This is a genomic window from Thioalkalivibrio sp. ALM2T (assembly GCF_000381505.1).
Classification (GTDB): domain Bacteria; phylum Pseudomonadota; class Gammaproteobacteria; order Ectothiorhodospirales; family Ectothiorhodospiraceae; genus Thioalkalivibrio; species Thioalkalivibrio versutus.
The window spans coordinates 1-57,438 of record NZ_KB906560.1; the positions used below are offsets into that span (position 1 = coordinate 1).

A 57,438-nucleotide genomic window follows, 5' to 3' on the forward strand; every position below is an offset into this window, starting at 1 on the left:
CGGGACTGCTGCTGCACTCGGATCAGGGCTGCCAATACACCAGCGCCGCCTGGCAGCGGCTGCTGGCCCGGCACCAGATCCAGGCGAGCATGAGTCGCCGGGGCAACTGCTGGGACAATGCCGTTGTCGAGCGCTTCTTCCTGAGCCTCAAGACGGAACGCGTCTGGCAGCGCCGCTACGCAAACCACGGCGAGGCGCGGCGGGATATCGCGGACTACATCGTCCGGTTCTACAACACCGTTCGCATCCACTCGACGCTGGGCTACCTGCCTCCCAGCGTCTACGAGCAACCAACGGCAGCCACTCCACCTAACGCGGTGTCCGAAATCACTTGACCACCACACCATCCAATCGAATCTCGGCCTAGTGGTCATCGAACACCAGAAGTCCCTGGATGCCCCGGGACGTGACGAAGACCCCTTTGAGGCGGCAACCAGGAAACTGATGCGCGAGGTGCACCAACGAGGCGGAACCCATGTTGTCCGTGCCGAGATCCGGCCGGTCGTGTCGGAGGGGGTGGTGGTCGGCTACCTGCTTAGTGGCGACGCCGTGCGCGCCAAACCCCGCCCGTAGGCAAACCCTGTCTGATAGGGGGTCGCAGACAACCATCGGAGTGGAAGTCCCTTTGAGCGATTACGACGCCATCTCATACGTTGGCCGGGGTGTGTTGGTGGCGCCCCCGACGTACATGGTCCCAAAGGGCACTGTCAGGGGCTGCTGGACGTCCGTTGCGGCATGCGGAATGGTGCCGTGGTTGCAATCGTTAACCAGTAGGTTAATATAGAGACTGTGCGAATAAGAAGGGAACTAGCTGGGTGAATCTCGGTCCAAAGGGTATTCATTTAATTACATCTGGAGAGGTCAGCGAGCTGATTTGGTCGCTGGGGAGAGAAAGCAATGAGGCTAACTCCGTTTGGCAAAAAGGTGAGGCATTTGAGGATCGACGCAGACGTAACGCTGAAGGACATGGCTGACGCGCTCGGCGTATCGTCGGCGTATTTGTCAGCTGTGGAGGTCGGGCGGAAGCCAGCGAGCGAGGCATTGGCCGAGAAAGTGGCACGTTATTTCCGGAAGCGCGGTGTAGAGCCTGGAGACTTGGTGGAAATCGCTCTTCGAGACGTGAAGTCCATTGACGTGCAGAACCTCGAGGGCCGTGACAAGCAGCTAATCGCCGCCTTCGCGCGCCGACTGCCTGAAATGAAGGACTGCGAGAGAGATCGACTGAGTACTTTTCTGGGAGACTGAGATGGGCGTGCGCGGATACCGAGTTCCACCGCTTAAGCGGATCCAAATTCGCGGGATAGCACTGGCTCTCCGCGATTTGCTCGGCGTCGCCACTGTGGCTCGTATCGACCTGGGCCGATTGCTAGAGCACAAGCTAGAGAAAGCGGATATCAGTTTTGATGTAGTGAGCAGGGATGCGATGGGTCCCGACGAGGCTAGGGCGTGGCCTGATGAGCATCACCTGGAGATTCGTGAGGATGTCTACGACAACTTGCACCAGGATGATCCGCGCAGTCGCTTCACCATCGCGCATGAAATCGGTCATCTCGTGCTGCATCCCGGCCTGAGCCTCGCACGAGGCAAGGCACCGGCTACCCATCGCCACTTCGAGGACTCGGAATGGCAAGCAGACACCTTCGCAGCCGAGTTCCTCATGCCGGTTGCCATTATCCAGCAATGCTGTTCGGGGGTTGCCGACATTGAGTCGGTATGTGGGGTTTCCATGCACGCTGCGCAGATCCGGCACCGTGCGGTTAGCAGGGAGGGTCTGCTCTAGCGTGCACAAAAAAGGCGAATCCGAGTAGCAGCTCGGATTCGCCTCGGGAAAAGACAACGGAACGGGCTGTCGTTGTCTCTTGCCGGCCACGATATGGCTAGCGCAGCTGGGATACTAGTAGTAATTTCCCAGTTAGTCGATATACCGGCCGCAAGTTGTGTGTTCCAGCCCTGCTTTCCCGCCATATGGGTGGGAAGGGGTTGATTATGAAAACCGCAAATTGCGGAAAAGTGATCTTCCGACCGTGGATTACGCGGAACGGGCGTCGGGTTTATGCTCATGAGCATGGCTTGAAAGCCTGGCCGATCCGTGTGAATTCGAAGTCTCGGAAGAAGCGGCAGTAACGGCTCTTGGCCGTCGAGTGGGGTGTCCTTCGGGGCACCCCACTTGTTCTCCAGCCCCCCGAGATCTGTCACCTCCGGCAGATTGTTGAGGGCTCTATTCGCCCCATCACAACGACGATCGAACGTTGTTCGAAGGGCATGCCGATATCCCGTACAGGCCAAGACTCACCTGGCAATGTAGACAAGCCCAATTTCCTTGAGGCCGAAGTGGAAGCCCCTTCCCAAGGCTTTACGGCCATTTTCGCTACTCGTGCCGCCTTCGTGGTGGGATGCCTCGCTCTGACACCCCTGGCTGAGGCTGTTCTGGGGAGCCTAGAATACGGCGACCGCCTGCTAGAAGTGCCCCTGCACTTGGGTCTATCCGCTGCAAGTGCGCGATTTCTCGGATGCTGAGCACGTTTGTAAGCATTTGTGGAAGTTCTCGTTTGCGCCCTGGGCGCGGTCCTGGAGTTTCAGGCCCTAGCGTCGCCCCGTCTGGCTTACTGACAGGAGAGTACCCGCATGCTTGGAGCAATCGTCGGCGATATGGTGGGCGCGCCCTGGGAATTTCGGCGGATCACCACGAAAGAGTTCCCGCTGTTTAATGATCGCAATGGGATCACCGACGACAGCATCATGACGGTCGCCGTCGCCGACGCTCTACTGAATGAGAAGGATCCGGCCGAGGCGATGCGGGAATGGGCGCGTAAGGTTCGGCCAGCAGCGCATTTGGGTGGCTATGGCAAGAAGTTCTTCAGTTGGTTAGCTGCAGCGAGCGTCCAGCCTCCTTGCGGCAGCTTCGGCAACGGAGGCGCCATGCGAGTATCTCCGGTTGCATGGCTCTCATCTTCGCTTGATGAGTGCCTTGAGTCGGCCAGGAAGGTCACAGAGGTTAGCCACGATCATCCCGAAGGACTCAAAGGTGCCCTGGCAACTGCCCACGCCATCTGGCTGGCGCGCCATGGTGCCGAACCGGTGGCGATTCGAGCCGCGCTTGAGGCTGAGTACGGCTACGACCTAAGCCTGAGTGTCGATGGATTCCGCGCGGTCCACGAGTACAACGAGACCGCCCCTGGGACCGTTCCGCCTGCGATCGTCTGTGCATTGGAATCAGAGGACTTCGAGGACGCTCTGCGCAATGCGGTGTCACTGGGTGGTGACGCAGACACGATCGCTGCCATTGCCGGAAGCGTCGCGGAGCCTCTGCATGGAATCCCGGATGCCATCGTCCAATCGGCCTTGCCACATGTCCCTAACGCTATGCGTGAGGTGATCGACGCCTTCGAGAAGTCTCGGTAAGGTAGGCCGTACTGAGCAGGCATTTTCGGTTCAGCGTTCAGCATCTTTGAAGCAATTGCCTAAAAACTATAACCCTCTTCTTGGGAGCGAAAATGGGAATTACCATGGGGCGACCCATTGTCACGACGTTTGCGATGATCGCGTTAACTGGGTGTGCCGCGAGTTATGATTCGGACCCAAATGCTTTCCAACGTGCCGAGGTTATGTCGAAAAATGAAAGAGGCATAACGGTCAAACATAGCACTTGGGGAAACGATATAGCCTTCCGCTATGCCGATGAGCATTGTGAGTCAGTGGATAGGTTTGCAGTCCACGTCAGCACCTCCCAGCAAACTGGCCCTGATGTGATTTCGTCGTGGCGCTGCGAAAAGTGATTTCACCGACTTAGCTACCGGAAACCGTAGCGATACGACGGCGAGGGGCCCCCTAAGCCTAGGCTTGGAGTTTTTACAGGCCCTAAAACGCGCGCGCACGCGCGCGCGTATGGTTGCGAAACTCGAAGTCCTTGCTGTCCATTTGGTCCTGGTCCTCTGTCGGAGTACCACTCGGGTCAACTGTTTTCCGGATATCCGTATGTACCTCTAAGGGAGGGCGCAAGGCTTGAAGCCCGAAAGTAGGGTTCTCTCCATGGCTTCCTTGGTGCCTCGTGTCTAGTGAAGTTGGCTCTGGAGACGCCAGGTCAGGGTACACATTCATCCGATAGGTCGTGAGGTCGCTCCGCGGGCCTTACGGTGGATTTCATGGGTTAGCCCCGTCCGGTTTGTGTCCGCTTTCGTATCCGGTTTCCGTCCGGTTTGTCCGGTTTGTGCCGTCCGTCCGGTCCGGTTTTCCTAAGAAACCGGACGGATCGGATGCTGGACTTACAAAGCGGTTCTTGCTGGTAACGAACCTATTTTCGATCAGGGTTCTCTGAGCGTCGTGCCATCGGTTTCGAGCCATGCCCGTTGCGATGCAGGCGTCACGCCATTCATCGACGCTTACGCGAGCTGTGCCTGTATCGAATCCGCCGGCCTCCAGAGTGTCCCTGCGCTCCCGGTATAGGCGTTCCAGCTCACTGAGAGCGGTGCGCTGCCACCGCCCACGAGGCGGGCGAGGGGATAGGGGGCTGGGTTCATAGTGTGTAGATACAAGGGCGGCAGACGTCACCTCGCGGCCATCGTTGTCGTAAACACCCAGGGGTACGCACTTGAGCTCAAATGCGAGCGGCAACGGGAAATCCGCATCCTTCATTTTTGAAGGTTCTACCCGCGCGCGACCGGTTTCGTCTTGCTCCATCCGGTACTCGGCATCCAGCGCGCCTTTCAATGCCATTGCGCCGCGAGCGCGGGTCTTGTCTGCGTGGCCGGTGTGGTGCACCAGTAAAACGGTGCAGTGATAGCGCGTACGGATCATATCAGCGGCCTGAATGAACCGGCCCATGTCCTGCGTGCTGTTTTCGTCTCCCGGGCCGAAGTTGCGGGCCACTGTGTCGATCACGACCAGAGACGGGGCGGGGGCAGGTACGGCATCTACGGCTTCGCATACCGCCAGCGCGGACTTCGGTTCTGACAGGGCGGCCGGCGCGCTGGAGATATACAGCGGGGCCTCCTGTAGTGAGTGCCCGTGCTGTTTTTCCCATGCCACGAAGCGGCGCTTCAAGCCGTTGAAGCCTTCGCCAGCAATGTAGATCACCGAGCCCTGACTGGTAGGGTTCCCGTGGAATTCGACACCTGCAGCAACGCAGCACGCCACGTCTACGGCCAGAAAACTCTTGCCGCACCCGGGATCACCGAACAGCGAAGCCAAAGATTCAGCCTCCAGGTAATCGCGGATCAAAAATCGGGGAGCACGGAACTCGAGGTCCCCGATATGTACCAGCCGGAAGCCCGGCGCAGGCTTCTGTACCGGGATCGCGATGGTTTCAGACATGAGCCACCTCCGCGATGAACAGGTCTCCTTTCTCGCCGAGGATGCGCTGCACTCCGTCGCGCATCATGGCCTCGACCAGGGCGCGCAGGTACGGGCCTTCCACATGGCCGACGCGAACCAGGATCACCGGGTCGTGGCCAGTGAGGCAGCGCCAATCGAGATCCGCGGGGTTATCTTCTGGGTGAGCGACGATCGCTAGTTGGTTGCAGTGTGGGCCGGACCAGGACCAGCCAGGCCCCTCTATGCGCCTGCGCGCCCAATGCCAGGCACCGTCCCCCGTGGCCACCCATACGGATGTTCTCGGGTCACGCAAGCGGTCGGCATGGTAGCGCGCATAGGGGGGTAGCTTGCGCGCAGTCATGGCCGCACCTCCAGGGCCTGCCGAACGGCAGCGAGCCAGAGGCGAGCTGCGGCGATTTTGGCCTGACCAGATAGGCGTCGGATGGCCTTCGCGCGGCGCGTTGCAGTCCGCCATGCGGTCTTTCGGCTCTCAGCGGATGGGTGACTGATAAACGCCGCTTCCGCCCTTACGCCGATGGCACAGCATTGATGTTGTGGATCCATTGGCCAGAATGGTCCGGGAAGCTCTCGATTCGGCTGGCCGATAGAGAACCCGTCCCACCCCGCCAACGTCGCTTTTCGTTGGGAAACGATACGGGTAAAATCGTTTGTGTTTGCAGAAGTATTCGGGGTCGCCTGGTGCCAGCCAGTGCGGCCCTTTGTTTTTTCTCTCATGGTCGCCGCCCCCTCACCGTGCAGCCTGGCGGCTGGACTCGATCTGCTGCTTCAGCCAGTCATTCACCTCTGCCTCGATCCAGCCGACGGCACGACCGCCGAGCGTGATGGGCTTAGGAAAGCTCCCCTGCGAGATGCGTAGATAGATCGTGCTGCGAGAAAGGCCCGTACGCGCTTTGACAGTGGGAAGCCTTAGAATCACTTCGCTCATAATGAGTGCTCCTGATGCTGTAGTGGAAGTAACAGCCAGGAGGCTACCGGGGGCGTTGTGGGGTAACGCTGTTACCCCACATAGAGATTCACGTCAGGTGATCAGGCGTTCTGCCGTGCCTCAGACAGGTAGTCGGTAAAGAAGGTGCTTTTCTTAAGGGTTTGTTCCTTTCCATTCTTATCCACAGCGCAGAGGATCTCGCCATCACGGTAGACTTCGATAGAAGGTATATCCGTTGATCGCTCGCTTTCAGCGCGGGTGGGTATTTTGTTCCACAACCTTTCCCGTGTTTCACGTGGGTGAGATTTGACTAATTGTTTCGCAAGGTCGTAGGCCCATTTCTTTTTCTTATTCTGCGATCCTTGTTTTCTGTATTTTTCTGATTCCTCGTCTATAAGGCCCTTCAATGTATGTAGCTGCCCTAGCTTGAATGCTGCTAGGATCTGTTCTTCCCCCGTAAGATTGGATACACGAAGTGCTTCTTCTTTAAGCGCTTTATCTATAGGTGAGCTATGTGGTTGATGCTCTTTGGCCAGAATTTGGATGTAATCGATTAGTGTTGAGGGTGAGCTGGCAATAATGCCAACTTGTTCGATTATCTTTGCTTCAGTTAGAGGAGGGCCATATCGCGCATAGACTTTCTTCTTCATTTCTGATCGCCGTGTGAGATTTTTGAAAGGGGATTGCTGGGATGCCATACACCCTATCTCGGGCATCGCCGTGTTGCACCCTCGCTGATGCCGCTGGCCGGCGGGTTTCCAGTCGGGTAGGCTCCTTCGCCATGTTGTATGACCGCATCATTAAGACGGGGACGATCAACGAGCCGGAAGGCAAGCCGGACCCGCATTTCGCGCTAGCCTCGACAGTCAACTGGATGCGGGCTCTGCGCCTGTTGATCGAGGATGAAGGCATTGATTTCGGGAATGCAGAGGGCTTCTACAAGGGCGAGGGGAAACGGAGGATGGGCGTGCGAGTCGAGAATACCGTTCTCGAACAACTCTTCCTTGCTCTCCATCATCTCTCGGCACTTGAGCAGTTGCGAGGAGGCGTGACGGCAACCGACTACGCCCGGGTTGGCGTGCTTGCCTGGTATTACGGTATCGCCAATGCGGCAAGTGCGATGACGGCGGCCCAGGCAGGCTCTTTCCAGGAAGATCACTCAGGCACGGCGCGACAATGGGACGAGCAGATCGCTAGCCGAAACCTCGCCATGGCCCCATTCAGCTGGCGTCTGAACAGCTTGGTCGAGAAAACCTACAAGCCGGAGGTAAAAGCATACAAGCAGGGCAGCATCGGCAAGTTAATTTACAGGCCGGAGAATGTTGCCGAGGCACGCGGAGCGGTTGCCGAATATCTATCGGGATCTGCGGGCTGGTATGCCTGGAGGGCAATGGAAGAGCTGAAGAAATCGCGACAATTTAGGGACCTAGGAGTTGAGAACTTCCGGACAAGGGCCGCTCAAGAGCTTCGAGATGAGCGACTGAAGAAGAAATCCCTTTGCTTTATCCACCTGGCATATCGGTATCGCGGAAAGGCAAATTATCGCGAGGCTCTCTTTCTTGCCTACGGACGCGATACCGAAACTACGCTCGCGGACTTTGCCGCCGACATGTCCGCAGTCCTCAGGGCATTCCTAACCATGGCCGGTGCGTTTTCTAAGCGCAGGCTTGGCGCGAGCCTTTGGTCGGATTTCGTCAAGGATGTCGATACCAACAAGGCTTTCACACTTCGTGCGCAGGATGTGTGGAGCTGACGTCATTCCCGCTCGTTGCCTGTTAGATAAATGGCCCAGTCCTGCATCATTTGGCTGCGCTTCGTGAATAGGTCACCGCGCCGGTAGGCCGCCTCTACCTTGTTTTCGATGACGTGGGCTAGGGCCATCTCGGCGACGTCTCTGGGGTAGCTGGAAACTTCGCCGGACCAGTCGCGGAAGCAAGAGCGGAAACCGTGGGGGACATAGTTGCCGCGTGCCCCTTTGGGTCCGAAGCCGAGCCTGCGCATCGTGGTGAGTAGCGCCATGCTGGACAGTGGCTTGCCGGCGATCCTCCCCGGAAAGACGTATCGGTTCTCGGTAAGGCGGGGGACCTCTTCAAGCAGTTGGAGGGTCGCCGGCACGAGTGGAACGCGGTGTTCCCGACGTGACTTCATGCGGTTGGCTGGAATGGTCCATGTTTCGTTGGCGAAGTCGAATTCATCCCACTCGGCAAGCAGTACCTCTTTGGTTCGTGTCGCAGTCAGAATCAGGAAGCGCAGGGCAATCGGGGCGATTCCATCCAGGTCGCGGAGCTCGACCATGAACTTGGCCGCATCCTCATAAGGCATGGCGGGGTGATGAGTGACCTGCTTTACCCGACAGGGTTTAGCCAGGAGCTTGTCGAGGTGCCCCCGCCAGCGCGCAGGGTTGGATTCCTCGCGATGTTGATGCGCGGCTGCGTAATCCAGGATGTTTTCGATCCTGCCCTGGACGCGTTTAGCCGTTTCGGTTTTGTTGGCCCAAATGGGCGCTAGGATCTCGAGGATGTCGTCCGTAGTGATCGCGTCGACTCGTTTCTGCCCGATTTTTGGACGAGCGTAGTTCTTCAGTGTCCTGACCCACTGTCGCTGATGCTTCGGGTTTTTCCATCCTCGACGGTGGGCACGGACGTATCGTGCCGCGCATGATTCGAACGTGGGGATCTCCTTGACGCGAGTACCCCGCGTGGCGATCGGGTCGACACCATTGCGGGCAAGGGTGCGGAAAGCCGTGGCGTTTTCGCGGACAGTCGCGAGGGATACATCGGGATATGTCCCCAGGCCCATCTCGCGTCGCTTCCCTTCGACTGTGAGCCGTAGAACCCACTTCTTCGCCCCGCTAGCAGAAACGACAAGCCGTAATCCACCCCCGTCTTCGTACTTGCCAGTAGCGGCGTTCTTGATCTGGCGTGCGCTCAGTTTGTTCAGTGCCATACGGTGTTCCTATCCTGGTATCGGTCCCCCAACGAGTCCCCCAATTGATCTGGATTGCGTTGGATTGGATAGGAACTAGTAGTACACCAAGTATTTGAAAAATGGAAGGGAATAGGGGGTTAATGGACGCCCATGGATGTGGGGTCGGCGGACTCACTCTCCGCCAAATCCAGCGAGGGGGCCCGAGCGGCCCCTTTCGCACGTCTGGCCCCGACATTTCCGGGATTCGAACCCTCGATGATAAGAAAATCGGGTTCGACCGGCGCCGCCCTGCGGCGCCAGCACGCCGAAGCGCAGCGCAGGCGCCCGGAGGGCGGACGGCACAGCCGGCCGTCATCCCTTACTCTCCGCCAAATCCTGCAAAGGGGCCCCAGTGGCCCCTTTCGCACGTCTGGCCCCGGCGGCCGTCCCCCAATGCGTCCCCCATGTGCTTATGGGTCAGCTCTGGACCCAAGGAGTCGTGATGTCGAGTTTCGACCAGCTTGCCGGCAGCTGTTCGGGGGCATGGGTGACGAGGATGCATTGACGGTCCTGCAGCCAGGGCTGGAGGCGTTCGAGCACCCTTTGCTGTGTGGTCGTGTCCAGGCCGGCAAAGGGTTCGTCGAGCAGCACCACGGGCCGATCCTGAAGAACCACGGCCGCCAGTGCCAGGCGGCGCCGCTGGCCTCCGGAGAGATAGGCACCGCCCTCGCCGATGCGGTAGTCCAGGCCCTCGTCGGTATCGCGTACGCTAGTCGCGAGATCCACCCGTTCCAGGGCCTGCCACAGGACTTCGTCGCTCACCACGCTCGTGCCCGGGTTCAGAATGGCGCGAATGCTCGTGTCCGGGAGTTGCAGGCCCTGGGGCAGGTAGCTGATATGCCGGTAGCGGGTATCGGTGGCGATTTGCTGCAGATCGGTGTGGGCCAGAGACACCTGCCCGTCCAGTGGCGGGAGCTCGCCGGCGAGGGTGTCCAGCAGTGTGCTCTTGCCGCGCCCGCTGGGCCCGCTGATGACCAGGGGCTGACCGCGCGCGGGGGCCACATCGATCGGCCCCAGCAAGGGGCGCTCGCGCCGAAAGCCGATGGTCAGGGCCTCGGCTCTCATCAGCATGGGGTGACTGTTCGGAGCGGACTGGGTCTGCAGGGATTCGTCTGGCGTTTGCCGGGGCGTAGCACCGTCCAGCTGCCGTACGCGCCCGGCCGCCTCCAGGCTCTCGCCGGCGCGCCACCATGCGCCGGGCAGGCTGCCCAGCACCTCGCCGAGTCCCAGGGTCATCAGCGGTAGCAGGACCGCGACCGGCGCGGTGAGGGTCCCGTCTCGATACCAGCCGAGTGCGAGCACCAGCATCACCAGGGCGGCGGCGCCAACCAGCCCCTGGACGATTTGTTCAGAGCCGACCCCGAACGCCTCCTGAGCCCGTTGTTGGCGTGCGTAGTCCGCATTGCCCCGGCGCAGGGTGGCCTCGCGTTCGCGCGCGCGGTCGTAGGCCAGCAGCTCGGCCAGGCCCCCGATGTAATCGAACAGGCCAACCCGTTCGCGGGCCCGAGCCTGCACTAGCGCGTGGCTGCGCCGCTGTCCGGCGAGGGCGAGCAGGGCGGAGACCGCAAGCGTTGCGACACCCGAGGCTGCGAGCAACGCCGTGGCGGGCCAGGGCGCAAGCCAGGCGGTCATGATCAGCGTGACGATCAGGCTCAATGCCGCGGCGATCATCGGACCGGCGACGCGCAGCGGCATCGCATCCAGGGTGTCGATATCGCCGGTCAGGCGCGTCTGCAGGTCGCCGCTGCGGAAGGCGCGGATGCGTTCCATGGGGAGCGCCGCGAGGCCGCGAAAGCTGCGCCCGCGCAGGTCGGCCAGGCTGCGCAGCACCGCCTCGTGGCTGACCAGCCGCTCGAAGTAGCGCGCCAGCGTCCGACTGATCGCGGCGGTACGGATGCCGCCGGACGGCACGTAGACGTCCAGGGTGGCCAGCAGCCCCGCCCCCGCCAGGGCGGTGGCGGTGATGAACCAGCCGGACAGTGCCAGCAGGGCAATGCCGGCAATCCAGGTCAGCGCGAGCAGCCCCCAGGCGCCCCAGTACCAGCTCCGGCGTTGTCGGAACACCCGGTGCAGAAAGGCCAGCTGCGCGCGGGTCGGATTATGCATCGCGGGCCTCCGGTGTGGCGGGTGCCAGGTCCAGGCGCTGCGCGCAGCGAGCCTGAATGGCGGCGTGGTGGCTCGCGATCACCAGGGTCAGGCCACGCGCATTGGCCAGCTGGAACAGCGTGTCCAGCAGGGCCTGTTCGGTGTCCGGGTCGAGCGCGCTGGTGGGCTCGTCGAGCAGCCAGAGGCGGTGGCCGGAGAGCAGGGCGCGCGCCACGGCCACGCGCTGGGCCTGGCCGCCGGACAGCCCGTGCCGGGCCTCGCCGATGGCGGTGTCCAGGCCATCCGGCAGCTCGGGGGCATCCAGCGGCAGGCCGGCCTGTTGCAGGGCGCGGGCCATGTCCGCATCCGGGATGGGATCGTGGTGGGCGAGCTGCAGGTTCTCGCGCAGGCTGCCGTGGAACAGATGCGCATCCTGATCGATCCAGGCGAAATGGCGCGCTTCCGGATGGCGCCGGATGGTGCCCGTGGTCGGTGAAAGGAAGCCTGCACAAACCGCGAGCAGGGTGGACTTGCCACTGCCACTGGGGCCTGTCAGCGCGAGCTGCGCCCCGGGCTGTACCGCGAGATCGAGACCCACCAGTGCCGGCGTGCGCTGCCCCGGATAGTGCACGGAGGCCCCTTTGAGCTCCAGCCAGGGTGCCGAGGAATCCTCTTCGCGGGGGGCGCCATCCTCGGCAGTGGCGGAATCCACTGGGGCCGCGGGCGCCACCAGTGCCGGCGCAAGACCCTCAGCGGCGGCCAGCGCGCCGGCACGGTCATGGTAGCTCTGGGCGAACTGGCGCAGCGGGAGGAAGTATTCCGGCGCCAGCAGCAGGATGAACAGGCCGGTGAACAGGGTGATGTCGCCGGCCGGCCCGTAGTCCAGGGCGCCGAACAGGGCGAAGCCGATGTAGATCGCGACCATGCCGATCGCTACGGCACTGAAGAACTCCATGATCGCCGAGGACAGGAAGGCGACCCGCAGGGTGCGCATGGTCAGCCGCCGCTGCTGATGGCTGCGTTCGACGACCTCGGCCTCGGTGGCCGCAATCGCGCGTGCCCGGCGCAGCCAGTCCAGGCTGCGGATGCGGTCGAGGAAATGTCCGGCGAGCTGGTTCTCCTCCTCTTGCTGGCGCCGATGGATCTGTTCCGCACCCATGCCGACGATCGCCATGAACGCGGGGATCAGCGGGGCGGCGAACAGCAACAACAGGGCGGCCAGCCAGTCCAGCCACAGCGCCGCGATCAGGATGGCCACGGGTGTCAGGATGACGGCCTGGCGGGCCGGCAGGTAGCGTGCGTAATAGCCGGTCAGGTCATCCACACGCGTCTGGAACTGCTCCGCCCAGGCGCCCGCGGTGGTCTGCCCGGCCAGCCGTGCCGGCCCCGCAAGGCGTGCCTGGCGCAGGAGATCCGCGCGTAGCTGTTGCTTCACCGCAAAGGCGAGGCGGTGACCGGCCAGATCGCGCAGGGCCTGGGCCGAATACCGCAGGGCCAGCAGCCCCAGGCCCGCGAGCAGGATGCCCGTGAGGGCGGGCGCTGTGGCGGCGAACAGGGTGGCGTGCACCGCCCAGGCCACGAGCCCCGCCAGGGCAATGGTGGCCAGTGTCGCGACCAGCGTGCTGGCCGCACTCAGGGCCAGCCAGCGCCGGTGCGGTTGCTGGCGCATGCGAAGCCATTGCCCCGGTGAGGCGGCTTCGCTCGTCCCTTGCGCGTCTGTCCCTAAGGGTTCCGTCATCGACTAGCGCAGGTAGCGCCCGCGCAGCATGTTGAAGTACAGCGGCTTGATCATGTGGACCTTCAGGCGCCACCACATCCAGCTCGGTTCTCCCTGATCGAGGAAGCTGAAGGTCGGGACCTCCTCGAGGCTGTAGTCGAATTCGACCAGCGCGGCCTTGCCCACCTCGGTGATCAGCGGGCAGGAGGTGTAGCCATCGAACTGGCGCGAGGGCTCGCGATCCTGGATGACGTCCACCAGGTTGTCCGGCATCACCGCGCCATGCGAGCGCACGGTGGAGGCGGTCTTGCCGATTGCGGTCGACACCACGTCCCCGGCGCCGAAGATGTTCGGGTATTTCACGTGCTGCAGTGTGCGGTCATCCACGGCCAGCCAGCCGCCGGGGGCCATTGGGCCGTCCTCGACGGCCAGTTCCGCCTCCCGCACAAAGTCGTGGGCGCGCATCGGCGGGGTCACGTGGAGGTAGTCGTAGTCCACCGTTTCCTCGCTTCCGTTGGCATTGCGGAAGGTCGCGCGGCGGGCGTCCACATCGACCGCGGACAGGAAGCCGCCGTCGTTGATACCGATGTCACGTTCGCCGTACAGGTCGCGCACCATGTGGTCGAAGCGTTGCACGCTGAACAGCGTGTCCGAACCGGTGTGGTAGTGGAACTCGGCACTGCCGCGCTGTCCGGCGGTGCGCAGCAGATCATCGGCGATGAAGGTGGCCTTGATCGGTGCGCCGGCACACTTGATCGGGGTATCTGGGATCGTGAAGCGGGCGACCCCGCCGTTCTCGCCAAAGGCATGAATCTGTTCATAGGCATCGCGCGCGGCCTCGGCGCTGGCATACAGGCTGGTCAGGCCGGGGCGCCCGATATCCTCGCGGCGCAGTCCCTCGATCGCCTCGAAGTCCAGATGCAAGCCGGTCGCGACCACCAGGAAGTCGTAGTCGAGGCGATCGCCGTCGGTGGTCTCGACGCGCTGGGACTCGGGGTCGATCGCGGCGACCGCGGAACGCACCCAGTCCACGCCGCGCGGGATGTAGCGTTCGTTGCGCCGCTGCACCTCACCGACCGAATACACGCCGGCGGCCACCAGGGTCCAGCCCGGTTGGTAATGATGAATCTCGCTCGGCTCGACGATGGTGATCCGCGCCCCGTCCAGCAGGTCGCGCAGGCGGGCGGCCATGGTCATGCCGGCCGCACCCCCGCCCAGCACTACGATCCGGGCCTGGCTGGAGACGGCCGCGCGGGCCGGGGCGGCATGCACGCCGGTCGCGGACACCAGGCCGGCGGCACCGGCAATCTTCAGGAAATCGCGCCGGGATAGCCCGCGCAGCGCATCGTCGGCCTGACGGGCCAGGTCGTTTGCAATCGCCGGTTTCTTCGGGTCTTCGGGATGGTGCATGGCTCTCTCCGCGTATCCGTCTGCCGCGCCGCGTATCGGCGGGCCGGTTGTCAGTGTCAGCCGCCTCAGGGCGGTCCGTGTGACGGATTGCTTACAAGTTGCATGCCAACACTGGCAGGCCGGTGCAGTGCGCCTTGTGTGCCGATGCTGGCACGCCGCGACTGCCATCGGTGACAGTTGCTGGGGGCGAGACTGCCAAATATGGCAGCTGGATGTCGCCTCTAGCCCCTGTCCGAGCATCGCCGAATTGGCTGTTTCTGCCGCGCAGGTGGCCTGCATCGTCGCGGATGCGAAGGCTGGCACGGTACTTGTTAGGAGTTTCCACGATACGTCATGTCGGCGTACCCCTGACTACGGAGGAAAGGCCATGGAGCTCGACCCCATACTGCTATCGCGAATCCAGTTCGCATTCGTGGTTTCGTTTCACGCGATCTTTCCGGTCTTCACGATCGGGCTGGCTTCGTTTATCGCGTTTCTGGAGTTTCGCGCGTGGAAGACCGGCGATGCCCTTTATACCCAGATATCCAAATTCTGGATCAAGATCTTCGCGGTGGTCTTCGGCATGGGCGTGGTCTCCGGACTGGTCATGTCGTTCCAGTTCGGGACGAACTGGAGCGCGTTCTCCTATGCGACGGCCAATTTCCTCGGGCCGGTGCTGTCCTACGAGGTGCTGACCGCGTTCTTCCTGGAGGCCGCCTTCCTGGGCGTGCTGCTGTTTGGACGCGACAAGGTGCCTCAGGGCGTGCATCTGTTCTCGGCCCTGATGGTTGCACTGGGCACGTTCATCTCGTCGTTCTGGATCCTGGTCGCCAACAGCTGGATGCAGACCCCGGTCGGCTTCGAGCTGCAGGACGGGGTCTTCCATGTCACGTCCTGGATGACCGCGATCTTCAACCCGAGCTTCTGGCCGCGCTTCTTCCACATGGGCCTGGCCTCGCTGCTGACGGCGGGCTTCGTGGTCGCCGGGGTCTCGGCCTGGTACCTGCTGCGCCAGCGTGACGTGGTGATGAACCGCAAGGCCCTGGGCACCACCATGTGGGTGCTGCTGCTCGCGGCCCCGGCACAGCTGGTGGTGGGGGATATCCACGGCCTCAACACCTTCGAGCACCAGCCGACCAAGGTCGCGGCGATGGAAGGCGTGTGGGAGACCGAACGCGGTGCGCCGCTGCTGCTGTTTGCCATCCCGGATTCGGCCAACGAGACCAATCACTTCGAGATCGGCATTCCGAAGATGGCGAGCTTCATCCTGACCCACGAGATGGACGGTGAAGTGCCGGGCCTTCTGGAGGTCCCCGCGGAAGAGCGTCCGCCGGTCGGCATTACCTTCTGGTCGTTCCGCATCATGGTCGCGATCGGCATGGTGATGATCCTGTTCGTGCTGGCGGGTGCCTGGCTGCGTTTCCGCCGCCGGATGTATTCCTCCCCGCTCTTCTTGAAGGGGTTGTCGTGGATGATCCCGGCGCCGTTCATCGCGGTGGTGGCGGGCTGGTTCGTGACCGAGACCGGACGTGCCCCCTGGCTGGTGTACGGCGTGATGAACCACGCCGAGGGCATCACGCCCGCCCTGACCGGTGGTATGGCCCTGTTCACGCTGATCGGTTACGTGGCGGTCTACGCAGCGGTGTTCACCGGTGGTGTCTATTACCTGGTCCGCATCGTGCGTCAGGGTCCGGAACCGGCCGATGCCATGCATTCGCCGGCGCATGCCAAGCGTCCCCTCTCGGCCGCCGACAACTCGATTGATGATGCCGCGGTTAGCGGTGCAAGGAGCTAATCGATGGAAACCACGCTTGATATCACGCTGATCTGGGTCGTCATCATCGCCGTGGGCGTCATTGCCTACGTGCTGATGGACGGTTTCGACCTCGGGGTAGGGATCCTGTTTCCCTTCGCCCCGGGGGAGACCTCGCGGGACGTGATGATGAACTCGGTCGCCCCGGTATGGGACGGCAACGAGACCTGGTTGATCCTCGGCGGCGCAGGGCTGCTGGCCGCCTTCCCGCTGGTGTACTCGGTGTTCCTGCCGGCACTCTATATCGGGGTCTTCCTGATGCTGGCGGGTCTGATCTTCCGGGGAGTGGCCTTCGAGTTCCGCTTCAAGGCGCATCGCTCGAAGGGCCTGTGGAATGCCGCGTTCGCCATCGGCTCCGCGGTGGCGGCCTTCGCCCAGGGCGCGGTGGTGGGCGCCTACATCCAGGGGTTCGAGATGGACGGCTTCGCCTTCGCCGGCGGACCGCTGGACTGGCTCACACCCTTCACCGTGCTGACCGGGATCGGGTTGCTGGCGGGCTACGCCCTGCTGGGGGCGACCTGGCTGATCGTGAAGACCGACGGCGAAACCCAGGCCTTTGCCTATCGGGTGGCCCCGTGGATGCTGGCGATCGTTCTGCTGGTGTTCGGTGCGGTGAGCATGATCACCCCGTTCATCGATCCGAAGGTGATGGAACGCTGGATGGGCACCTGGCAATACCTCTGGGGGCTGCCGGCCGTGGCGCTGTTCTCCGCCTGGGTGTTGATCCGGGCGGTGCGGCGGCGCGACGAGGGGATTCCCTTCGTCGCCACCATTTTCCTGTTCATCTCGACCTATCTGGGTCTGCTGGTGAGCAAGTGGCCGTACGTGGTCCCGCCGGATTACACCTTCTGGGATGCCGCATCGTCGCCGGATGCCCAGCTGTTCATCCTGGTGGGTGCGCTGTTCGTGATCCCGATCATCCTCGGCTACACCGCGTGGACCTACTGGGTATTCCGCGGGAAGGTCACCCCGGAGACCGGTTATCACTAGGCCGCGATCAGGGGAAGCCTCTCCTGCGCGACGAGCACAAGGGTGGCGGGAGCCTGGAGGTAGACGCATGCCGTTGAACATCACGCGACTGAACGTGTCTATTGGGCAGCGCGACGGAATCAGTTCGACCGTCGGTTACGCATTCCAGGATCCCCTTGTGCGAGTCGACGTGACCAGTAGCCCGAAGAAGGAACTGCAGCGGGACGATACGGAGATCGACACCTTTCGGCAGATGCTGGAGGCGTTTCGGGAGCCGGCCATTCTGCTCGCCCCGGATTACCGGATCCTGGCCGCGAACAGTGCCTATCAACGGGTGTACGACACCGATGATCGAGGCTCCGGTCGCACTTGCTTCGAGGCCTCGCACGGCTTCCGGCGTCCCTGCGACGAGGCCGGCGAGGCCTGTCCGTTGCGGGCGGCCCTGGGCAGTGGCCGCCGCGAGCGTGTCCTGCATGTGCACCACACGGCCACGGGCCGCGAGCATGTGGATGTCGAGCTGACCCCCATCCGGGGCGAGGGGGGCGAGGTCCGGTATCTTCTGGAACGCTTGCATCACCTCCCCGTAGCCACTCCGCAGGCCGGTGCCAGCGGGCTGGTCGGACGTTCGCAGGCCTTCAATTCCATGCTCGGGCTGATCAGCCGGGTGGCGCCCAGTAATGCCTCGGCGTTGCTGCTCGGCGAGTCGGGTACCGGCAAGGAGCTGGTCGCGCGCGCGATCCACGAGGAAAGTCCGCGGAGCCAGTCGCCGTTCGTCCCGGTGGAATGCTCCGGCCTGACCGAGACGCTGTTCGAGAGCGAACTGTTTGGCCACGAGAAGGGGGCGTTTACCGGCGCAACCACCGCCAAGGCCGGCCTGGTCGAAGCCGCGGAGGGCGGGACCCTGTTCCTGGACGAGGTGGGCGATATCCCCCTAAGCCAGCAGGTCAAGCTGCTGCGCCTGCTGGAGACCCACGCCTATCGCCGAGTCGGGGGCGTCGAGTCACGGCGTGCGGACTTCCGCCTGGTGTGTGCCACCCACCGGGACCTGGAGGCAATGGTGCGCGCGGGCGAGTTCCGCGAGGACCTCTACTACCGGATCAATACCTTCCCGATCAATGTGCCGCCCTTGCGCGAGCGCGCCGAGGATATCCCGCTTCTGGTCGACGCACTGATCGAGCGCCTGGAACTCCCCGTGCCGCCGCGGCTGGATGCCGCAGCCCTCAAGCTCCTCAAGCGCTATCCATTCCCGGGCAATGTGCGGGAGCTGCGCAATCTTCTGGAACGGGCCGCGTTGCTGGCCGATGGCGAGGCCATCTGTCCGGAGCACCTGCCGGCCTGGGTGGAGGAACGGGCGAGTGCGGCCAGTAGGCAGGACAACGGTGGCCTGCATGGCCTGTTGCATCCCCAGAACCTGCGCCCCCTGGAGGACGTCGAGCGCGAGTATCTGCGGCACGCGGCGGCGGTCTATCCCGGCGATCGGCGTACCCTGGCCCGAGAGCTGGGGATCAGCGAACGCAGCCTGTACCGCCGTCTGCGCCAACTCGAGGGCGGGGCCGACGAGCCGGAGGCCTGACGTCGACGTGAACACCTTGTTGACGAGCCGTGCAGGGCAGTAGCGGCGCGGCTCCGAGTTTTATCGGCGCCAACGGGAGCGGTTGAGCGTCGCAGTGCAGCCCGCCACAGAGCGGGGATGCATAGGTTCAGCTCCATATATCAGAAAGTAACGATGTGCCCATGCAGAAGAGAGCAGGAGTTTCACCATGAAGAAGACCGCAATTGCACTGTCCCTGTCCGTCGCCATGCTGGCCAGCCCGATGCTGGCCTCGGCCGAGCCCCTGACCTTCGGGGAGCAACAGACTATCCGCTCGATGGCCAGCGCCGGGGTGGGGCAGGCGATCGTGAACCAGATGGGCGCCGAGTCGATGGTTGTCATCAATAATCCGTCCGCGATCTGCGGGGCCCTGGCGGGCGGCCTGGGGGCCGCGATGCTGTCGGCCGATCTCCAGGCGGGTTTCCGCATCGCCACCATGCGCTCCGGCAACGATGGCGCCGCTGCGGCGCAGGTGACCGCCGACAAGGACGTGGCCTATCTCGCGCTGGGGGGTGAGCTGGATCGTGACGAGAACGTGGCCCTGGCCCACGCCTACCTGAAGGAACTCGCCGCGTCCGAATGGGACGGCACCCTGGTGCTGCATATCTCTTCGTGGATGCAGAAACAGGTCCAGGCCGTCGCCGAGGCCGACGAGGCTGTCGCCGATTACCTGCAGGGTCTGAATATGGTCGCGCTGCAGCCGGATCTGGATGCGGGGCAGGCGGTCATGCTGCGCGTGAACTTCGATGGCGAAGGCTTCACCACCGAGGAGATGGGGCGCCAGGACATGCGCGAGGATCTCGTAGAGCTGTTCCGTCGCATGTAAGACCGCCGAGGTGGGGCCGGGACGGGCCTTTGCCCGCCCGGCTCTTCGTTAGGTAGAAACTATTATTGGGTTAGTGAATTAGTAATTCACTAAATACGGTAAACCGGATACTGTGGAACGCACATGGAGGCAACGCCCCATGAGCTTCCAAATCCGACTACGCACGATAAGGAGTCCATCATGACACTACGTTTGGGTGATACCGCACCGAATTTCCAGATCGACACCACCAAGGGCAAGATCGATTTCCACGAATGGATCGGCGATTCCTGGTGCTTCTTCTTCAGCCACCCGGCCGACTTCACCCCGGTGTGCACCACCGAGATGGGTCGTACCGCCCAGCTGGCCAAGCAGTTCGCAGACCGCAACACCAAGCCGCTGGGTCTCTCCACGGATACGGTGGACGAGCACAACAAGTGGATCGAGGACGTCAACGACACCCAGAACACCACGCTGGAGTTCCCGATCGTTGCCGATGCCGACAAGAAGATCTCCGAGCTCTACGAGATGATCCACCCGGGCGAGAGCGAGACTGCAGCCGTGCGCTCGGTCTACATCATCGACCCGAACAAGAAGATCCGTTTGATGATGACCTATCCGATGTCGGTGGGCCGCAACTTCGACGAGATCCTGCGCGTGATCGATGCGCTGCAGACTGGCGACAAGCACGGGATTGCCACTCCGGCCGACTGGACCCCGGGTGCCCGCGTCATTATCCCGCCGACGGTCAGCAACGAAGATGCCCAGAAGAAGTTCCCGCAGGGCTTCGAGGAGATCCGCTCCTACCTGCGTTACACGCAGGTCTGATCGATCGGTCTACGATCGAACCGGCTGCAAACGCCGGAACACTCTGGATGGTGGAGGGCCCCGCAACGGGGCCCTTTTTTGTGTCCGGGGACAGCGTTCGTGAAGGTCGGGCGTCCGCCCTTTGCAATAAGCCAGGGTGAGCCCCAACCCTGTAGGAGCGCGCTCGCGCGCGAAGCCCCTGCCAGCGCTGGCGGTTCCGTCAAGGGTGGAGACCTACCGCCCCAGCCCCGTCAGGCGCCCGGGTTCGAGGATCTCGATCCAGTAGCCGTCGATATCCTTCACGAAGGCGATGTCCTTCAGGCCGCCCTCGTCGGGGCGTTTCACGAACTCGACGTTGTTCTCGTCGAACCAGCGCACGGCGGCGTCCAGGTCCGGCACCGAGAAGCAGATGTGGCCGAAGCCCTGAGGCTCTTCATTCCCATCGTGGTAGTGGAAATCCGCGTCCTTTTCCGTGCCGTAGTTGTAGGTCAGCTCGAGAATGCCGCGCTGGCTGAACATCCAGCGGGTGGCCTCGCCGGAGTCCTTGGGCGGCTGCGGTTCGTCCTCGCCAAGCTGCGCGAGGAAGTAGAGCGTGAACTCGAACTCGGGGAAGTCGAGGGTCTTCACTAGCTGCATGCCGAACACGCGCTGGTAGAAGTCCAGCGCCTTCTGCGGGTCCTTCACGCGCAGCATGGTGTGGTTGAAGCGAAAGCCTGCGGTCGGATTGTCGCTCATGGTGCGTCCTTGTCTCGGCCAAAGGGGGTGTCCCGAAAGACCGGAACACAGGGGGCGAGGTTCCCGCAAGTGCGACCGTCACGCGTTGAGGGCTGCGGCGGGAGATCCCGGCTCTCCGCTGCGCTGCGGCCGGGATGACTAGGGAAAGGGGGCTGACGCTGGTGCGGGTTATTCATCACCGTCACTGCGAGGAGGCGGAGCCGACGCGGCAGTCTGTGGGTGGTACCCCGGCGCCGGGTCACTCCAGCCTCGTAGGATGTGATGAGCGGAGCGAATCGCATCGGCCGGAGGCTGAAGGAATATTCCGGGCGTCGGTTATTGATGCGATTCGCTGCGCTCATCACATCCTACGATCGCTGTGGGAGGCCACGACTAGCGCATCCAGCGCATCGTCATCCCGGAAACCGCGAAGCGGTTATCCGGGATCTCCCGGGGCAGGCACAGGCGGCCGGCGCGGCGGCTACTGCCGACAGAACGGCCAGACCTGGTAGAAGCGCCGGCAGCGGAACTCGGATTCGCAGCTCTGTAGCTGGGACTCGTAGCGGTCGGCGCGCTGCGCCACCTGTCGGGCCGCGGCCCGGACCTGCGGCTTGCTCTGGTAGCTGCCGCGGTTATAGCCGCCCTGGCCCTCGTGGTAGGCGAGGTAGAGGTGTTCCGAGTTGTACAGCGACACGCCGGTCATGCGCTGGGTGCGAGCGTTGTACCAACCGATGAAGTCGGTCGCGTGCTTCATGTGCGAACGTCGCGCGAAGCGGCTGCCGGCATCGTCCTGGTATTCGCCCCAGACCGGATCCTGGGCCTGGGCATAGCCCCGGGCGGAGGAGGGGCGGCTCCACGGGATGAAGCCGAGCAGGCGCTCGCGGTCCGGGCGCACGTGGCTGCGGAAGGAGGACTCCTGCTGGATGAACGACATCTGGGTCGCGATCGGCGTGCCCCATTCCTGCTCGGAATCCCGCGCATGGTCGTACCAGCGCGGCTGCTCGCGGAAGATCTCGCAGATGTTGCTCTGGTCCTGGGGCGGAGAGGGTGCCAGCGCGGCGCAGCCGGCGGTGATGGCGGCCAGCGCCAGCAGTAGCCCGGCCCGCGAAATGGCGACGAGCGCCCGCCGCGTCTTCCTTGATCCTGCCTTGTTCACCCGAATCTCCCGCCCGGTGCCCCCATGGCCCGCGAGTATAAAGCACTCCTTGCCGGTTAAAAGATCATCGTGGCAGCGGGGTCAGGATTGGACTGTGGGAGCGGGCCGACCTGCGAAGCCCGCGTGGTATCCCCGCGTGCGGAGAGACGGTCCAGTGGACGAGCCTGGTGACTTTGTCGGGAGATCCCGGCTCTCCGCTGCGCTCCGGCCGGGATGACGGTGGTGGGAGGCCGGCGAGCGCCCTCTGTGGGAGCGGGCTTGCCCGCGAAGCCCCTGCCCGCGTCGGGCCCGGGCAGCGCCGTCGGGACTGGACGCTACGTCTGGCTGTGCCACCCCTTATCCAGTGGGCTCAGCGTCGGGTCGGTCCGCCAGGGCCCTGGTTCTACCGGCTCCTGCGCAATCTCGCGGATGCGCGCGATGAACTCGCCCCGGGGTATAGCCTCGGCACCCAGGTTCAGCAGGTGCTCCGTCTCCATCTGCACGTCCACCAGCGGCCAGCCCCAGGCGACCAGGTGGCGGCACAGCCAGGCCAGGGCGATCTTGGAGGCATCCCGCTCGCGCGAGAACATCGATTCGCCGCAGAACAGTCGCCCGACCGCCACGCCATAAAGCCCGCCGATCAGGCGCGGGCCGTCCCACACCTCCACCGAGTGCGCGTGCCCCGTGCGGTGCAGCGCGATATAGGCCCGCTGCATGCTGGTGGTGATCCAGGTGCCATCGGCGTAGTCGCGGGGGCCGGCGCAGGCGTCGATGACAGCCTCGAAGGCGCGATCGAAGCTCACCGTGTAACCGCGATTGCGGATCGCCTTCTTCAGGCTGCGATGCAGGCGGAACCGGCTCGGCTCCAGCACTGCGCGCGGGTCCGGGCTCCACCACAGGATTGGCTGCCCGGCCTCGAACCAGGGAAAGACCCCGGAGCGATAGGCATTCAGCAGACGCGGCACGGAGAGATCGCCGCCGGCGGCCAGTAGCCCGTTGGGCTCGCGCAACGCCTGCGCCGGGTCCGGAAACGGCGCCTCCGGATGCTCCGGATCGAGCCAGGGCAGGGTGATCTGGGGGCCGTGGCTCATCGCGTCGGCCTCTCCGGTGGCCGTGCGCACCCAGCCGTCATCCCGGCCGCAGCGCAGCGAAGAGCCGGGATCTTTGTGTGCTGGCAATCCGCTGGAACACTGCGCCGGGGCTCGCCCCGGAGATCCCGGCTCACCGCTTCGCGGTGTCCGGGATGACGTTCACCGGGGGGTGGGGGATGGGCACGGCGCGGTAGGAGCCTGCTCGCAGGCGAAGCTCCTGCCCGAGTGTCCATTGCGCAGGTCCTGTTCGCCTGCGAGCAGGCTCCTACAGGGGTGGGGGTTGTCCCGTGCTGTAGGAGGCCAGCCCTCTGGCCGATGGGGACGGGTCCGGCGCTGGATCGCTCAGGGGGCTGAGCTCCTACAGGGATGCGGGCAAGGGTGTTCGCCTGCGAGCAGGCTCCTACGGGGGGGATATGGTCAGGTGTTGGGTGCATCGTCGGTTTGGACCTGACGATAGGGCGAGTGCTCGTGCAGGCGCTCGCACTGGGCGCGCATCATCTGAGCCTCGCGCTCGCAGAAGTCCCGCACGGGCTGCTCGAAGCCCTCGGTCAGGATCATGTGTGCGGAGTAGGTGGGTGTGGGCAGGAAGCCGCGCGGGATCTTGTGCTCGCCCTGGGCACCGGGCTCGAAGCGGGTCAGCCCCTCGCGGATGCAGAATTCGATGCCCTGGTAGTAGCAGGTCTCGAAGTGCAGGTCGGCCAGCTCCTCGGTGCAGCCCCAGAAGCGCCCGTACAGGGTGTCGTGGCTGCGATAGCAAAGCGCCGCAGCGATGGTCTCGCCGTCTCCCTTCGCGCCCGGGTCCGTCGCATCCGGGTCCGTCGCGCTCGGGCGCCGGGCCTCGAACAGCACCACCTGGTCGCCAAGCTCGGCCGCGGTCTCGACAAAGAAGGCCTCCGTCAGCGTCGGGATGCCCATGTGCTTCTCGAAGGTGTCCACGTAGAAGCGATGAAAGCGCGCCCAGTCCTCGGGTGATCCGGTCGCCCCGGTCAGCGTGCGGAACTGGATGCCCGCCTCGTGGACGCGGCGGCGTTCGCGCTTGATGTTCTTGCGCTTCTTCGAGCTGAGCGCGCCCAGGAAGGCGTCGAAGTCCGCGTAACCCCCGTCCGCGGCATTGGTCCAGTGGTACTGGCAGCCCATGCGCTCGGCCAGGCCCAGCTCGCGGGTCACGTCCAGATCGTCCTGGTTGGGGAACAGGATGTTCACGCCGGAGGCGTTCAGCTCGCGCCCGCGAGTGACCAGCGCGCGCACCAGCAGGGTGCGCAGGTGATCGAAGTCCGCCGCCTCCGGGTGTACCAGCAGGCGCGGCCCGGTGGCCGGGGTGTACGGCACGGAGACGACCAGCTTGGGGTAGTAGTTGAGCCCGTGGCGGTTCCACGCGCCTTCCCAGGCGAAGTCGAACACGAACTCGCCGTAGTTGTTGGTCTTGGCATAGGCCGGGGCCGCCGCGACCAACTGGCCCTCGCGGAAGATCAGCACATGCTGCGGGAACCAGCCGAACTGCCGGCCCAGGCACTCGTGGCGTTCCAGGCCTTCCAGAAAGGCGTGGCGCAGGAACGGCTCGGTGCCGCCGGTCAGGGCATCCCAGGCGGCCGGGTCCACTTCGGCCAGGCCGTCACGCAGCTCGACGCGCTCCGCCGTGTTGCCCGTGGCGTCTTCGGGCGGGTCCGCTGCCTGGGTGTCGCCCTCGGCGCTCACGCGATCAACCGAGCTTGTCCAGGTACTTCTCCGCGTCCAGTGCGGCCATGCAGCCAGTGCCGGCGGAGGTGACCGCCTGGCGATACACGTGATCCATCACGTCGCCGGCGGCGAACACGCCCGGCACGGAGGTGGCCGTGGCGTTGCCTTCCAGCCCGCTTTGCACCTTGATGTAGCCGCCCGCCATATCCAGCTGGCCCTGGAAGATGTCGGTGTTCGGCTTGTGGCCGATGGCGATAAACACGCCCATCAGCTCGAGATCCTTGGTCTCGCCGGACTCGGTGCTCTTGAGTCGCGCACCGGTCACGCCGGTCTCGTCGCCGAGGATCTCTTCCAGGGTGTGGTTCCACTCGATGGTGACGTTGCCGTTCTTTTCCTTCTCGAACAGCTTGTCCTGCAGGATCTTCTCCGAGCGCAGCGAATCGCGCCTGTGCACCAGGGTGACCTCGGAGGCGATGTTCGACAGGTACAGCGCCTCCTCGACCGCGGTGTTGCCGCCGCCGATCACCGCCACCTTCTGGTTGCGGTAGAAGAAGCCGTCGCAGGTGGCGCAGGCGGACACGCCCTTGCCGGCGAAGGTGGTCTCGGACTCCAGCCCCAGGTACTGGGCGGAGGCGCCGGTGCAGATGATCAGCGCATCGCAGGTGTACTCGCCGGAGTCGCCGATCAGGCGGTAGGGCTGGTCCTTCAGCTGCACCGTGTGGATGTGGTCAAAGATCACCTCGGTATCGAAGCGCTCGGCATGCTTCTGCATGCGCTGCATCAGCTCGGGGCCCTGCACGCCCTCATTGTCGCCGGGCCAGTTGTCCACGTCGGTGGTGGTCATCAGCTGGCCGCCCTGTTCCAGGCCGGTGATCACGACCGGGTTCAGGTTGGCGCGCGCGGCGTAGACGGCGGCGGTCCAGCCGGCCGGGCCGGAGCCGAGGATCAGCAGCGGGCAGTGGCGCGTTGCCTTCTCGCTGCCACCCTTTTTCGGCTGGGTCGAGGTGTCGCTACCGGTGGAGAGCGAGACGGCGCCGGCGGCTGCCTGCATGGCACCCGTGGCGACGGCGGCCTTGGGGGCGTCCTTCTTGCCGGCCTGCTTGCTCTTCTTGTCGGATGGGTCCTTGGCGTCGCTCATGCGGTACTCCCTGTCGATTCGATGAATACGGCTGGCGTTGCCGGCCCGGCCGGCAACGCAAAAAAGTGGGTTCGATAAGGCGGGGATTATTGGGACGCGGCGGGTCTTTGTCCAACATCGCCACGCCGGACGTGGATGCCCCCAAGCGGGCCCCGGGCGCGATACCGATTCGGTAATCGTGGGCCATAAAACATTTTCATGTTCGCGTGAGCCGCGGGCACCCCGCGGGGAGTCACTACATCAGCGTTTGGTGGATAACCCGAACGCCTCGCCAGGAATGGCGACAGGACGGGGAATGGCCGATTTTATCCACAGCTTGCCCACGGCTTGTGCGCGGCTTGTTCTTTCTTGAGGCACTATATCTAGTGGCTATGCAGTTCCTGATCCCCGATCTATAGTATCCCACGTTCGATCCAACACCAGCGCGAGGCCCGTCATGCACAGCGATTCCCATACTGCCACAGCCCAGCAGGGCACCCAGTACCCGCCGCAAGCCGAACCGTCGGCCGAGGTCCTGGCGACCAGCCCGGGCCAGCACCAGGTGATTCGCCGCAATGGCAAGGTGACCGGCTTTGATGCCTCCAAGATCGAGGTCGCGGTGACCAAGGCCTTCCTCGCGGTGGAGGGCGGCAATGCCGCGGCCAGCCGTCGCATCCACGAGGTGTCGAAGGAAGTCGCCGGGCAGGTGGTGGACAGCCTGTTCCGCCGCGCCGGGACCCAGGGCATGACGGTCCACATCGAGGATATCCAGGACCACGTGGAGCTGGCGCTGATGCGCAGCGGCCACCACAAGGTCGCGCGGGCCTACGTGATCTACCGCGAGCAGCAGTCGCAGAAGCGCGCCGCCGAGGCCGCCGAGCAGGGTGCGGACGAACAAGCCGAGGCCGCCACGCTGAATGTGACCCGGGCCGACGGCACCCTGGCCCCGCTGGACGAGGAGCGCCTGCAGGCGGTGGTGGCCGAGGCCTGCGCTGGCATCGAGCAGGTGGATGGCGAGAAGATCCTGACCGAGGCGCGCCGCAACCTGTTCGACGGCGTGGCCGAGAAGGACGTCTCCACCGCGCTGGTGATGGCCGCGCGGGTGATGATCGAGAAGGAGCCGAACTACTCCGAGGTCACCGCGCGCCTGCTGATGGACGCGCTGCGCCGCGAGGCCCTGAGTTTCGTGCACGACCGCCCGGAAGAGGCCACCCAGGCCCAGCTGGCCGAGCGCTATGGCGAATACTTCGGTGCCTACATCAAGCGTGCCGCCGAACTGGAGCTGGTGGACAGCGAACTGACCCGCTACGACCTGGAGCGCCTGGGCGCCGCGATCAAGCCCGAGCGCGATCTGCAGTTCACCTACCTGGGCCTGCAGACCCTGTATGACCGCTACTTCATCCATTCTGATGGCACCCGCTTCGAGCTGCCGCAGGCGTTCTTCATGCGCGTGGCGATGGGCCTGGCGATCAACGAGATCGACCGCGAGGCGCGTGCGATCGAGTTCTACAACCTGCTGAGCTCGTTCGACTTCATGAGCTCCACGCCGACCCTGTTCAACTCCGGCACCCTGCGCCCGCAGCTCTCCAGCTGCTACCTGACCAGCGTCCCGGATGACCTCGACGGCATCTACGGCGCGATCAAGGACAACGCGCTGCTGTCCAAGTTTGCCGGGGGCCTCGGCAACGACTGGACCCGCGTGCGCGGCATGGGCGCCCACATCAAGGGCACCAATGGCAAGTCGCAGGGCGTGGTCCCGTTCCTCAAGGTCGCCAACGACACCGCCGTGGCGGTGAACCAGGGCGGCAAGCGCAAGGGCGCGGTGTGCGCCTACCTCGAGAGCTGGCACATCGATATCGAAGAGTTCATCGAGCTGCGCAAGAACACCGGCGACGACCGCCGTCGCACCCACGACATGAACAGCGCCAACTGGATCCCGGACCTGTTCATGAAGCGCATCGCCGAGGACGGCGACTGGACTCTGTTCTCCCCGAACGAGACCCCGGACCTGCACGATCTGGTCGGTGCCGAGTTCGAGAAGCGCTACTGCGAGTACGAAGAGAAGGCCGCGCGCGGCGAACTGCGCGTGCACAAGACCATGAAGGCCGTGGACCTGTGGCGGAAGATGCTCGGCATGCTGTTCGAGACCGGCCATCCGTGGATGACCTTCAAGGATCCGTGCAACCTGCGCAGCCCGCAGCAGCACACCGGCGTCGTCCACAGCTCGAATCTGTGCACCGAGATCACCCTGAACACCTCGGATGACGAGATCGCGGTGTGCAACCTGGGCTCGATCAACCTGGCGCGGCACGTCAGCGAGGCCGGCGAGCTGGACCAGGCCAAGCTGGAGCGCACGGTGAACACCGCCATGCGCATGCTCGACAACGTGATCGACTACAACTACTACTCGGTCCCGCAGGCGCGCCGCTCCAACCTGCGTCACCGCCCGGTGGGGCTGGGGATCATGGGTTTCCAGGATGCGCTGTACAAGCTGCGCCTGCCGTATGCCTCCGAGTCCGCGGTGGAGTTTGCCGATACCTCCATGGAGGCGGTGTCCTACTACGCCATCAAGGCCTCCACCGATCTGGCCGAGGAGCGCGGGCGCTACGAGAGCTTCCCGGGCAGCCTGTGGAGCCAGGGCATCCTGCCGATCGACTCCATCGAGAAGCTGGCCGCGACCCGCGGCGAGTACCTGCAGATGGACACCAGCCAGTCCCTGGACTGGGACACCCTGCGCAAGCGGGTGAAGAAGGTCGGCATGCGCAACTCCAACACCATGGCGATCGCGCCGACCGCGACCATCTCCAATATCTGCGGCGTCAGCCAGTCGATCGAGCCGACCTACCAGAACCTGTTCGTCAAATCGAACCTGTCGGGCGAGTTCACCGTGATCAACCCCTACCTGGTGCGCGACCTGAAGGACCAGGGCCTGTGGGACGAGGTGATGGTCAACGACCTCAAGTACTACGACGGCTCGGTGCAGCCGCTGGACCGCGTGCCGGAGGACCTGAAGGCCCTCTACGCCACCGCGTTCGAGCTGGACACCCGCTGGCTGGTCGAGGCCGCGTCGCGCCGGCAGAAGTGGCTGGACCAGGCGCAGAGCCTGAACCTGTACATGGCCGAGCCCTCCGGGCCCAAGCTGGACAGCCTGTACAAGCTGGCCTGGATCCGCGGGCTCAAGACCACCTACTACCTGCGCTCCATGGGCGCGACCCACGTCGAAAAGAGCACCGTGGCCGACTCCTCGCGCGCTAACAAGCTGAACGCCGTTGCCGGCGGTACCAGCGCGGCGCACGAGCCGGAGGCGCCGAAGGCGTGCTCCATCCTCGACCCGGACTGCGAGGCCTGCCAGTAAGGCCGGCCCGCCCACCGAACACGCAACACCGCTGAACCCAACATATTGAACAGGGGCCCGGCCAACGAGCCGGGCCGCCACCGAAAGAAGAGGGACGACTATGCTTTCCTGGGACGATCCAATCGCAGCCATCAAGGGCGAAGGCCAACAACAACCCGCCGTACGCCCGGGCATGGGCTTTCAGGAGAACGAAGCCCTGATGAGCACCGCCGGCGCCGCACCCAGCGTGCCGCCGGAACCGGAGCATGCGGGCGAGCCGCTGGCCGAGCCGAACGAGGAGGCCCTGGTCGGCACCGGTCTCGAGGACATCGAGATGGGCGCCGGGCGCATCCGCGTGGATGACAAGAAGATCATCAACTGCCACGCGGACCTCAACCAGCTCGTGCCCTTCAAGTACAAATGGGCCTGGCAGAAGTACCTGGACGGCTGCGCCAACCACTGGATGCCGCAGGAAATCAACATGAACGCGGACATCGCGCTGTGGAAGGACCCGAACGGTCTGACCGACGACGAGCGCACCATCGTCAAGCGCAACCTGGGCTTCTTCTCCACCGCCGACTCGCTGGTGGCGAACAACCTGGTGCTGGCCGTATACCGCCACATCACCAACCCCGAGTGCCGCCAGTACCTGCTGCGCCAGGCCTTCGAGGAGGCGCTGCATACCCACGCCTACCAGTACTGCGTGGAGTCCCTGGGCCTGGACGAAGGCGAGATCTTCAACATGTACCGCGAGGTGCCCTCCGTCGCCGTCAAGGCCGAGTGGGCCCTGCCGTTCACCAAGCACCTGGCCGACCCGAACTTCCGCACCGGTACGCCGGAGGCAGACCAGAAGCTGCTGCGCGAGCTGATCGCCTTCTACATCGTGTTCGAGGGCATCTTCTTCTACGTCGGCTTCGTGCAGATCCTCTCCATGGGCCGCCGCAACAAGATGACCGGCGTGGCCGAGCAGTTCCAGTACATCCTGCGCGACGAGTCCATGCACATGAACTTCGGGATCGACGTGATCAACCAGATCAAGCTCGAAAACCCGCACCTGTGGACCGAAGACTTCAAGAACGAGATGCGTACGCTGATTTCGGATGCCGTCGAGCTGGAGGCGCAGTACGCCCGAGACACCATGCCGCGTGGGGTGCTCGGGATGAATGCCGGGATGTTCGAGGAGTATCTGCACTTCATTGCGAATCGGCGTTGTGCGCAGATTGGGTTGGCGGAGTTGTATCCGGGTGCGGATAACCCGTTCCCGTGGATGAGTGAGGTGCTGGATTTGAAGAAGGAGAAGAACTTCTTTGAGACAAGGGTTACGGAGTATCAGACGGGTGGGGCGCTTAGCTGGGATTGAGGGGACGACGCGAGCCTTAGGGAAGGAGCCAGAGAAATGGCCGTGACTTAGACAAAAAGGGCGCCAGGTGGCGCCCTTTTTTGTGCTCGCGTTCTCCCGAGAGGGCCAAAACACGCGATCTGATTTTGGGCGAAAGAACCGGGATCGGTATGCGCTAACAGCACCTCGAACCCGACTCGCTTCTCTCCGGGGTTCCTCTTGCTGATAGATTTCGTGGGGCTTCGAAACTATGGAAGTAGAGCTATATGCAAGAGATCGAAATTGACGAACTGCTAGAAGAGCTTAAGGAAAATAGTGAGATATCCGAGTCTTATGTTCTGGCAAGAGAGATAAGATTGTTTTTGAACGTCAGGGCTGGTCACTTCAGTCCAGAGCTGCGCGTGAAGGTTTACAAGAGTACCGTGCTCCAACAGTATCCATATCATTTTCGGATCAGCCACCACGCTCAGACTCCACACCAAGCGGGTCCTTATTACCCTTCATGCACTTGGTTCGAGACTGAAGAAGCGGCTATTGAGAAAGCGATCTTCTCAACAACCAGATTTTAAAAACCGCCATCAATGACGGCTCCGAACCATCAGAATCTTGGTTGATCCCAAACAAATTATTTTGAATTATCGACAAGATTGACGATTCAAGTCACCCAAACTGCCTTTGCGACCATCCGATCTCTAACGGCAAACCGTGCGATTCGCGGTATCCAATAAATCAACTAGGGGGTATTCGATAAAATATGGAACATATTCTCAATCAATTGATTTTACCCGATAGATATGAGCGCCTTCGAGATCACCTTGGTGATGATGTTGCTAACCTTCTTGTGCAGCCATCTGACTCAAACGTTCAAACCCTGAGGATGCTATCAGACGAGATCAAGACACGAAAAGAAGGAGTTCTCGTACCCCTTAGCGGGCAGACTGGGGTTGGGAAGACCACTTTTGCAATGAATGCTACGCAATGGGTTCCGGGCGAATTCACGCAGTCGCTTCATTACGACAAAGATCTTGATTTTGAGTCCCTGAGTCATGCGGTTAAACAGTTCTCTAAATCACTGCCAGCCGATAACGCTAGAATTATTCCGATCAATATTGACCATCGAGAAAATAATCCGCCTAACGACGCGGAGTTGGCTGCTATAAAACGTTTCTTGCGTACAAATTCCGCAGGTGTTCCCGTCCTTCTGTTTTGGCCAGAAACAGATCCCCAAACCGCTGAAGACCTTTCTGCCCGTTATGAGGGAATTGCCGGTGAAGCATCGGTGAATCTTCCGGTAGTGTGCGAAGGGCCGGCGAGAGACACGTGGCGGGATATTGCACGGCACACGTTGATGCTGTGCAATGATCTTCCCCATCTCGAAGAACTCGGCGTCGATCCTGCGGATTACGAGCCATCGAAATTCAGTTCTTTGGGTGATTTCCTGAGAACAATTTCCCGGGATTTTAATAAACAAGTTCAAAGACTTCGATCGGAATTCGAACGTCCAGTTTCGGTTGTCATCGTCTTCGTTAGCGAAAGTGCGGAACCAGGTGTTCTCACCCAGATTACGTCTTCTGCGAAGTATGGTCTTTTAGATGCTCATTCGCTTATTTCCGTAACGCCACAAAGTGTGATTGGAAAATGGTGGGCTCAGCGCAGAGGATTGTTAACTCGGACGATAGTTCAGCTTAGCGCCTCTGCGCTGTGTTTGCCTCCTGCAGCAGCGGCCTCATCTGTAAGAAACTTTTCTGGTGATATGCCACTTTTCGATGAATCGGGCTACCGTAAGTATGGGCCTGCGCGGGGCGTGAGGGACTTGTTACGAAGCGACCTCGGTAAGTTCCTGACAAAAGCGTCGATGTCTCGTTTCGAGGCGCGTGGAACACCTGGAAATGAGGCGACAGCGGCATTCCAGTTATTAGCTGAATCAGGTTTTAATCTCGGAAAAGATAAAAATCTAAATTCGGTGATGGCAGCTGGTATTGGTCATTTGCTTAGTGATTCAGAAATACCGTATGAAGATGTTACGGCAGAAGCAAAGCTTCCATTCTGTCCTTTAATACCTGACAACGCGGTTTACTTTGAACGACGAGTACAGTGCGTGGAGTACACTTGGCGAAAAGGTAATTTTCTATCTTCCAACTACCGCTCAACAGTTGCTCAGTATATTTTGTCAAAACTGAAGAATTACGCGCGAGAACTGGGTTGGGTTAACGACTGAATGTCGGCACTTATGATACCCAAGAATAACGGCGAGATAAGGGGGGAACCCATAATCTTTGTGTTGGTCTAATTCCCGTGGACACCTCGTTAGGTGGGACGATACCCCCTGAACGAGGAGAACAACCATGGCACGCAAACGCCGAAGCTTTTCTGAAAGAAGAGGACACCCATGACCTTCTGATCACTGTTCGGAGAAGAAGAGGACACCCATGATTGTGGGGGCGTCTGGGGTCAGACCTTGCCTTTTGCCTCTGCAGGTTTCCGGCGGAGGGCAAAAGGCAAAACAAAAAACGGGGACAGATTTATTTTCCGCTGCATGGATGTGGCGGGTGTAGTCGAGGAGGGAAGGGATGCCAAGGATGGCGCGAGTGGTGTTGCCGCATTTTCCGCATCATGTGGTGCAGCGGGGGCATAACCGGCAGGTGGTGTTTGCCGGGGACGAGGATTACGAGCGGTACCTGGAGGACCTCCGGGAGTTGAGCAGCGCGCTGGAGGTCCGGGTGTACGCGTACTGCTTGATGACGAACGAAGAAGAGGACACCCATGATCGTCTTGACAGGCGTATGGGGTCAGACCTTGCCTTTTGCCCCGCCGGAAAACCGCTCGGGGCAAAAGGCAAGGTCTGACCCCTTAACGAAGACCCCTTAACGAAAAACGAAAAACGAAAAACGAAAAACGGGGACAGATTTATTTTCCGCTGCATGGATGCGGCGGGTGTAGTCGAGGAGGGAAGGGATGCCAAGGATGGCGCGAGTGGTGTTGCCGCATTTTCCGCATCATGTGGTGCAGCGGGGGCATAACCGGCAGGTGGTGTTTGCCGGGGACGAGGATTACGAGCGGTACCTGGAGGACCTGCGGGAGTTGAGCAGCGTGCTGGAGGTCCGGGTGTACGCGTACTGCTTGATGACGAACCATGTGCATCTATTGCTGGGTCCTGGCGAGGAGGTCGCCGCGATGGGGCGGCTGATGAAGGCACTGGCGGCCCGGGCGACCCGGTACCGCAACCGTTTGGAAGGGCGCTCGGGGACCCTATGGGAGGGGCGCTATAAGTCCAGTCCCGTGCAGACGGAGACGTACTTGCTTGCCTGCGCGCGGTACATCGAGCTGAACCCGGTACGTGCGCGGATGGTGGTGGCGCCAGGAGACTACGCCTGGTCCAGCTATCGCCAGCGTATGGGCGAGGCTGAATGCTGGTTGGATCTTGATCCGGCCTATCTTGACTTGGGGCGGAGCGGACCAGAGCGGCGGCTGCGCTATGCCCGATTTGTGCAGGAAGGGGTGCCGGAAAACGAGCTGACGCTGATGCGGGAGGCGCTACAGCGCGGCCAGCTAACAGGTAACGACCGGTTCGTCGATGAGGTCGAACAGATTATCGGGAGCCGCATCGAACGCCGCCGGCCCGGTCGTCCAGCATCGCGGGGAGCCTGAGACAAAGATGGTGTCGCCGATTGGGTTGGAACTCCCAACGGGCTGGGATATGCTCAAGGTATATGCATCGGTTGGAGCGGAATGATGAAGCGACGTACTGCCAGCCTGTTCCGGAATGGCCGAAGCCAGGCCGTGCGGCTCCCCAAGGGGTTCACGTTTGATGCCGATGAGGTCGTCATCGAAAAGAGCGGTGACGCCCTGATTCTGCGGGCCAAGCCGCGCTCCTGGAATGATTATTTCCAAGGGCCCGGCGAAACACTCCCCGACGACTTCCCCGATTCCATCGAGGATCAAGTGGCGCAGGACCGCGAGGCGTTGTGACCCATGCGCTACATGCTCGACACGAACATCTGCATCTACATCATGAAGCGCCGGCCGCCGGAGGCGCACGAGCGGCTGCGTCACGTTCCGGTGGGCGATGTGGGCTTGTCCGCCGTCGTCCTGGCGGAGCTGCGGTTCGGAGTGCATCGGTCGAAGCAGAAAGAGCGCAGCGAAGCGGCACTGGAGCGCTTTCTGGCGTTCACAAGAATTTGCGATTGGCCGGAGGAAGCGGCTGAACATTACGCCGACATCCGGGCTGAGCTCGAACGTGCTGGCACCCCCATTGGCTCGAACGACTTGCTGATTGCGGCGCACGCACGTGCTACTGGCGCCGTACTGGTGACCAACAACGGACGTGAATTCGACCGGGTGCCGGGGTTGCAGGTCGAGAATTGGGTGCCATCACATTGACCCAGGCGCGACGCTTGCCCGTCATGGGCTAACACAAAATAAATCTGTCCCCGTTTCCCCGCGCAGGCGCGACGCTTGCCCGTCATGGGCTAACACAAAATAAATCTGTCCCCGTTTCCCCGCGACTGGGACGAGGGAAATGCCCGGAAGAACGTCGACAAGCATGGAGTCCGGCAGTCGGAGGCGGAACAGGTGTTCTTCAATTCTCCGCTGTTGGTCCTGGCTGATGAACCGCACAGCCGGATTGAGCCTCGATACCATGCACTGGGGATCACTCATGAAAGCCGCCGGCTGCACATCACGTTTACGTTGCGCGAGGCGAACACGAGGATCCGAGTGATTTCGGCCCGGGATATGCACCGCAAAGAGCGAGCGATCTATGAGCAAGAGCAAGAAGGTTCCTGAGTTCCAGGACGAGGCGGAAGAACGGGCGTTCTGGGAAAGCCATGATTCCAGCGACTATGTCGATTGGCGTAAGGCGGCGGCTGTCGAGCTTCCGAATCTCAAACATTCCACCAAGACCATCTCTCTCCGGCTTCCCGAGTCTCTCCTCGACCGTATCAAGATCGAGGCGAACAAGCGCGACATGCCTTACCAATCTCTGATCAAGGCCTGGTTGGCGGACGATGTGGATGAAGCCCGCAAGAAGGGCTAGTGGACCGGGGTTGGGGTAAGACGAAGTTCGAGGATAGGTCCCACGTAGAACACGACCCGACAGCGATGCGGCGAAACTGGTGAAGCCGGGGGTGGTAGCAACGTGGAGGGCGTTATGGAGCTCGACTTAGGCGGGGCCTTTCTGCAGGGGTTCCTCCACTGGTGGTGGGTCTGGCTGCTGGTGTTGGCGGTGGCCATCGGCCGGTTGTCGGTGGTGAAGGGGTGGCTGGGAGAGCTGGTTGTGCGTCTGATCCTGGCGTTTGGGGTCGACGGGAAGTCGGGACGCGTGGTTCACAACGCCACGCTGGAGACGAGCGACGGCACAACGCAGATCGACCATGTGCTGATCTCCCGGTTTGGGATCTTCGTCATCGAGACGAAGAACATGCGTGGCTGGATCTTCGGTGATCCACGGCAGGCCCAGTGGACCCAGCGGATTTATCGCAACTCGTTCCGCTTCCAGAATCCGCTTCGTCAAAACTACCGTCACCAACAAGCGCTCGCCGACGCGCTGGAGGTGGACCCGGATAGGGTCCACTCGGTCGTGGTGTTCATCGGAGGGAGCGCCTTCAAGACGGTGATGCCGAATAACGTGGTCCAGGGCCTCGGGCTGTTGAGCTACATTCGCTCGTTCCGCACAGTGACTTTGAGTGAGAGCGAAGTGCAGACCTTGCTGGAGATGCTTGAGATGCGTCGGTTGGAGCCCACGCGGCAGATGCAACGGGCCCACGTGCAGCAGCTGCGAGAGCGTCACGAGGCGCCGCCAGGCCAAGCCTGTCCGGAATGCGGTAGCGCGATGGTGAAGCGCAAGGCGCGTCGGGGCTCCAAAGCAGGGCAGGAGTTCTGGGGCTGCACGCAGTATCCCGGCTGTCGCGGGACAAAGGCACTCCAGTAGCCGAGCGAGAAGGTGACACCCGTGATCCATGATTCGTCTATTGCGCGTATTGATCAGCGGCTTTCCGGACGGGTGGGGGGGCTGTTCGGTTCGAGGCCGGGCTGTCGTCGAAGGCCATTCTCTGTATGGTTGCCCTGACCTATGTCCGTTGACCTGCAAGCGCTCTCTTCCAGACTGATCAATCTGATCCTCGACACGGTCTTTGTGGTCGATCGGGACAATCAGATCGTCTTTGTGAGCGATGCCTGTGAGGCGCTGCTCGGCTATCGTGCGGAGGAGCTGATCGGCACCACGATTACCGACTACATGCATCCTGACGACCTGGCCGCCTCGCTGGCCTCGATTGTCCGGGTGATGAGCGGTCAGCCTCACGTCGATTTCCGTAACCGTTATATCCGCAAGGATGGCGGTGTCGTGCACATCCTGTGGTCGGCACACTGGGTCGAGGAGGAGGGAGTGCGGATTGGCGTCGCGCGCGACGTGACCGCGCTCTGGCAAGCGGAGGAGGAATTACGTTTCCTCGCGCACCATGACCCGCTGACAGGATTGACCAACCGATCGCTGTTCTATGACCGCCTGGACCTGGCTCTACGTGCGGCCCATCGCTACCAGAATCGCCTGGCCTTGCTGTTTCTGGATATCAATGACTTCAAGGCGATCAATGATGTCCATGGGCACGCGGTAGGGGACCGTGTGCTCTGCGCGATCGCGCGACGGCTGGAGGGCTGCGTGCGGGAGACGGACACGGTGGCGCGGATGGGCGGGGACGAGTTTATTGTCCTGCTGACGGATATCCAGATGGAGGAGGCCGTTTCCAGGAAAGTTGATCAGATTCAATCGGTCATGGCCGAGCCACTGGGCGCCGAGTTCGGCGGGGTCATGCCGTCCTGCAGCATTGGCATGGCCTGCTATCCCGCGGACGGAGAGGATGCCGATACCCTGCTGAGCCGTGCGGATGGTGAAATGTACCGGGTGAAGCGGAAAAGGGGTAAGGGGCATTCATGACCTTATGGTGGCGGCCACAAGAAGAGAGCAGACAAGAAGATGGTGCCCATGATCTTCTTGCTGGGTTTTACCGCAACAGCACCGGCAAGCGCGGAGATCAGGGCACAAGAAGAGGACACACAAGAAGAGGACACCCATGATCTCCTTGACGGTCTGAGGCGGTCGGCCAAGGTTTTGGGGTGATTGCATGGACCCAGGAGGGTCCTGATGACGCGAGCCAGGAAGGAGCTCGTCTCGATCGAGACGACGCCGTGTTACCACTGTATTTGTCGCTGTGTTCGCCGCGCGTTCCTGTGTGGCGAGGATTTCTATTCCGCATGACGAGGTCGGGCCTCGTTACCATCCACAGGGTCAATCCGATCGCCGCGCGATCAGGTCCATCACCGCGCGGATAAGCTGCCACTGGCCGATGAACCCCACGCCTTGCGGATCGATGTGGGAAAAGCCATCGATCAGGTGCAGGTTGGCGTTGCCGATTGCACGGGCGAGGCGCGCGCTTTCGGTGTGCGGGATCATGGCGTCGGTCCGACCGTGGATCAGGATGGCACCATTGGAAAGATGCGAGAGGTCGCGGTCGGCCAGGGACAGCATCTCGATGGCCGCCTGCGCGCTGGCCGGCAGATCATCCAGCAGCGCCGGCACGCGCTCCTGGTCATCGTTCAGGATTAACGCCAATAGACTTCGCCCCTCATCGCCGAGATCATCGGCCATGTCGTCGATGGGGGCGTTGGGGTCGCCCATGCGCCGCCGCGCGATTTCTTCGAGAATCGCGCGGTCTTCGCGGTCATTCAGCATATGCAGATTGCCGCGCAGGAAGACCCACTTCGCCTGCGGGTCAGGCGTGCGCGTCTGCCAGTGGGCCGATCCGGGCTCCCGGAAGGCCCCTGTGGTGGAGAAGGTGATCACGTTCTTCGTGTCGTAGTAGCCGCCGATCGCGACCAGGAAGTCGATGGCCTCCTCCCCCTGCGGCGTCAGCGTCGCCAGGACTGCAAGGCCCACGGCATAAGAGATCGCCGCGACCCCCACGTCTTGTTCATCGGCTGCGCGCTCCACCTCCAGACGGGCCAGAAGGGCAGCGGCATCACCGATGGCAGCGGCATCCTCGGGGCGCACGCTGAGGTCTTTCGTGCCCTGCAGGTCGGGCACCAGCACCAGGAAGCGTGCCCGCGCCAGCGTAGTGGCGAGTTGCACCAGCCGGAGGTCGTCCTTGCCCTGTGGCGTGAAGCCCGGCACGAGGACGATGCGGGCCCCCACATCCTGCTGGGGATGATAGAGGTCGGCCGCGATGTCACCTTCGGCCGTCTCGAGCGTGAGCGTTTGGCGCATGGGCTCGGGGGTGCGGGCCTTCAGCGTGCTCGGTCCCGCGCCGGCCTCGATGTCCTGGAGCACGCGCGTTGCCTCCCAGCTCTGGGTGCTAATGCAGCCGGTAAGGATCAGGAGACCCAGCATCACAGCAGCGATGCGAAGCATGCGTTTCTCCTGTCAGATGAGCGGTACCAGACCCGCCGGTACCATAAGTCTATATCCGGAGTGACCGGGTCGGGCCTCCAAGCGTAGGGTGCGATGAACAGGTTGGGCCATAACGGGGTCGGACCTAGGTAAGGCGCGGAAAGCGCGGGAGAAACGGTCGGATTAAGGCCGCAGATTGCGGCTTGAAACGGTAATTGCTGTCTTCAAATGGGAAATGGGCATTCCAGGGAGGGAAGCCATGCCACGGGCGAATCGCCATCATCTGCCGGGCCATGTCTGGCACGTTACGCATCGTTGTCACAAGCAGGAGTTTCTGCTGAAGTTTTCCCGCGACCGGAGGCTCTGGCGCTACTGGCTGTATCAGGCGCGCCAGCGTTACGGACTCTGTGTGCTCAACTACATAGTGACCTCCAACCATGTACACCTGCTGGTGCGCGATGAGGGCGGAGGCGAGATTGCGCGTTCCATGCAGTTGATCGCGGGCCGGGTTGGCCAGTCATACAACCGGCGTAAGGCGCGCAAGGGCGCTTTCTGGGAAGACCGCTACCATGCCACTGCCGTGCAGACCGGGACCCACCTCGCGCGCTGCCTGGTGTACATCGACCTGAACATGGTACGGGCGGGGGTGGTGAAGCATCCATCGGAGTGGGAAGCCAGCGGATATCGGGAGATCCAGGCACCACCGGACCGTTACCGAGTCATTGATGAGCAGGCCCTGCTGGATGCGCTGGAGATCGGTTCCGTAGCCGAGCTGAGGGAGTGTCATCGTTTGTGGGTGGAAGAGGCGCTGGCCTCGGATCGCGCCAGTCGGGATGAGTGGTGGACGACGGCCGTCGCGGTAGGGGACCGGTCGTATGTGGACGATGTGCACCGAGCGCTGGGGGTGCGGTCGCCGGGGCGCCACGTTGAACAGACGGGGGATACCGCATGGGTGCGCGACGATGGGGCGAGTTATTGGGTAGATCAACGGTTTTGACGGCGAAATAGGGCGGATAAGCCTCTAGAAAGGGGGGTTGGCGCGATATAAATCCATTAAATCAGCAGGTTATCGTGGTCCGACCCCGTCGCCGCCGCCGTACCCCGTCGCCGCCGCCGTCTGTTATGGGTGCACGGCGGTGTTTTGTCCGAACTGGATCTGCCAGCCGTGGTGATCGTGGCGTTCGAACAGGAAGCTCATACGCGTGTGCAGCTCGCCGTCGCCGCGGTCCGGCAGGCCTTCCGGCATGGATTCAATGCCCGAAACCCGAAACATAACCTCCGCGAAGGCGGTGTCGTCGCCGAGCAGGATGATGTCCTGTACGTCGACGCTTAGCGATGTTCCGGCAAAGGGGCCCTGCAGCAAGTCCGTATGCCGTTGTGCATTGCTCGAACGGTCCTCGAGGCGTGTGCCGACCAGATTGATCACCCCGGCATTCTCCGCATAGTCGCGTGCCCAGGCCTCGCCATCGCCGGCTTCCCATGCGGCCCCCTTGGCCTCCAGGATGCGCTGGATCTCGCCGTCGTCGGCCCAAGCAGGGGCCGCCATGAGTGCGGCCAGGGGCAAGGCGATCAGTAGGAACGGTTTCCTGGACATGCAAGCTCCGGATGGTGTTTGTGACAGGCGCCCCCTGTGTACAGGAGTGTCGGCCTGAGCGCCAGTGAGCCCGCACAAATCGGCCCCGCCGCGTCGGCTTGAGTGGCGCAATGGATGTGCGAGCAACAAAGGACACCAACGATCTTCGTTATGTTTGACACCGTACGGACTGCAGCCTGACATCAGCCCATTTTGGCGGAAAGTGGAAGGGGCCTGGCATCAAAGCAAGGGCCGGAAGGCGCCTCGTACGCTGGGCATGGGTCGCGTGACACTACGCGGGATGTTTGGATGGAAGGAGTGACATGATGGCCAGAGACAATTTGCCGACCGTGGATTGGGAGCGTGGCGAGAACACGGATCGGGTGAAGATGCAGGTAATGCGCGAGGAGCCCGTCATCCTGCAGATGCCATCGGGCATGGACTGGTCGGTGGACGGGGGTGAGTTCAAGTGCACAGCCGATCCCGACAGAGGAATGCAATGCGACTGCGAAGGCGGCTTGTTGCGGAAACTGGCGGAGCTCAACAATATGCCAGAGCTGAAGGAAATCGCGGACGCCTGCGAGTATTCGAGTTCCCGCGTCGATATCGACCCCGCCGGCGCGCGCATCATCGTCCACGACTGATTTGCCCGGGAGCCGCGAGGGCGGCAAGGGCTCAGGCCGTCCTTTCGAGCCGCGCCTCCATCCAAGGGGCAAGGGCTTCTCTAATGTCCCGCGCTCGTTGATGTCTCCCAACATCACGACGCGCGGCGCTGTTATATTGTGCGACGTTTCGCTGACCCATCACGGGGTCAACACGAAACATGTCGCCGACCAGCAGATCGACGGGTCGGGACTCACTCACGACCCACGATAGGGACTGGCTGAATGGCACAGGGCGCACCGACCCCGCTGACGTCGCTTTCATCCGAAAAAGTGGTGGGTCTGAGCACGCTGTTCGTCGCTCTGGCGGCGTTTTCCTGGGGGCTGTCCGGCGGGATTGGGGGCATTCTCACGGGCCAGGGTTGGGATCCGGTGGTGGTGTCGTTCTACCGGGGCGCGATCGGGCTGCTGTTCGTGCTCGCCTGGCTTGCGATTCGCCCGCATGGCAGCGGATTGGCCAGTGGCCGCATGTGGTTCTGGTCGGCGATCGCCGGCCTGGGCGTCGCGGGCAACTTCACCTTCTACTTCCTGAGCATCGCCGAGGGCAGTGTCGCGGTGGCTGCGACACTGATGTACTGCGCGCCGGTGTTCGTCTATCTCGTTTCTTTTGCACTCGGGCTCGAAAAACCCACCCTGTTCAAGTGGGTCGCGATCGCGATGGTCATGCTGGGTGTGGTGCTGCTGACGGGTATCTATGATATCGGTGCCGGTGACGTGACGCCGATCGCCGCCGGGGCCGGTCTGGCTTCCGGGCTGTCCTACGCGGTCTTCATCTTCGGCTTCAAGTTCGCGGCACCCCACGGCAGCCCGCAGGCGATTCTGGTGATCGCGTTCGCGGTCCTGGTCGTCATCCTGTTCGGGCTGGGCGATCCCGACCAGACCGTGGCTGTGCTGAGCACGCCGAGCTGGCCGTTGTTCGTGATACTGGGCGTGCTGGGCGCCGGATTGTCGTTCATTTTCTACATCATCGGCCTGAATCACACGGCACCCGCCGTCGCGTCCATCGTGGCGATGGTCGAGCCGGTGACTGCGTCGCTGTTCGGCGTGGTGTTCCTGAGCGAGACCCTGGGCGCACTCCAGGTCTTTGGCATGGGGCTGATCCTGCTGACCGTGACCGCCCTGAGCGTCTATTCCAGCTCGCAGAAGCAATCGGTTCCGCCCCAGCCACGCGCTGACTAGCGCTTGGACGCGACTTCGTCGCTCTAAGCGCTACCAAGATCCGACCATGGCCCCGGGGCAACCCGGGCTCGTCATGGTGCGGGGCCCGCACCGCGCCTCTCTGCCGCCTCTTCCAGACTGCCTGTTGGTCGGTAAACGTATGATTGTTCGAGGATGCATGATGAAACCCAGGCTCATTTTGATCATGCTTCCAGCTCTGTTGGCAGGCTGTGGTGGTTCCGCCGAAACCTACAAGGACCGAGAGGCCGCCTATGATCGGTCTTCTGAATGCCATCAGGCTCGCGAAGACTCGGAAGACTGTCGGTTGGCTTACGAGGCACTAATCGAGATCGAAAGAGGGTCGACCGAGGACGGCGAAATCGATGCCTACAAGGAAAAGTATTGCAGCGGGCTGAGCCACGATGATCTTCTCTGTGAGGTTGGGAAGGTGATTAGCCTAAGAATCGATCAGGAGAAGAGCGCGCGTGCTCAGGCGAGGGTCGAACATTATTTAGGCAATCGGTTCGAGCTTCGAGATCAATATAACGAGTGCGGAAGTACGTACTACGAAGAGGCCGGTCTGGAACGCGATGGTGCCTGGATCGGGGCGGCGGGTTCGAGCAAGCTGCATAGAGCGAAGACGGCGTTCAGCGAGGAATTTAACGAGGAATGCCGGGCGGCGGCGGATGCGGCAAATCGCCTCAACATTGAATTTGCGCAGTATTTTGTAAAGATTCTATGAGGTTGCGCGCCAAGGGCGAGGGGCGCTCCGATTTTGACGTTTGCCGCGCGCGAGACGAGGCGTCGTACGGGCGACAGCAATGGGCTCGGTCGGACCCGCGGAGCGCTGCGCGGGGTTGGGCCCGGGGGCTCTACTCGAGCCCGCAGACGCAGTCGGATCCTTCTCAACCAGGTGCTGAATGGCGTCTGGGCCTGGAACCATCCCGGTGGATCAGGCTATCGCGGGTGGTAGATGGTCACCAGGACTGACGCGTCTTCCAGTGCCGTAAGGGCATGGGGCTGCCCCCCATTCAGGTAGATCAGGGCGCCGGCGGTGAGCCGCTGGAGTTGGTCTTCCCCGATGCGGAAATCGACCGAGCCTTCCAGGCATTGGACCGTGATCTCTCCGGCTACGGCGTGCTCACTGAACTCTTCGCCTTTGGGCAGCACGACGCGGAAGACTTGCAAGTGTTCCGAACGCAGCAGCGTTGCACTTTTTGACCCGCGCAATTCTTTCCCCAGGGGGCGGACGTCCACGATCTCTCCGGGTGCGGCGTGGTGCAATGCCATGTTGTGCTCCAGCAGTTTTCTACAATGGCGGGGCGCGCAGGCCTCAGCGGAGTGGGCGCACCTCGGCAATGTCGGACAGCGCGATTGGCACGACCATGTAGCCGCTGCCGAAGCGTCGGCGCACACGGATGTGCTCCTCCTCGATTCTGAGCAGTTCGCCATCGCGGGCGCGGCCGTCGGCGAGCTGGATGCGGATATTGCGGCCGATGTGGTCGCCCAGGGCATTCAGTGCGATGTTCGGGACAGGCGATAAATCGGGTGCCGTGGCCGAGGCGGCCGGGCCCGTGTTCAAGTTCGTATTCTCGGTCGTCGTCGGTCTGGCGGGGCCCGGGGTGACGGGGCGCAGATCGACGCGACCGTAGTGTTTTCCGGCCACGGTCAGGCTGGACTCGACCTGACGTAGCAGGTGGGTCGGGGTGTCGACGTTGGCCCAGAGGAGCGCCGGATTGTCGATCGGGCCAATGCGCAGCGAAACGTCCTTGGGATCCTCGATGAAGCGTCCGTAGGCATCGACCATGCCGGGCCCGGGCTGCACGCCGAAGGGTCGCCAGGCCTCGACCCAGGCGCCTTTGTGGTGCTCGGTATAGTCCTCGAGAGCCATCTCCATCTCGTTCGCGCAGAATTCCATCAGTGCAGGGTAGTACCCCCGGTCCGCGTACCCCACGGTCAAGGATTGTAGCGAGGCGGTCATTAGCGCCGGAGCGAGATCGCGTGCCCGGTTCGAGGTGGCCTGAATGTCGAAGCGTCCGGTGGAGGAGCCCTGACCCAGTGGGCCCATGCCGAACGTGCTGTGCACGGTCAGGCTGTTGCGGTCCTCTTCGAGGTGGTAGTGGGCGCCGAAGTCCAGCGGGATGTCGTGATAGCCGAGTGCGGCCATCAGCGCATCCGGTGGGGCGGCCTGATAGGCCCCGCAGCCGGCGGTGTCGAGCCACAGCGCAGGCGTGTCGCCCTGCGTGCCAGCGGCGATGCCGGCCGGCAGGGTCAGCCCGTGCACGGAAAACCCGAGCTGCCGCGGCAGGCGTCGGGCGTCCAGCGTGTGCCGAAGCCGGGCGAGCTGCCACAGGTTGCCGGCCTCCAGCGTGATGCGGTCTGCGCGCATGCGGCCGATGGCCGTGTTGTTGGGTTCAAACAGCAGCCCGTTGACGTGCAGTTCGCCCCCGAGGCCGATACCGACGTCGGAGTAGTGCAGCGTGCCGAGCGGCTGGAGCATCTCCACCATGTCGTCGAGCTTCTGCTCGACCTGCCGGACCTCGTAGTGGTAGTACCCGACCCCTGCGGCGGCGACCACGAGGCCGCCCACAATCAGTTTCCCTGGCATGTTCTCTCCCTGTGTTGACTCATCCGGGCCACGCGATAGCGGACCCGGCAGCGGGATTGCCTTCCCGCGCCAACAAGATACCCACTCCGGGATCGTTCCGCACTACGGTTGAGGCAGCCATTCGTATGGAGTCGAACCTTGCGCGTTGTCTCTCGCGAGATGGCTCTGCGCAGGGATCGGCAGAGGACAGCCATGATCTTTTGGGAACGAGTTCGCGTGCGGAACTCGGGGTGTGAAAACGTGACCGGCCCGGCCTGCCATGGGCAGACCGGGCCGGTTGGTTATCGGCCGGAAGGCGCGGTCGCGATCAGTTGTCCTGATCTTCCGGCTGATCCGCGGCCATCGGTTGCGGAGCCCAGGCTGCACCCTGGTAGGGGGCGGGGTGGTAATACGGGGCATAGCCATAATGCGGGTAGTAGTTCCCGTAGTGACGGCCGTAGTAGTCGCCGTATCCATGCCCGCTGCCGTATCCATGTCCGCGACCGCGCATGCTGAAGTCGAAGTCGCCGAACATGTCGCCGAGGCCGAACCAGTCACCTACGCCGCGACCCCAGCCGGGACCGTACCCGTAGCCAGGACCGTAGTAGGGACCATAATTCGGGGCGTGATAGCCGGGACCCCACCACTGGGCCGAGGCATGCATCGGGATCGCAAAGGCGCCGATCAGCGCCGCGGTAGAAAGAGCTTTGGCCAGCTTGTTCATGGCAATACCTCCTCAAGTTAACAACCACTTAAACAAGACCAAATGTCTCGGGGCATTCGGGGCCCCGCCTGCTGGAGGGCGGGGTTTTGGGCCCGCCAGTACCTAGCGGCTTGCATCGTAAAAGAAGAAAATCCAGATAATCTGATATAGGTCAAGTTATTGACGGACATTTGGCCTTTTGGCGGGGGCTGGCTGTAGGGGGGGGGCTGTCGAAAAGTCGACGATTTCGAGGGTCGCTGACCGGCATCTCCCTGAGTCTCAGGGCGAGATTGCGGATGCCATGCCGTTGATCGCGGCCCGGGGTAGTCAGCTTTTCAGCAGCGCAGGGGATGCAAAGGGCACCTTCCGAGAGGACCGATGGCCACGTGATGGCGGTGGCGGCGGGGGCACCGCTGGCGCGCAGCCGGGTGTATGCGGGGCGGAACATGGTGCGGGCGGGAGTGGTCTTGCATCCATCGGAGTGGGCGCGGGGCGGACATGGCGAGACCCAGGCGTCACCACCTGAACGCTACCGCGTCATGTCCGGTGGAGACGAAGCCAGAGGGTCTCCATGAGCTAGTTCGCCGCCGTGCCGGTGTGCCGGTTCCGCGCGCCTACCGATGCACGGCGGTGTTTTGCCCGAACCGAATCTGCCAGCCGTGATGACCATCGTGTTCGAGCAGGAAGCTCATGCGTGTGTGCAGGACGCCGTCCCCCCGGTCCGGGAGGCCTGCAGGCATGGACGCGATGTTCGAGACCCGCAACAGGGCTTCGGCGAAGGCCGTGTCATCGCTCAGCATGGTGATGTCCTGAACGTCCACGCTGAGCGACGTTCCGGCAAAGGGGCCCTGCAGGACGTCGGTATGCCGTTTGGCATTGGTCGCGCGATCATTGAAACGCGCCCCGAACAGGTTCACGAGCCCCGCATCTTCCTGATAATTGCGTGCCCATGCCTCGCCGTCGCCGGCCTCCCATGCGGCCTCTTTGGCCTCGAGGATGCGCTGGATTTCGCCCGGATCTGCCCACGCATGGGTCGACGTCAATGTGGCCAATGGCAAAGCGGCTAGTAGAAACCATTTCCTGGACATGCAGCCCCTCCGGATGCTGGGGGTGACACACGTCTCTGGTGTACACGAGAAGCTGGATGCACGCCAGTTGCGGGAAGCGGATTGCACGACGAGACTGGGGCTTGGGGTGACGGGCCCAGTCCCGAACCGGACGATCAGTGCAGGACGGTCGTTGGTCTGAAGCGACTGCGGGCGCTAATCGGCTCCAGAGGTGCAGGTCTCAGCGTTGATGGACACGGGCGCAGGTAGGTAACGGGCTTGTGTGGGTGACCGGACGACCGGGATGCAATGGCGGGAACAAATGATGGACAAGACTCGGGCGTTGTTTTTGTCCCATGGCGGCGGGCCTCTGCCACTGCTGGGAGACCCAGGGCACACGGCCATGGTGGAGAATCTGGAGGGTCTGGCCGGGCGCGTGCGGGTGCCCGATGCGCTGGTGGTGGTGAGTGCGCACTGGGAGGCGTCGGTGCCGACCATCACGTCCGGGGCGAATCCGGGGCTGATCTACGACTACCACGGGTTTCCCCCGGAGTCGTACACCATCGAGTATCCCTGCCCGGGCGAGCCGGCACTGGCCGCGGAGGTTCATCGACGGCTGCAGGAGGCGGGCATCGATGCGCACCTGGACCCGGCGCGAGGGTTCGATCACGGGCTGTTCGTGCCGCTGAAGATCATGTATCCCGAGGCGCAGGTCCCATGCGTTCAGCTCTCCCTGGTGGAGACGCTGGACCCGGCGCAGCATATTGAGATTGGACGGGCTCTGGCAGGGCTGCATGAATCCGGTGTGTGGGTGGTGGGGTCTGGCTTCTCGTTCCACAACCTGCGCGCCTTTTTCACGCCCGATACGCAGGAGTCCCGGCAGCTCAACCAGTCGTTCGAGGTCTGGTTGGGGGCCGTCTGCTGCGGGCGCGCGGACGCGGAAGATGCACGGGCGGCCAAGCTCGTGCACTGGGATGGCGCACCGGGCGCCCGGTTCTGCCATCCGCGGGCGGAGCACTTGTTGCCGCTGCATGTCTGCTACGGAGTGGCGGGTGGCCCCGCGGCGGAGCGTATCGGGATGCAAATTATGGGCAAGGAGGCCAGTTGTTATCGGTGGTAGCCGAGGCCACGGAAAGGCGCCCCAGTGTCGCCTTCCGGTAACCCGTAGCGCGGGCCGACGCCGCCCCTGGCTACCAGGCGAGTGCCAGCAAGCCGGCCCCGAGGCAGACGACGATGACCGGGATGATGGTCTCGCGGATCACCTGACCTTCGCGCGCCTGCAGACCCGCGGCCCCGGCCGCCATGGCGATGTTGTGCAGCGAGATCATGTTGCCCACCCCGGCGCCGATCAGTTGCAGGGCGAGTACGGTCGGGAGCGCCATGCCCAGGGCATCGGCGGTGTCCGCCTGGAGTTGTGCAAACAGCAGATTGGAGACGGTCGCGCTTCCGGTCATGAACGAGCCCAGCGCGCCGAGGAAGGCGCTGAACATCACGAAGGTCCCGCCCAGTGATTCCGCCAGGCCCTGCCCCAGCACCTGTGGCATCGACGGCAGGCCGGCGGCGTTGGAGCCGGAGCTCAGCAGGAGCTGGGTGAGGGCGATGATGAACGCCAGCACGATGGCCGCGACGCGCAGCTTGCCCCAGGTGGCGGTCACCGCCTGACCCAGCGTGGCGCGGCTCACGCGGAACAGGATCAGCGCGGTGAGCAGGGCCAGGCCAAAGTAGAAATAGGGTGTGTACAGCGGAGCCAGGCTTTGCCCCAGCTCAATGCCGTTGAACTCGCCCGGCGACCAGCGCACGGACTGCAGGGCCTCGCGCAGCGGCATGATGGTGCGCGAGGCGATCAGTGCCACGGCCATGACCGCGAACGGCACAAAGGCCAGGAGCACGCGCCCGACTGGGGCTCGCTCGACCTCTGGGCGCCGTTCGTGCCCAGGTAGCAGGAAGCCGCGATGGGCCGCCAGGGCAATCACCACCATTGCCACCACGCCGCCGATGATCGCGGGCAGTTCCGGCCCCACCAGCCAGGCAACCAGCAGATAGGGGATGCCGAACGCCAGCGCCGATAGCACGGCAAAGGGCACGAACTCGCGGAAGCGCCCGCGTTCCTCGCCGAGGGTCGCCACCCAGACCATGAACAGCGTAATGAATGGTGCGAGGACGGTGTGGATGACCGCCGTCTGCAACACGGCCGAGCGGGTGGTCTCGGCATCCAGTCCGAGGCCGGCGAAGCCGATGATCACGGGCGTTCCGGCCGCACCGAAGGGGACGGCGGTGCTGTTGCCGATCAGGGCGATGGCGACCGCTTTCAGGGGCCGCATGCCGAAATACACCAGCAGCGGTGCCGCCAGTACCGCGGGGGTGCCGAAGCCGGCGATGCCCTCTACGAAACCGACCAGCCCCCACCCCAGCAGCATGGCCAGCACCCGGTGGTCGCGCGAGACGCTGGCGATGACTGACTGGATCGCGCTCATGTGCCCGGTCCCGATCATCACGTTCAGCACCAGCAGTGCCATCAGGATGATCAGCAGGACCTCCACGAAAACGATGGCTGCATCCAGCAGACTCGCTACCAGCACCGTGCCCGATATCTGCCAGACCAGAACGGCCAGCACCAGGGTGGCGAGATAGGCGATGGGCGCCGCTTCAAAGGCCGGCCGCCGCAACGGCACGAGCCACACGAACAGCAACACGAACGGCAACAACGTGAGCCAGAACAGCACGATCCCTCTCCCGTTATGTGCAAGGCGTCATCCTAACCCGGGGCTCGGTTCGGGAATAACCGATCAGGTTGCCACAAGGCCCCGCGGCGTTATGCCCCGCGAAGAGCTCGCTGGGTCGGGCAGCGTCCTGGAGGTCAGGGCCGGACGCTCGGCCCCATGGGCCGTGGATACTTGTCTATAGTGAGGCTGAACTGCTCACGTCCGGGCCTACATGATGCATAACTCCGAAACCCAGTCATCCGGGGGCGCCTCGGATGCCCTTGATACGGACTTCTTGAAGAAACTTCCTAAGGTGGTCGATGACCTCAGGGACCGCTGGTACATCGTGCGCCAGCGCGGGTTTCGGCCACAGGACGTGATGGATGTCCGGGGCATAACGCGGGCTTTGGTGAGTGGTCTGACCGGATCGGCGATGAATGACTCCTTCACCACGGCTCGCCGGATTGATGAGCGTCTGGCGCAGTATGCGACCACCACGGTGCGTCCCAACCCGGCCGATCTCGAGACCATTGGAGCCCTGGTTCTGCGGCTGCGCGAAAGTGTGCGGGGCGAAGTGCCGTTCGCCGCGCACGACGCCGAGACGGCCCCGACGATCCAGAGGCCCCTGATATGCCTGTTCGGGGCGGATGCTTCGCCGGAGAGCGAGACCGCCTTGCTGCTGGGGATACACGGGTATGCGGTGGTTGCGTGCGCCGACGAGGCAGCCCTGCCGCATCTGGGCGATTCGACCCCACCCGACGTGATGATCGCCGAACTGGCGGCGATGGATGACGCCGAACTGTCGCGGCTTGTCCATCTGCGTGAGGGTTCGCTGCCGGGCGTGCCGCTGGTCATCCTGGCGCCAGTCAGCGGAGGAGCAGCAGGACAGGCCGGGCTGCATGTGCTCCGCGCCGGTGCCGATGCCCTGTTGAAGCGGCCCGTAACGGACCTGGACTTGGTGGGGGCCATACGCGGGCTGGTGCAGGACGACTTTCTGATCCCGTACCGGGTGCTGATGCTCGGCGCGGACGCCGGGTCTGTCGAGGAGCCGGCGTCCATGTTGCGGCAGGCCGGCCTGGAGGTAGGCATCAGCGTGGCCCCCCTGGAGGTGGTTGATCGAGTGGCGGATAGTCGGCCAGAGGCGGTCGTGATCGCCGGGTCTTTGCCGGGGATCACCGCGGAGGAGATCGGCCGTCTGTTGTTGCCCCACGACATGTCTCTGGATATCCCTCTGTTGGCTTTGGATGTGCCGGGGGCACCGGATGTCTCGCCCGGCAATGGGATGCTCGACTCCCTGCCGCCCGCCAGTACCGATGCGGACATCGTCTGCCGGGTTCGTGCGCGGGCTGCATGGCACCGCCGTATTCGGTCGCGGGCGCACGGCCAGGCCGAGCGTGGTCGATCGCCGACACTGGTGCATCCCCTGGAGTTCGAGCGTCTCGTGTTATGCCATCTCGACGGCCTTGATCCTGCGCAGGGGGCTGCGGTGGTCCTGCAGTGGGCGTTCGATGACCCGGGGGCACTACTCGCCCGCCTCGGTCCGATCGATTACCAGCAGACTCACAACCAGTTCGTGCGCCGGGTTCGCGAGGCCATGGCCCCGGGTGATCTGGTGGTGAGCCATGGTGAGGCGGGCTTGATTGCGATTGCTCAACGCAAGGACGTGAAGGAGATCGTCGAACTCGCGCAACGCTTGCATGAGCAGACCGCCGGTGCCGCTGTGTCCGGTCTCCCGGGTGGAACCGTTGCGGCCAGCATCGGTGTCGGACAGGTGATGTGGGAACGTCCGCTCAAGGCTCTGGACCGTGCCATCGCGCTTTGTAGCGAGGCCCGCGACAGCGGCGGCAACCGGGTGCAACTGGATCCGGAGTTGCTGACGCCGGATCTGCAGGTCGAAGAGCGCAATCACTGGCGGCGCACCATTGCCCATGCCATCAAGGAAAAGCGACTGTTCCCGGTGTTTCAGCCGATCGCGAATATCAGTGGGTCCGATCAGATCGAACGTCACGAGGTGCTGCTGAGAATCCGCGAGCCGAATGGCAAGATCCTGTTGCCGGGACAGTTCGTCGAGATGGCGGAACGGCTCGAGCTCGACCGGCATCTCGATCGCTGGGTCATCAGTAATGCCCTTGGCATCCTCAATGCCCGAACCGTGAGTCATCCGCAGTCGCGGCTGTTTGTGAAAATGTCTCGCGGCTCGCTCGGCGATTCAAGCTTTTTGCCCTGGCTGGGCAAGCGACTTGCCGCGCAGCCGGTATGGCCGGGAAGCCTGGTTCTGCAACTCCGCGAGGGCGATGTGCTGGGCCGGATGGATCAGCTCTCGGCCTTTGGCGATGCGCTTCGGGATTTGGAGATCCGCATCGCCCTGGAACACTTTGGCGCCAGTACCGATGCCGATACGCGCCGGATGCTTGCCGAAATGCGGCCCGACTACGTCAAGATCGCGCGGGAACTCACCGTGGGGCTGCATCACTCCACCACGCCTTCGTTACGGCTCAACGGCCTCCTGGGTCAGGCCAAGGAGGTCGGTGCCTACACCATGGCCAGCTATGTGGAGGATGCCGATGGTCTGGCCTTGTTGTGGCAGGCCCAGATCGACCTGGTGCAGGGGAACTTCATCCGGCAGCCAGAGGAAGAGCTGCGCTACGAACTCGAGTTTCCAGGCCTGGACGACACGGGCTGACCGGCTCGGTCAGACAGGACAGTACGCCTGCAAAGGCTGGCGGTCAGGCGGGCAAGGCGCAGGGGGGCACGAGCAACGGATGGTCCAGGACGGTAGGATCGGCAGGCGGGGTCGCCAGGCCCCGCAGCGATGGACCGTTCCAATCACGTGACGCAGGGAGGCGTTCATGATTCTTCTGGTTGTATACAGTTTCGCGGTACTGGCCGCATTGGTGATGCTGTTATCGCGGCGACGCGCCGCGCTTGGGGTGCGGGTGTTGTATGCCTTCGCGACCTTGGTGCTGCCCTTTGCCACGGTATTGCTCGCGCATGCGCTGAACGGTGGCGAGACATCCGGGGCCGGGGCTTTCGGGCTGGTGCTGTTCGCGTTCCTTGGGAGCCCGTTGTTGATGTGGTGGGTGTTTGCCTATCGCCACCCGGCAGGGGTCTCCGAGGACCCTGCTGAGAGGGGCATCGCGCCGGGCTCACCGCCGCCGGAGGCGGCCAGATCGGCCGCGCCGGATGCGGTCCAGGAGTCCGCGGTGGCCGCGGCACAGCGGTCGACTGTGCGGATGCACCCCTTTCATCGTGCGGCGCTGGTGCAGACGCCGGGGTCGCTCCTGCTGGGATTGGGACTGGCCGAAAAACTCGGGGGTACTGATGGTCCGATCCTTCCGTTTCTGGCGAATGGCTGGCTGGTTGACGGCATGCTGGTGCTGGGGACGGTTCTGTTTGCCGTATCGCTCCGTATGATCGTCGCGGAACTGCGCCGGCCGTCCGCACCGCAACGGGATAGCGATGCGCTCGGAATCCGTAACCCGCGTCGCTGAGCCACCCGCAGACGCAGTTCGCCGCGACCGCTTCGTGTACGCCCGGTGAACTGTTCCGGTGGACCGGATCTTGTGAGCGCTCTAACGGAACGGCGCTTCCGGGTATGACGGATCGGTAGCAAGCCTCTCCGGCGCGGGCTATGTTCTGGGTGGAGCCGCTGTGGTGGACGCATTCCTCGATCCGCGGGATCGGCGCGAAACGGTCGGTCGGCGTGGATGAGGGCGGATGCGGGATCGTGGGTGTGATTGAGTCACGTGTTCGGAGGGTTTCGTAATGCAGGGGCGCGTCATCGGCAGGGGTGGAATCCGATGCGGGGGAAGGGCCTCGCTTGCGGTACCCATGACGTCGGTGGTTGTTACCGCGGCGGGCTGGAGAACGAAGGTATGACCACCGCACGGAGTGCCCCGCTTGAAGGTGCTTGTCATCCTCGGCCACCCGCGCACCGATAGCCTGTGCGGGGCGCTGGCCGAAGCCTACAGCGAAGGGGCGCGCGCGGCCGGGACCGAGGTGCAGTCCCTGAATCTGGCGAGCCTGGAGTTTGATCCGCACGTCCACACCCCTTCGCCCAATCAGCAGCCACTCGAAAAGGATCTGGAGGCCGCACGCGGCCTCGTCGAGTGGGCTGATCATCTGGTGTTTGTCTATCCCACCTGGTGGGGCACCATGCCGGCGCTACTCAAGGGTTTTCTGGACCGGATCATGACGCCGGAATTCGCCTTTCGCTCCTGCGAGGGCGGTACCGGGTACGAAGGGTTGCTGCAGGGCCGCTCGGCGCAACTGATCACGACCATGGATACGCCGCCGCTGATCCACCGGCTGGTGTATCGCCAGCCAGGTGCCAATGCAATGGTACGCGCCACGCTGGGGTTCTGTGGGGTCCGGCCGGTGCGCTCGTTGATGTTCGGTTCGGTGCGCCATAGCGACGAGGCCCAACGCAAGGCCTGGTTACAGCGCGCACGCCAGGAAGGGCTGCGTCTGGCCAAGGGGCGTGAAAATGCGGGCGAGTGGCTCGCGCACAAGGCCGGTGCCTGGCTCCAGGCGTTGCGCTTGCAGTTCTATCCGATGACCTTTGTGGCCTACGCGGTGGGGGCGCTGGCCGCCGCCCCGGCGGGTGGGGTGTTCGGCAACCCGGTGTTCTGGCTCGGGTACCTGTGCCTGTTTCTTCTGGAAGTGGCCACGGTGCTGGTGAATGAACGCGTGGACTTTGGCTCGGACCGGCAAAACCGGTTCTATGGTCCCTTTACCGGTGGGTCGCGCGTGCTGGTGGAGGGGCTGTTGTCCGCGCGCGAGCTGGGCGTGGGGATTGCCGTCGCGCTGGTGGGCTTCGCCCTTGCGTTCGTTGCATTGCTGGCGACCGCACCCGGAGATTCGGGGCCGATCCTGGTGGTGATGGCCGTGCTCGGGGTCCTGGCGATTGGCTACACCGCGGCGCCGCTGAAGCTTAGCTATCGGGGGCTGGGGGAGCTGGACGTCGCGCTGACGCACAGCCTGGGCGTGCTGTTGTGCGGCTATGTGTTCCTGGCGGGCGACTGGACCGCGTCCTTGCCCTGGCTGCTGAGCCTGCCGCTATTCCTGGCGATTGTGCCGTCGATCACGCTATCCGGTATTCCCGACCGCGAGGCGGACGCCGCGGTGGGCAAGGGCACCCTGGCCGTGCGCCTGGGGAACGACGGCGCGCTTTGGGTGGCGTTGTCGTTCACCATCCTGGCGGCCGCCAGCGGCGCGTTGTTCGATGCGCTGGGATGGGCGCAGGGGGCCTTTGCCGGGATCGGGTATGTGGTGGTCCCGTATGCCGCCTGGCTGGTCTGGCTCCTGTGGCGTGCGCTGCACCGCGAAGGCCCCAGGGGCCGTATTGATGGATTGATGGCGGCATCCCTGGGCTATGTGCTCTGGTTCGGGCTGTTCCCCCTGGTGAACCTGGTCATGGGCTGATGGTGGGAGCCATCGTGGGCCAGGATCTAGCGATCGGCGGCAGGTCGATCTTGGCCGCAACGGTACGTGCAGAAAGCCCTTCCCGGAGTGCCGAAGCCGATGGGCCGTTAATTTTCGGCGGGCCGCATTCTTTCGGCCCGATCAGGCACCCGTTATAGTCACAATGATCGGGGGGCATTTCCACCGCTATTGCGGGAAGGCCCTGTTGATGCCAGACGACGCATCGACACGCAAGGGGAGGGGGGATGCGGGCACAACTCCAGTTACGGAACACCTGGCCGGCCTATGCGCGGTTCATCGGCATTTCGGTTGCGATCGTCACTCTGCTGGCGGTGGTCCAGATCCTGTTTGTCTATGGGGCCGATCGTTTCGAGTCGCGCTTGCTGGCGATCCCTTCCGTTGTCGGGATCATTTTCGGGTTCATGCTGGCGCGCATGCACCTGCTTCGGTCGCAGACCGACCTCCTGAATACCTTTGTCGAAGCGACCCAGGCCAGCAGTGACCACGAGGAGGCCATTCGGCATTTGCTGCGGGTGGTTGCCGAGCAGCTGCGGATGGACGGGGTGGCCCTCTATGAACTGGACCCGGTCGGGATGGAGGCACGACGACTCCGGCACTACCCGCCGCACCGCGCCTCGCCGTTGTCCGAACGTGCGCTGCGGGAGCTTTCGGCATTGTCCCTTAAGGAAGGCCGGTCCGGTACCTGCGAGGAACTGCGCTCCCGGGGCCTGGATTCGCTTCCGGCTTGCCTCGAGACGGTCGAACTTCCGCTTCCCGACAACCAGCGTGGCTTGTTGGTGCTCTATCGCGACGATGCGAGACGCAAGCCACCGGACGCGCTGGAACGGCGGTTTCTTCAGCTCAGCGCCGACTGGCTGAGCATGACCCTGACCCACATGCACCAGCGGGAGATCATCGCCACTGAACGGGAACAAAACCGGCGCGAGAAGGAGCGGGCCCAGACCACGCTGGAGTCGATTGGCGACGCGGTGATTACCACCGACGACCATGGGCGTATCGACTACGCCAACCCGGTGGCCAGCTTGTTGCTGGGCGAGCCCGCGGCACAACTGGCGAAACGGCCCCTCGACGAGGTGGTATGTCTGGAAGACGAGAGCGGCGGGGACTCGATGTCCGCGCGGCTCGAATCCAGTGGTCAGGTGCTCGCGGAAGCAGGCCACCCTGCCCATATGCGCCTGCACACCGCGAACGACCAGACCCGCCCGGTCCAGCTTTCCTTTACCCCGATCCTGAATCGCGCCGCCGACAGCCAGGCGAGCGTCCTCGTGATGCGTGACATCAGCGAGCTGCGCGAGGTGATGCGCCGGCTCGACTATCAGGCCACACACGATGCCCTGACAGGGTTGCTGAACCGGCCGGCCTTCGAGGCGTGTCTCGAGGACCAGCTACGTTCCGCGCGCACGCACCACACCCGGCACACCCTGTGCTATCTCGACCTCGACCAGTTCAAGATTATCAATGACACCCGTGGGCACACCGCGGGCGACGAGCTCCTGCGTCAGGTTTCGGCCCTCTTGCTTCATCTGTTGCACGAACGCGATATCGTCGCGCGCCTCGGAGGGGATGAGTTCGGGATCCTGATGGTTGACCGGGACATCGAGGACGGACGAACCCTGGCCGAGGAGATCGGCCGGGAACTGGCCGGCTTCCGTTTCTACTGGGACGAGTCGACCTTCTCCGTGTCCGCCAGTCTGGGGCTGGTCGAAGTCAGCGGGGCGAGCGAGTCGACCCAGTTGATCCTGCAGCAGGCGGATGCGGCCTGCTACGTGGTCAAGGACACGGGGCGCAACCAGGTGCGGGTGTTCCGGGCGGAGGACGAGGACTTGCGTGACCGGGTGGGCGAACTGCACTGGGTCAGCAGCATTCCGGACGCGATCGAGCAGGATCGTTTCGAACTCTGGGCACAACCAGTTCGCACGCTGGCGGATGACACGGATGCCTATTTCGAAGTCCTGCTTCGCCTGCGTGACCGCGATGGCCAGCTCGTCCGGCCGGATACCTTCATCCCGGCGGCCGAACGCTATGACCTGATGGGGCAGGTCGACCGCTGGGTGGTGTCCCGGACGCTGGCGTACATGCAGCAACTCCAGGCTGCCGGATGTGGTGACCTCCCGGTAATGGGGATCAACCTCTCGGGTTCGTCACTGAATAACGATGCCTTCCTGGTGTTTCTGCAGGAGTCGGTGGCGAAGTCCGGCCTCCCCGGTGACCGCTTGTGCTTCGAGATCACCGAGACCGCTGCGGTCCGGCACCTGCAGCGAACCGCCCGGCTGATGACCGAGATGCGGCGAACGGGTTGCCACTTCGCGCTGGACGATTTCGGCAGCGGCCTGTCCTCGTTTTCCTACCTCAAGCATCTGCCGGTGGATTACC

Annotated in this window: 52 protein-coding genes (1 of these 52 only partly in view); 33 read left to right on the top strand and 19 right to left on the bottom strand. The window is 63.1% G+C overall.

Going from position 1 to position 57,438, the window contains the following annotated elements; translation table 11 throughout:
* From F816_RS0106885 to F816_RS0106905, 5 genes are all read left to right on the top strand, one after another.
* On the top strand, positions 1–335 hold a 335-nt coding region (locus F816_RS0106885), incomplete at its 5' end, for an integrase core domain-containing protein (protein ID WP_019594105.1).
* A 31-nt stretch (positions 336–366) separates the two neighbouring features.
* Positions 367–573 carry a hypothetical protein gene (locus tag F816_RS0106890; RefSeq protein ID WP_019594106.1) on the top strand — a complete coding sequence of 69 codons (207 nt, stop codon included), beginning with the start codon at positions 367–369 and terminating at the stop codon, positions 571–573.
* A 324-nt stretch (positions 574–897) separates the two neighbouring features.
* Positions 898–1,245: a helix-turn-helix domain-containing protein gene (locus F816_RS0106895; protein WP_019594107.1), complete on the top strand. Its 348-nt coding sequence runs from the start codon at positions 898–900 to the stop codon at positions 1,243–1,245.
* Position 1,246: 1 nt separating this feature from the next.
* Positions 1,247–1,780, top strand: coding sequence for an ImmA/IrrE family metallo-endopeptidase (locus F816_RS0106900; RefSeq protein ID WP_019594108.1), 534 nt, complete (start codon positions 1,247–1,249; stop codon positions 1,778–1,780).
* Positions 1,781–2,625: 845 nt separating this feature from the next.
* Positions 2,626–3,402: an ADP-ribosylglycohydrolase family protein gene (locus F816_RS0106905; protein ID WP_019594109.1), complete on the top strand. Its 777-nt coding sequence runs from the start codon at positions 2,626–2,628 to the stop codon at positions 3,400–3,402.
* Positions 3,403–4,140: 738 nt separating this feature from the next.
* Here the strand turns inward: F816_RS0106905 and F816_RS0106910 are convergent.
* On the bottom strand, positions 4,141–5,310 hold the full coding sequence (locus F816_RS0106910) for a helicase RepA family protein (protein WP_019594110.1): 1,170 nt from the start codon (positions 5,308–5,310) through the stop codon (positions 4,141–4,143).
* On the opposite strand from F816_RS0106910, the gene F816_RS14865 reads away from it, so the two are divergent.
* Positions 5,309–5,509: a hypothetical protein gene (locus F816_RS14865; protein WP_019594111.1), complete on the top strand. Its 201-nt coding sequence runs from the start codon at positions 5,309–5,311 to the stop codon at positions 5,507–5,509. The two genes, F816_RS0106910 and F816_RS14865, sit on opposite strands and share 2 nt — an antisense overlap.
* Before the next feature lie 549 nt (positions 5,510–6,058).
* Here the strand turns inward: F816_RS14865 and F816_RS0106920 are convergent.
* Both F816_RS0106920 and F816_RS14870 read right to left on the bottom strand, forming a co-directional pair.
* Positions 6,059–6,256, bottom strand: coding sequence for an AlpA family transcriptional regulator (locus tag F816_RS0106920; protein WP_019594112.1), 198 nt, complete (start codon positions 6,254–6,256; stop codon positions 6,059–6,061).
* A 101-nt stretch (positions 6,257–6,357) separates the two neighbouring features.
* Positions 6,358–6,906: a hypothetical protein gene (locus tag F816_RS14870; protein ID WP_155998534.1), complete on the bottom strand. Its 549-nt coding sequence runs from the start codon at positions 6,904–6,906 to the stop codon at positions 6,358–6,360.
* A 131-nt stretch (positions 6,907–7,037) separates the two neighbouring features.
* On the opposite strand from F816_RS14870, the gene F816_RS0106925 reads away from it, so the two are divergent.
* Positions 7,038–8,009, top strand: coding sequence for a hypothetical protein (locus F816_RS0106925; protein ID WP_019594113.1), 972 nt, complete (start codon positions 7,038–7,040; stop codon positions 8,007–8,009).
* Positions 8,010–8,011: 2 nt separating this feature from the next.
* On the opposite strand, the gene F816_RS0106930 is transcribed toward F816_RS0106925, so the two are convergent.
* From F816_RS0106930 to F816_RS0106945, 4 genes are all read right to left on the bottom strand, one after another.
* Positions 8,012–9,202 (bottom strand): integrase arm-type DNA-binding domain-containing protein, encoded by a 1,191-nt coding sequence (locus F816_RS0106930; RefSeq protein ID WP_019594114.1) that lies wholly within the window; start codon positions 9,200–9,202, stop codon positions 8,012–8,014.
* 438 nt (positions 9,203–9,640) lie between these two features.
* Positions 9,641–11,329 (bottom strand): thiol reductant ABC exporter subunit CydC, encoded by a 1,689-nt coding sequence (gene cydC / locus F816_RS0106935; RefSeq protein WP_019594115.1) that lies wholly within the window; start codon positions 11,327–11,329, stop codon positions 9,641–9,643.
* The gene (cydD, locus tag F816_RS0106940) at positions 11,322–13,046 is read right to left on the bottom strand and encodes a thiol reductant ABC exporter subunit CydD (RefSeq protein ID WP_026333173.1); all 1,725 of its coding nucleotides are present in this window, start codon (positions 13,044–13,046) and stop codon (positions 11,322–11,324) included. The genes cydC and cydD overlap by 8 nt, the downstream gene beginning before the upstream one ends.
* Before the next feature lie 3 nt (positions 13,047–13,049).
* Positions 13,050–14,435, bottom strand: coding sequence for an NAD(P)/FAD-dependent oxidoreductase (locus F816_RS0106945; RefSeq protein WP_019594117.1), 1,386 nt, complete (start codon positions 14,433–14,435; stop codon positions 13,050–13,052).
* A 367-nt stretch (positions 14,436–14,802) separates the two neighbouring features.
* Here F816_RS0106945 and F816_RS0106950 point away from each other — a divergent pair, with 367 nt between their 5' ends.
* From F816_RS0106950 to F816_RS0106970, 5 genes are all read left to right on the top strand, one after another.
* Complete coding sequence (locus F816_RS0106950; RefSeq protein WP_019594118.1) at positions 14,803–16,209, top strand: cytochrome ubiquinol oxidase subunit I; 1,407 nt, start codon at positions 14,803–14,805, stop codon at positions 16,207–16,209.
* Positions 16,210–16,212: 3 nt separating this feature from the next.
* A complete protein-coding gene (gene cydB / locus F816_RS0106955; RefSeq protein WP_019594119.1) occupies positions 16,213–17,217 on the top strand; it encodes a cytochrome d ubiquinol oxidase subunit II in 1,005 nt (334 codons plus the stop codon).
* A gap of 67 nt (positions 17,218–17,284) precedes the next feature.
* A complete protein-coding gene (locus tag F816_RS0106960) occupies positions 17,285–18,769 on the top strand; it encodes a sigma-54-dependent Fis family transcriptional regulator (protein ID WP_019594120.1) in 1,485 nt (494 codons plus the stop codon).
* A 187-nt stretch (positions 18,770–18,956) separates the two neighbouring features.
* Positions 18,957–19,613, top strand: coding sequence for a hypothetical protein (locus F816_RS0106965; protein ID WP_019594121.1), 657 nt, complete (start codon positions 18,957–18,959; stop codon positions 19,611–19,613).
* Between the two features lie 180 nt (positions 19,614–19,793).
* On the top strand, positions 19,794–20,420 hold the full coding sequence (locus F816_RS0106970) for a peroxiredoxin (RefSeq protein WP_019594122.1): 627 nt from the start codon (positions 19,794–19,796) through the stop codon (positions 20,418–20,420).
* A gap of 213 nt (positions 20,421–20,633) precedes the next feature.
* Here the strand turns inward: F816_RS0106970 and gloA are convergent, their stop codons facing one another.
* From gloA to trxB, 5 genes are all read right to left on the bottom strand, one after another.
* A complete protein-coding gene (gene gloA, locus F816_RS0106975) occupies positions 20,634–21,134 on the bottom strand; it encodes a lactoylglutathione lyase (protein WP_019594123.1) in 501 nt (166 codons plus the stop codon).
* Between the two features lie 460 nt (positions 21,135–21,594).
* Positions 21,595–22,269, bottom strand: coding sequence for a hypothetical protein (locus F816_RS0106980; RefSeq protein WP_019594124.1), 675 nt, complete (start codon positions 22,267–22,269; stop codon positions 21,595–21,597).
* 314 nt (positions 22,270–22,583) lie between these two features.
* On the bottom strand, positions 22,584–23,339 hold the full coding sequence (aat, locus tag F816_RS0106985) for a leucyl/phenylalanyl-tRNA--protein transferase (protein WP_026333175.1): 756 nt from the start codon (positions 23,337–23,339) through the stop codon (positions 22,584–22,586).
* 417 nt (positions 23,340–23,756) lie between these two features.
* Positions 23,757–25,034, bottom strand: a complete 1,278-nt coding sequence (locus F816_RS0106990) for a GNAT family N-acetyltransferase (protein WP_019594126.1) — start codon at positions 25,032–25,034, stop codon at positions 23,757–23,759.
* Between the two features lie 4 nt (positions 25,035–25,038).
* On the bottom strand, positions 25,039–26,154 hold the full coding sequence (trxB, locus tag F816_RS0106995; protein WP_019594127.1) for a thioredoxin-disulfide reductase: 1,116 nt from the start codon (positions 26,152–26,154) through the stop codon (positions 25,039–25,041).
* A gap of 436 nt (positions 26,155–26,590) precedes the next feature.
* On the opposite strand from trxB, the gene F816_RS0107000 reads away from it, so the two are divergent.
* From F816_RS0107000 to F816_RS0107050, 12 genes are all read left to right on the top strand, one after another.
* Positions 26,591–29,488, top strand: coding sequence for a ribonucleoside-diphosphate reductase subunit alpha (locus tag F816_RS0107000; RefSeq protein WP_019594128.1), 2,898 nt, complete (start codon positions 26,591–26,593; stop codon positions 29,486–29,488).
* 100 nt (positions 29,489–29,588) lie between these two features.
* Positions 29,589–30,827, top strand: coding sequence for a ribonucleotide-diphosphate reductase subunit beta (locus F816_RS0107005; protein WP_019594129.1), 1,239 nt, complete (start codon positions 29,589–29,591; stop codon positions 30,825–30,827).
* A 245-nt stretch (positions 30,828–31,072) separates the two neighbouring features.
* Positions 31,073–31,375, top strand: coding sequence for a hypothetical protein (locus F816_RS0107010; protein WP_019594130.1), 303 nt, complete (start codon positions 31,073–31,075; stop codon positions 31,373–31,375).
* Positions 31,376–31,560: 185 nt separating this feature from the next.
* Complete coding sequence (locus F816_RS14875; protein ID WP_155998537.1) at positions 31,561–33,024, top strand: hypothetical protein; 1,464 nt, start codon at positions 31,561–31,563, stop codon at positions 33,022–33,024.
* A 361-nt stretch (positions 33,025–33,385) separates the two neighbouring features.
* Positions 33,386–33,652 (top strand): transposase, encoded by a 267-nt coding sequence (locus F816_RS15130; RefSeq protein WP_369773294.1) that lies wholly within the window; start codon positions 33,386–33,388, stop codon positions 33,650–33,652.
* Between the two features lie 109 nt (positions 33,653–33,761).
* Positions 33,762–34,454: a transposase gene (locus F816_RS0107025; protein ID WP_196801679.1), complete on the top strand. Its 693-nt coding sequence runs from the start codon at positions 33,762–33,764 to the stop codon at positions 34,452–34,454.
* 84 nt (positions 34,455–34,538) lie between these two features.
* On the top strand, positions 34,539–34,775 hold the full coding sequence (locus F816_RS0107030; protein ID WP_026333178.1) for an antitoxin: 237 nt from the start codon (positions 34,539–34,541) through the stop codon (positions 34,773–34,775).
* Positions 34,776–34,778: 3 nt separating this feature from the next.
* The gene (locus F816_RS0107035) at positions 34,779–35,186 is read left to right on the top strand and encodes a type II toxin-antitoxin system VapC family toxin (RefSeq protein ID WP_019594134.1); all 408 of its coding nucleotides are present in this window, start codon (positions 34,779–34,781) and stop codon (positions 35,184–35,186) included.
* A gap of 99 nt (positions 35,187–35,285) precedes the next feature.
* Positions 35,286–35,591: a BrnT family toxin gene (locus tag F816_RS14490; protein ID WP_081622677.1), complete on the top strand. Its 306-nt coding sequence runs from the start codon at positions 35,286–35,288 to the stop codon at positions 35,589–35,591.
* Positions 35,566–35,841 carry a BrnA antitoxin family protein gene (locus F816_RS0107040; RefSeq protein ID WP_019594135.1) on the top strand — a complete coding sequence of 92 codons (276 nt, stop codon included), beginning with the start codon at positions 35,566–35,568 and terminating at the stop codon, positions 35,839–35,841. The genes F816_RS14490 and F816_RS0107040 overlap by 26 nt, the downstream gene beginning before the upstream one ends.
* Positions 35,842–35,955: 114 nt before the next feature.
* Complete coding sequence (locus tag F816_RS0107045) at positions 35,956–36,735, top strand: NERD domain-containing protein (RefSeq protein WP_019594136.1); 780 nt, start codon at positions 35,956–35,958, stop codon at positions 36,733–36,735.
* Positions 36,736–36,876: 141 nt separating this feature from the next.
* Complete coding sequence (locus F816_RS0107050; RefSeq protein ID WP_019594137.1) at positions 36,877–37,740, top strand: sensor domain-containing diguanylate cyclase; 864 nt, start codon at positions 36,877–36,879, stop codon at positions 37,738–37,740.
* A gap of 351 nt (positions 37,741–38,091) precedes the next feature.
* Here the strand turns inward: F816_RS0107050 and F816_RS0107060 are convergent, their stop codons facing one another.
* Complete coding sequence (locus F816_RS0107060; protein ID WP_019594139.1) at positions 38,092–39,210, bottom strand: alpha/beta fold hydrolase; 1,119 nt, start codon at positions 39,208–39,210, stop codon at positions 38,092–38,094.
* 238 nt (positions 39,211–39,448) lie between these two features.
* Here F816_RS0107060 and F816_RS0107065 point away from each other — a divergent pair, with 238 nt between their 5' ends.
* Positions 39,449–40,186 carry a transposase gene (locus F816_RS0107065; RefSeq protein WP_019594140.1) on the top strand — a complete coding sequence of 246 codons (738 nt, stop codon included), beginning with the start codon at positions 39,449–39,451 and terminating at the stop codon, positions 40,184–40,186.
* A gap of 123 nt (positions 40,187–40,309) precedes the next feature.
* Here the strand turns inward: F816_RS0107065 and F816_RS0107070 are convergent, their stop codons facing one another.
* Positions 40,310–40,783 (bottom strand): SgcJ/EcaC family oxidoreductase, encoded by a 474-nt coding sequence (locus tag F816_RS0107070; RefSeq protein WP_019594141.1) that lies wholly within the window; start codon positions 40,781–40,783, stop codon positions 40,310–40,312.
* 302 nt (positions 40,784–41,085) lie between these two features.
* Between F816_RS0107070 and F816_RS0107075 the strand changes: the two genes are divergently transcribed.
* The 3 genes from F816_RS0107075 (at position 41,086) to F816_RS0107085 (ending at position 43,324) form a co-directional block, all read left to right on the top strand.
* Positions 41,086–41,406, top strand: coding sequence for a hypothetical protein (locus tag F816_RS0107075; RefSeq protein WP_019594142.1), 321 nt, complete (start codon positions 41,086–41,088; stop codon positions 41,404–41,406).
* 243 nt (positions 41,407–41,649) lie between these two features.
* Positions 41,650–42,603, top strand: coding sequence for a DMT family transporter (locus F816_RS0107080; protein ID WP_019594143.1), 954 nt, complete (start codon positions 41,650–41,652; stop codon positions 42,601–42,603).
* A 160-nt stretch (positions 42,604–42,763) separates the two neighbouring features.
* A complete protein-coding gene (locus F816_RS0107085) occupies positions 42,764–43,324 on the top strand; it encodes a hypothetical protein (RefSeq protein WP_019594144.1) in 561 nt (186 codons plus the stop codon).
* A gap of 215 nt (positions 43,325–43,539) precedes the next feature.
* Here F816_RS0107085 and F816_RS0107090 read toward each other — a convergent pair whose 3' ends face one another.
* From F816_RS0107090 to F816_RS0107105, 4 genes are all read right to left on the bottom strand, one after another.
* Positions 43,540–43,872, bottom strand: coding sequence for a cupin domain-containing protein (locus F816_RS0107090; RefSeq protein ID WP_019594145.1), 333 nt, complete (start codon positions 43,870–43,872; stop codon positions 43,540–43,542).
* Positions 43,873–43,915: 43 nt separating this feature from the next.
* Positions 43,916–45,190, bottom strand: coding sequence for a hypothetical protein (locus tag F816_RS0107095; RefSeq protein ID WP_019594146.1), 1,275 nt, complete (start codon positions 45,188–45,190; stop codon positions 43,916–43,918).
* A gap of 307 nt (positions 45,191–45,497) precedes the next feature.
* Complete coding sequence (locus tag F816_RS0107100) at positions 45,498–45,893, bottom strand: sulfur globule family protein (protein ID WP_019594147.1); 396 nt, start codon at positions 45,891–45,893, stop codon at positions 45,498–45,500.
* Between the two features lie 593 nt (positions 45,894–46,486).
* A complete protein-coding gene (locus F816_RS0107105) occupies positions 46,487–46,960 on the bottom strand; it encodes an SgcJ/EcaC family oxidoreductase (RefSeq protein ID WP_026333179.1) in 474 nt (157 codons plus the stop codon).
* Between the two features lie 283 nt (positions 46,961–47,243).
* Here F816_RS0107105 and F816_RS0107110 point away from each other — a divergent pair, with 283 nt between their 5' ends.
* Complete coding sequence (locus F816_RS0107110) at positions 47,244–48,038, top strand: class III extradiol ring-cleavage dioxygenase (RefSeq protein ID WP_026333180.1); 795 nt, start codon at positions 47,244–47,246, stop codon at positions 48,036–48,038.
* Positions 48,039–48,108: 70 nt separating this feature from the next.
* On the opposite strand, the gene F816_RS0107115 is transcribed toward F816_RS0107110, so the two are convergent.
* The gene (locus F816_RS0107115; RefSeq protein WP_019594150.1) at positions 48,109–49,641 is read right to left on the bottom strand and encodes an L-lactate permease; all 1,533 of its coding nucleotides are present in this window, start codon (positions 49,639–49,641) and stop codon (positions 48,109–48,111) included.
* A 211-nt stretch (positions 49,642–49,852) separates the two neighbouring features.
* Between F816_RS0107115 and F816_RS0107120 the strand changes: the two genes are divergently transcribed.
* The 4 genes from F816_RS0107120 to F816_RS0107135 all read left to right on the top strand — a co-directional run.
* On the top strand, positions 49,853–52,303 hold the full coding sequence (locus tag F816_RS0107120) for a GGDEF domain-containing protein (protein ID WP_026333181.1): 2,451 nt from the start codon (positions 49,853–49,855) through the stop codon (positions 52,301–52,303).
* Positions 52,304–52,469: 166 nt separating this feature from the next.
* Positions 52,470–53,111 (top strand): hypothetical protein, encoded by a 642-nt coding sequence (locus tag F816_RS0107125; protein WP_019594152.1) that lies wholly within the window; start codon positions 52,470–52,472, stop codon positions 53,109–53,111.
* A gap of 409 nt (positions 53,112–53,520) precedes the next feature.
* Positions 53,521–55,044, top strand: a complete 1,524-nt coding sequence (locus tag F816_RS0107130) for an NAD(P)H-dependent oxidoreductase (protein ID WP_019594153.1) — start codon at positions 53,521–53,523, stop codon at positions 55,042–55,044.
* 245 nt (positions 55,045–55,289) lie between these two features.
* On the top strand, positions 55,290–57,438 hold the 5' portion of the coding sequence (locus F816_RS0107135) for an EAL domain-containing protein (protein ID WP_019594154.1). The gene runs 251 nt beyond the window's last position; the window shows 2,149 of its 2,400 coding nt (coding positions 1–2,149); it begins with the start codon at positions 55,290–55,292; its stop codon lies beyond the right edge, outside the window.

Bases quoted from the DNA above. Each gene is read 5' to 3' on its own strand.
- F816_RS0106895 (WP_019594107.1), top strand. From the start codon at position 898: ATGAGGCTAACTCCGTTTGGCAAAAAGGTGAGGCATTTGAGGATCGAC.
- F816_RS0106900 (WP_019594108.1), top strand. From the start codon at position 1,247: ATGGGCGTGCGCGGATACCGAGTTCCACCGCTTAAGCGGATCCAAATT.
- F816_RS0106905 (WP_019594109.1), top strand. From the start codon at position 2,626: ATGCTTGGAGCAATCGTCGGCGATATGGTGGGCGCGCCCTGGGAATTT.
- F816_RS14865 (WP_019594111.1), top strand. From the start codon at position 5,309: ATGAGCCACCTCCGCGATGAACAGGTCTCCTTTCTCGCCGAGGATGCG.
- F816_RS0106910 (WP_019594110.1), bottom strand. From the start codon at position 5,310: ATGTCTGAAACCATCGCGATCCCGGTACAGAAGCCTGCGCCGGGCTTC.
- F816_RS0106920 (WP_019594112.1), bottom strand. From the start codon at position 6,256: ATGAGCGAAGTGATTCTAAGGCTTCCCACTGTCAAAGCGCGTACGGGC.
- F816_RS14870 (WP_155998534.1), bottom strand. From the start codon at position 6,906: ATGAAGAAGAAAGTCTATGCGCGATATGGCCCTCCTCTAACTGAAGCA.
- F816_RS0106925 (WP_019594113.1), top strand. From the start codon at position 7,038: ATGTTGTATGACCGCATCATTAAGACGGGGACGATCAACGAGCCGGAA.
- F816_RS0106930 (WP_019594114.1), bottom strand. From the start codon at position 9,202: ATGGCACTGAACAAACTGAGCGCACGCCAGATCAAGAACGCCGCTACT.
- cydC (WP_019594115.1), bottom strand. From the start codon at position 11,329: ATGCATAATCCGACCCGCGCGCAGCTGGCCTTTCTGCACCGGGTGTTC.
- cydD (WP_026333173.1), bottom strand. From the start codon at position 13,046: ATGACGGAACCCTTAGGGACAGACGCGCAAGGGACGAGCGAAGCCGCC.
- F816_RS0106945 (WP_019594117.1), bottom strand. From the start codon at position 14,435: ATGCACCATCCCGAAGACCCGAAGAAACCGGCGATTGCAAACGACCTG.
- F816_RS0106950 (WP_019594118.1), top strand. From the start codon at position 14,803: ATGGAGCTCGACCCCATACTGCTATCGCGAATCCAGTTCGCATTCGTG.
- cydB (WP_019594119.1), top strand. From the start codon at position 16,213: ATGGAAACCACGCTTGATATCACGCTGATCTGGGTCGTCATCATCGCC.
- F816_RS0106960 (WP_019594120.1), top strand. From the start codon at position 17,285: ATGCCGTTGAACATCACGCGACTGAACGTGTCTATTGGGCAGCGCGAC.
- F816_RS0106965 (WP_019594121.1), top strand. From the start codon at position 18,957: ATGAAGAAGACCGCAATTGCACTGTCCCTGTCCGTCGCCATGCTGGCC.
- F816_RS0106970 (WP_019594122.1), top strand. From the start codon at position 19,794: ATGACACTACGTTTGGGTGATACCGCACCGAATTTCCAGATCGACACC.
- gloA (WP_019594123.1), bottom strand. From the start codon at position 21,134: ATGAGCGACAATCCGACCGCAGGCTTTCGCTTCAACCACACCATGCTG.
- aat (WP_026333175.1), bottom strand. From the start codon at position 23,339: ATGAGCCACGGCCCCCAGATCACCCTGCCCTGGCTCGATCCGGAGCAT.
- trxB (WP_019594127.1), bottom strand. From the start codon at position 26,154: ATGAGCGACGCCAAGGACCCATCCGACAAGAAGAGCAAGCAGGCCGGC.
- F816_RS0107000 (WP_019594128.1), top strand. From the start codon at position 26,591: ATGCACAGCGATTCCCATACTGCCACAGCCCAGCAGGGCACCCAGTAC.
- F816_RS0107005 (WP_019594129.1), top strand. From the start codon at position 29,589: ATGCTTTCCTGGGACGATCCAATCGCAGCCATCAAGGGCGAAGGCCAA.
- F816_RS0107010 (WP_019594130.1), top strand. From the start codon at position 31,073: ATGCAAGAGATCGAAATTGACGAACTGCTAGAAGAGCTTAAGGAAAAT.
- F816_RS14875 (WP_155998537.1), top strand. From the start codon at position 31,561: ATGGAACATATTCTCAATCAATTGATTTTACCCGATAGATATGAGCGC.
- F816_RS15130 (WP_369773294.1), top strand. From the start codon at position 33,386: ATGGCGCGAGTGGTGTTGCCGCATTTTCCGCATCATGTGGTGCAGCGG.
- F816_RS0107025 (WP_196801679.1), top strand. From the start codon at position 33,762: ATGCCAAGGATGGCGCGAGTGGTGTTGCCGCATTTTCCGCATCATGTG.
- F816_RS0107030 (WP_026333178.1), top strand. From the start codon at position 34,539: ATGAAGCGACGTACTGCCAGCCTGTTCCGGAATGGCCGAAGCCAGGCC.
- F816_RS0107035 (WP_019594134.1), top strand. From the start codon at position 34,779: ATGCGCTACATGCTCGACACGAACATCTGCATCTACATCATGAAGCGC.
- F816_RS0107040 (WP_019594135.1), top strand. From the start codon at position 35,566: ATGAGCAAGAGCAAGAAGGTTCCTGAGTTCCAGGACGAGGCGGAAGAA.
- F816_RS0107045 (WP_019594136.1), top strand. From the start codon at position 35,956: ATGGAGCTCGACTTAGGCGGGGCCTTTCTGCAGGGGTTCCTCCACTGG.
- F816_RS0107050 (WP_019594137.1), top strand. From the start codon at position 36,877: ATGTCCGTTGACCTGCAAGCGCTCTCTTCCAGACTGATCAATCTGATC.
- F816_RS0107060 (WP_019594139.1), bottom strand. From the start codon at position 39,210: ATGCTTCGCATCGCTGCTGTGATGCTGGGTCTCCTGATCCTTACCGGC.
- F816_RS0107065 (WP_019594140.1), top strand. From the start codon at position 39,449: ATGCCACGGGCGAATCGCCATCATCTGCCGGGCCATGTCTGGCACGTT.
- F816_RS0107070 (WP_019594141.1), bottom strand. From the start codon at position 40,783: ATGTCCAGGAAACCGTTCCTACTGATCGCCTTGCCCCTGGCCGCACTC.
- F816_RS0107075 (WP_019594142.1), top strand. From the start codon at position 41,086: ATGATGGCCAGAGACAATTTGCCGACCGTGGATTGGGAGCGTGGCGAG.
- F816_RS0107080 (WP_019594143.1), top strand. From the start codon at position 41,650: ATGGCACAGGGCGCACCGACCCCGCTGACGTCGCTTTCATCCGAAAAA.
- F816_RS0107085 (WP_019594144.1), top strand. From the start codon at position 42,764: ATGAAACCCAGGCTCATTTTGATCATGCTTCCAGCTCTGTTGGCAGGC.
- F816_RS0107090 (WP_019594145.1), bottom strand. From the start codon at position 43,872: ATGGCATTGCACCACGCCGCACCCGGAGAGATCGTGGACGTCCGCCCC.
- F816_RS0107095 (WP_019594146.1), bottom strand. From the start codon at position 45,190: ATGCCAGGGAAACTGATTGTGGGCGGCCTCGTGGTCGCCGCCGCAGGG.
- F816_RS0107100 (WP_019594147.1), bottom strand. From the start codon at position 45,893: ATGAACAAGCTGGCCAAAGCTCTTTCTACCGCGGCGCTGATCGGCGCC.
- F816_RS0107105 (WP_026333179.1), bottom strand. From the start codon at position 46,960: ATGTCCAGGAAATGGTTTCTACTAGCCGCTTTGCCATTGGCCACATTG.
- F816_RS0107110 (WP_026333180.1), top strand. From the start codon at position 47,244: ATGGACAAGACTCGGGCGTTGTTTTTGTCCCATGGCGGCGGGCCTCTG.
- F816_RS0107120 (WP_026333181.1), top strand. From the start codon at position 49,853: ATGATGCATAACTCCGAAACCCAGTCATCCGGGGGCGCCTCGGATGCC.
- F816_RS0107125 (WP_019594152.1), top strand. From the start codon at position 52,470: ATGATTCTTCTGGTTGTATACAGTTTCGCGGTACTGGCCGCATTGGTG.